Source organism: Paraburkholderia sediminicola, assembly GCF_046026895.1.
In the GTDB taxonomy this organism is placed as follows: domain Bacteria; phylum Pseudomonadota; class Gammaproteobacteria; order Burkholderiales; family Burkholderiaceae; genus Paraburkholderia; species Paraburkholderia sediminicola_C.
This window is the reverse complement of sequence record NZ_JAQQEU010000005.1, coordinates 1-57671: the sequence shown is the minus strand read 5'-3', so window position 1 is coordinate 57671 and position 57671 is coordinate 1. Positions and strand designations below refer to the sequence as shown.

General features: G+C 61.6%; 50 protein-coding genes and 3 pseudogenes (1 of these 53 running past the window's edge). 22 read left to right on the top strand and 31 right to left on the bottom strand.

Features of this window, described 5'->3' with window-relative positions; translation table 11 throughout:
* The 4 genes from PQR02_RS05345 to PQR02_RS05330 all read right to left on the bottom strand — a co-directional run.
* On the bottom strand, nt 1-631 hold the 5' portion of the coding sequence (locus tag PQR02_RS05345; protein ID WP_408226535.1) for an FkbM family methyltransferase. 317 nt of this gene lie to the left of the window's left edge; 631 of the gene's 948 nt are visible here — the first part of the coding sequence; it begins with the start codon at nt 629-631; the stop codon falls past the left edge of the window.
* Nucleotides 632-1110: 479 nt separating this feature from the next.
* A complete protein-coding gene (locus tag PQR02_RS05340) occupies nt 1111-1422 on the bottom strand; it encodes an IS3 family transposase (protein ID WP_408226532.1) in 312 nt (103 codons plus the stop codon).
* Between the two features lie 37 nt (nt 1423-1459).
* Nucleotides 1460-1765, bottom strand: a complete 306-nt coding sequence (locus tag PQR02_RS05335; protein WP_408226529.1) for a transposase — start codon at nt 1763-1765, stop codon at nt 1460-1462.
* 1620 nt (nt 1766-3385) lie between these two features.
* Nucleotides 3386-3604 carry a hypothetical protein gene (locus PQR02_RS05330; RefSeq protein ID WP_408226526.1) on the bottom strand — a complete coding sequence of 73 codons (219 nt, stop codon included), beginning with the start codon at nt 3602-3604 and terminating at the stop codon, nt 3386-3388.
* On the opposite strand from PQR02_RS05330, the gene PQR02_RS05325 reads away from it, so the two are divergent.
* Complete coding sequence (locus tag PQR02_RS05325) at nt 3603-5171, top strand: hypothetical protein (protein ID WP_408226523.1); 1569 nt, start codon at nt 3603-3605, stop codon at nt 5169-5171. The two genes, PQR02_RS05330 and PQR02_RS05325, sit on opposite strands and share 2 nt — an antisense overlap.
* 423 nt (nt 5172-5594) lie before the next feature.
* Here PQR02_RS05325 and PQR02_RS05320 read toward each other — a convergent pair whose 3' ends face one another.
* On the bottom strand, nt 5595-7253 hold the full coding sequence (locus PQR02_RS05320; protein WP_408226520.1) for a hypothetical protein: 1659 nt from the start codon (nt 7251-7253) through the stop codon (nt 5595-5597).
* Between the two features lie 859 nt (nt 7254-8112).
* On the opposite strand from PQR02_RS05320, the gene PQR02_RS05315 reads away from it, so the two are divergent.
* From PQR02_RS05315 to PQR02_RS05290, 6 genes and pseudogenes are all read left to right on the top strand, one after another.
* Nucleotides 8113-9528, top strand: coding sequence for a UbiA family prenyltransferase (locus PQR02_RS05315; RefSeq protein WP_408226517.1), 1416 nt, complete (start codon nt 8113-8115; stop codon nt 9526-9528).
* Nucleotides 9529-9714: 186 nt separating this feature from the next.
* Nucleotides 9715-10086, top strand: coding sequence for an SMR family transporter (locus tag PQR02_RS05310; RefSeq protein WP_408226514.1), 372 nt, complete (start codon nt 9715-9717; stop codon nt 10084-10086).
* A 22-nt stretch (nt 10087-10108) separates the two neighbouring features.
* Nucleotides 10109-11053 (top strand): NAD-dependent epimerase/dehydratase family protein, encoded by a 945-nt coding sequence (locus tag PQR02_RS05305; protein ID WP_408226511.1) that lies wholly within the window; start codon nt 10109-10111, stop codon nt 11051-11053.
* A 207-nt stretch (nt 11054-11260) separates the two neighbouring features.
* A complete protein-coding gene (locus PQR02_RS05300; RefSeq protein ID WP_408226509.1) occupies nt 11261-12694 on the top strand; it encodes a hypothetical protein in 1434 nt (477 codons plus the stop codon).
* Between the two features lie 165 nt (nt 12695-12859).
* A pseudogene (locus PQR02_RS05295) lies at nt 12860-14102 on the top strand (IS3 family transposase).
* A 1476-nt stretch (nt 14103-15578) separates the two neighbouring features.
* A complete protein-coding gene (locus tag PQR02_RS05290) occupies nt 15579-16928 on the top strand; it encodes a hypothetical protein (protein ID WP_408226506.1) in 1350 nt (449 codons plus the stop codon).
* Nucleotides 16929-17598: 670 nt separating this feature from the next.
* Here the strand turns inward: PQR02_RS05290 and PQR02_RS05285 are convergent.
* Both PQR02_RS05285 and PQR02_RS05280 read right to left on the bottom strand, forming a co-directional pair.
* A complete protein-coding gene (locus PQR02_RS05285) occupies nt 17599-18639 on the bottom strand; it encodes a hypothetical protein (protein ID WP_408226503.1) in 1041 nt (346 codons plus the stop codon).
* Nucleotides 18640-18920: 281 nt separating this feature from the next.
* A complete protein-coding gene (locus tag PQR02_RS05280; RefSeq protein WP_408226500.1) occupies nt 18921-19118 on the bottom strand; it encodes a lysozyme inhibitor LprI family protein in 198 nt (65 codons plus the stop codon).
* A 77-nt stretch (nt 19119-19195) separates the two neighbouring features.
* Between PQR02_RS05280 and PQR02_RS05275 the strand changes: the two genes are divergently transcribed.
* Together PQR02_RS05275 and PQR02_RS05270 are read left to right on the top strand one after the other, a co-directional pair.
* Nucleotides 19196-19384, top strand: coding sequence for a hypothetical protein (locus PQR02_RS05275; RefSeq protein WP_408226497.1), 189 nt, complete (start codon nt 19196-19198; stop codon nt 19382-19384).
* Nucleotides 19385-19396: 12 nt separating this feature from the next.
* Nucleotides 19397-19576, top strand: a pseudogene (locus PQR02_RS05270) (DUF2917 domain-containing protein); the annotation flags it as partial.
* A gap of 105 nt (nt 19577-19681) precedes the next feature.
* On the opposite strand, the gene PQR02_RS05265 reads toward PQR02_RS05270, so the two are convergent.
* The 9 genes from PQR02_RS05265 to PQR02_RS05225 all read right to left on the bottom strand — a co-directional run bounded on the left by PQR02_RS05265 (nt 19682) and on the right by PQR02_RS05225 (nt 29113).
* The gene (locus tag PQR02_RS05265) at nt 19682-20260 is read right to left on the bottom strand and encodes a hypothetical protein (RefSeq protein WP_408226494.1); all 579 of its coding nucleotides are present in this window, start codon (nt 20258-20260) and stop codon (nt 19682-19684) included.
* A 240-nt stretch (nt 20261-20500) separates the two neighbouring features.
* Nucleotides 20501-21703 (bottom strand): 3-oxoadipyl-CoA thiolase, encoded by a 1203-nt coding sequence (gene pcaF / locus PQR02_RS05260; protein ID WP_408226491.1) that lies wholly within the window; start codon nt 21701-21703, stop codon nt 20501-20503.
* A 471-nt stretch (nt 21704-22174) separates the two neighbouring features.
* Entirely contained in the window at nt 22175-23155 is a 981-nt protein-coding gene (gene denD, locus PQR02_RS05255; protein ID WP_408226488.1) for a D-erythronate dehydrogenase, read from the bottom strand.
* Between the two features lie 25 nt (nt 23156-23180).
* On the bottom strand, nt 23181-23969 hold the full coding sequence (gene otnI / locus PQR02_RS05250) for a 2-oxo-tetronate isomerase (protein WP_408226485.1): 789 nt from the start codon (nt 23967-23969) through the stop codon (nt 23181-23183).
* Nucleotides 23970-24047: 78 nt separating this feature from the next.
* Nucleotides 24048-25382 (bottom strand): MFS transporter, encoded by a 1335-nt coding sequence (locus PQR02_RS05245; RefSeq protein ID WP_408226482.1) that lies wholly within the window; start codon nt 25380-25382, stop codon nt 24048-24050.
* 67 nt (nt 25383-25449) lie between these two features.
* Nucleotides 25450-26112 carry a 3-oxo-tetronate 4-phosphate decarboxylase gene (gene otnC / locus PQR02_RS05240; protein ID WP_408226479.1) on the bottom strand — a complete coding sequence of 221 codons (663 nt, stop codon included), beginning with the start codon at nt 26110-26112 and terminating at the stop codon, nt 25450-25452.
* Nucleotides 26109-27419: a 3-oxo-tetronate kinase gene (otnK, locus tag PQR02_RS05235; RefSeq protein ID WP_408226476.1), complete on the bottom strand. Its 1311-nt coding sequence runs from the start codon at nt 27417-27419 to the stop codon at nt 26109-26111. The genes otnC and otnK overlap by 4 nt, the downstream gene beginning before the upstream one ends.
* Nucleotides 27420-27433: 14 nt before the next feature.
* Nucleotides 27434-28324 carry an L-threonate dehydrogenase gene (gene ltnD / locus PQR02_RS05230; RefSeq protein ID WP_408226473.1) on the bottom strand — a complete coding sequence of 297 codons (891 nt, stop codon included), beginning with the start codon at nt 28322-28324 and terminating at the stop codon, nt 27434-27436.
* An 84-nt stretch (nt 28325-28408) separates the two neighbouring features.
* Nucleotides 28409-29113, bottom strand: coding sequence for a FadR/GntR family transcriptional regulator (locus tag PQR02_RS05225; RefSeq protein WP_408226470.1), 705 nt, complete (start codon nt 29111-29113; stop codon nt 28409-28411).
* Nucleotides 29114-29319: 206 nt separating this feature from the next.
* Between PQR02_RS05225 and PQR02_RS05220 the strand changes: the two genes are divergently transcribed.
* The gene (locus PQR02_RS05220) at nt 29320-30144 is read left to right on the top strand and encodes an IclR family transcriptional regulator (protein ID WP_408226467.1); all 825 of its coding nucleotides are present in this window, start codon (nt 29320-29322) and stop codon (nt 30142-30144) included.
* 123 nt (nt 30145-30267) lie between these two features.
* Here PQR02_RS05220 and PQR02_RS05215 read toward each other — a convergent pair whose 3' ends face one another.
* Nucleotides 30268-31470 (bottom strand): M20 aminoacylase family protein, encoded by a 1203-nt coding sequence (locus tag PQR02_RS05215; RefSeq protein WP_408226464.1) that lies wholly within the window; start codon nt 31468-31470, stop codon nt 30268-30270.
* A gap of 132 nt (nt 31471-31602) precedes the next feature.
* Between PQR02_RS05215 and PQR02_RS05210 the strand changes: the two genes are divergently transcribed.
* Nucleotides 31603-32511 (top strand): LysR family transcriptional regulator, encoded by a 909-nt coding sequence (locus tag PQR02_RS05210; protein WP_408226461.1) that lies wholly within the window; start codon nt 31603-31605, stop codon nt 32509-32511.
* A 6-nt stretch (nt 32512-32517) separates the two neighbouring features.
* Here the strand turns inward: PQR02_RS05210 and phnN are convergent, their stop codons facing one another.
* From phnN to phnF, 3 genes are read right to left on the bottom strand one after another with little or no spacing between them, the layout of a single operon-like run.
* Nucleotides 32518-33072 carry a phosphonate metabolism protein/1,5-bisphosphokinase (PRPP-forming) PhnN gene (gene phnN / locus PQR02_RS05205; protein WP_408226458.1) on the bottom strand — a complete coding sequence of 185 codons (555 nt, stop codon included), beginning with the start codon at nt 33070-33072 and terminating at the stop codon, nt 32518-32520.
* Between the two features lie 2 nt (nt 33073-33074).
* A complete protein-coding gene (locus PQR02_RS05200) occupies nt 33075-33797 on the bottom strand; it encodes a DUF1045 domain-containing protein (RefSeq protein WP_408226455.1) in 723 nt (240 codons plus the stop codon).
* Nucleotides 33794-34552, bottom strand: a complete 759-nt coding sequence (phnF, locus tag PQR02_RS05195) for a phosphonate metabolism transcriptional regulator PhnF (protein ID WP_408226452.1) — start codon at nt 34550-34552, stop codon at nt 33794-33796. Before phnF ends, PQR02_RS05200 begins: the two co-directional genes overlap by 4 nt.
* Nucleotides 34553-34733: 181 nt before the next feature.
* Between phnF and phnG the strand changes: the two genes are divergently transcribed.
* The 7 genes from phnG (at nt 34734) to PQR02_RS05160 (ending at nt 40756) form a co-directional block, all read left to right on the top strand.
* A complete protein-coding gene (gene phnG / locus PQR02_RS05190; protein WP_408226449.1) occupies nt 34734-35243 on the top strand; it encodes a phosphonate C-P lyase system protein PhnG in 510 nt (169 codons plus the stop codon).
* The gene (phnH, locus tag PQR02_RS05185) at nt 35243-35854 is read left to right on the top strand and encodes a phosphonate C-P lyase system protein PhnH (protein WP_408226937.1); all 612 of its coding nucleotides are present in this window, start codon (nt 35243-35245) and stop codon (nt 35852-35854) included. The genes phnG and phnH overlap by 1 nt, the downstream gene beginning before the upstream one ends.
* Entirely contained in the window at nt 35854-37029 is a 1176-nt protein-coding gene (locus tag PQR02_RS05180; protein WP_408226446.1) for a carbon-phosphorus lyase complex subunit, read from the top strand. The genes phnH and PQR02_RS05180 overlap by 1 nt, the downstream gene beginning before the upstream one ends.
* Nucleotides 37026-37958 (top strand): alpha-D-ribose 1-methylphosphonate 5-phosphate C-P-lyase PhnJ, encoded by a 933-nt coding sequence (locus PQR02_RS05175; protein ID WP_408226443.1) that lies wholly within the window; start codon nt 37026-37028, stop codon nt 37956-37958. The genes PQR02_RS05180 and PQR02_RS05175 overlap by 4 nt, the downstream gene beginning before the upstream one ends.
* Nucleotides 37955-38725 (top strand): phosphonate C-P lyase system protein PhnK, encoded by a 771-nt coding sequence (gene phnK / locus PQR02_RS05170; protein WP_408226440.1) that lies wholly within the window; start codon nt 37955-37957, stop codon nt 38723-38725. The genes PQR02_RS05175 and phnK overlap by 4 nt, the downstream gene beginning before the upstream one ends.
* Before the next feature lie 8 nt (nt 38726-38733).
* The gene (phnL, locus tag PQR02_RS05165) at nt 38734-39498 is read left to right on the top strand and encodes a phosphonate C-P lyase system protein PhnL (RefSeq protein ID WP_408226437.1); all 765 of its coding nucleotides are present in this window, start codon (nt 38734-38736) and stop codon (nt 39496-39498) included.
* Between the two features lie 124 nt (nt 39499-39622).
* A complete protein-coding gene (locus PQR02_RS05160; protein ID WP_408226434.1) occupies nt 39623-40756 on the top strand; it encodes an alpha-D-ribose 1-methylphosphonate 5-triphosphate diphosphatase in 1134 nt (377 codons plus the stop codon).
* Nucleotides 40757-40807: 51 nt separating this feature from the next.
* Here the strand turns inward: PQR02_RS05160 and PQR02_RS05155 are convergent.
* The 3 genes and pseudogenes from PQR02_RS05155 to PQR02_RS05145 all read right to left on the bottom strand — a co-directional run.
* Nucleotides 40808-41083: pseudogene (locus tag PQR02_RS05155) on the bottom strand (FCD domain-containing protein); the annotation flags it as partial.
* 104 nt (nt 41084-41187) lie between these two features.
* Nucleotides 41188-43002 carry a diguanylate cyclase domain-containing protein gene (locus PQR02_RS05150; RefSeq protein WP_408226431.1) on the bottom strand — a complete coding sequence of 605 codons (1815 nt, stop codon included), beginning with the start codon at nt 43000-43002 and terminating at the stop codon, nt 41188-41190.
* Nucleotides 43002-44048, bottom strand: a complete 1047-nt coding sequence (locus tag PQR02_RS05145; RefSeq protein WP_408226428.1) for an extracellular solute-binding protein — start codon at nt 44046-44048, stop codon at nt 43002-43004. The genes PQR02_RS05150 and PQR02_RS05145 overlap by 1 nt, the downstream gene beginning before the upstream one ends.
* 755 nt (nt 44049-44803) lie before the next feature.
* Between PQR02_RS05145 and PQR02_RS05140 the strand changes: the two genes are divergently transcribed.
* Nucleotides 44804-45586: an ABC transporter substrate-binding protein gene (locus PQR02_RS05140; RefSeq protein WP_408226425.1), complete on the top strand. Its 783-nt coding sequence runs from the start codon at nt 44804-44806 to the stop codon at nt 45584-45586.
* Nucleotides 45587-45905: 319 nt separating this feature from the next.
* Nucleotides 45906-47021, top strand: a complete 1116-nt coding sequence (locus PQR02_RS05135; protein WP_408226422.1) for a succinylglutamate desuccinylase/aspartoacylase family protein — start codon at nt 45906-45908, stop codon at nt 47019-47021.
* Nucleotides 47022-47191: 170 nt separating this feature from the next.
* Here PQR02_RS05135 and PQR02_RS05130 read toward each other — a convergent pair whose 3' ends face one another.
* The gene (locus tag PQR02_RS05130) at nt 47192-48001 is read right to left on the bottom strand and encodes a MetQ/NlpA family ABC transporter substrate-binding protein (RefSeq protein ID WP_408226934.1); all 810 of its coding nucleotides are present in this window, start codon (nt 47999-48001) and stop codon (nt 47192-47194) included.
* 298 nt (nt 48002-48299) lie between these two features.
* Between PQR02_RS05130 and PQR02_RS05125 the strand changes: the two genes are divergently transcribed.
* Nucleotides 48300-49478 carry a porin gene (locus PQR02_RS05125; protein WP_408226419.1) on the top strand — a complete coding sequence of 393 codons (1179 nt, stop codon included), beginning with the start codon at nt 48300-48302 and terminating at the stop codon, nt 49476-49478.
* Between the two features lie 120 nt (nt 49479-49598).
* Here the strand turns inward: PQR02_RS05125 and PQR02_RS05120 are convergent, their stop codons facing one another.
* Both PQR02_RS05120 and PQR02_RS05115 read right to left on the bottom strand, forming a co-directional pair.
* Nucleotides 49599-50498, bottom strand: a complete 900-nt coding sequence (locus PQR02_RS05120) for a LysR family transcriptional regulator (protein ID WP_408226416.1) — start codon at nt 50496-50498, stop codon at nt 49599-49601.
* Nucleotides 50499-50632: 134 nt separating this feature from the next.
* Nucleotides 50633-51586 carry a 2-hydroxyacid dehydrogenase gene (locus PQR02_RS05115; RefSeq protein WP_408226413.1) on the bottom strand — a complete coding sequence of 318 codons (954 nt, stop codon included), beginning with the start codon at nt 51584-51586 and terminating at the stop codon, nt 50633-50635.
* Between the two features lie 617 nt (nt 51587-52203).
* Here PQR02_RS05115 and PQR02_RS05110 point away from each other — a divergent pair.
* A complete protein-coding gene (locus PQR02_RS05110) occupies nt 52204-53601 on the top strand; it encodes an MFS transporter (protein ID WP_408226410.1) in 1398 nt (465 codons plus the stop codon).
* Between the two features lie 48 nt (nt 53602-53649).
* Here the strand turns inward: PQR02_RS05110 and PQR02_RS05105 are convergent, their stop codons facing one another.
* From PQR02_RS05105 to PQR02_RS05085, 5 genes are all read right to left on the bottom strand, one after another.
* Nucleotides 53650-54198 carry a glutathione peroxidase gene (locus PQR02_RS05105; RefSeq protein ID WP_408226407.1) on the bottom strand — a complete coding sequence of 183 codons (549 nt, stop codon included), beginning with the start codon at nt 54196-54198 and terminating at the stop codon, nt 53650-53652.
* Between the two features lie 215 nt (nt 54199-54413).
* The gene (locus PQR02_RS05100) at nt 54414-54899 is read right to left on the bottom strand and encodes a hypothetical protein (RefSeq protein WP_408226404.1); all 486 of its coding nucleotides are present in this window, start codon (nt 54897-54899) and stop codon (nt 54414-54416) included.
* Nucleotides 54896-56575, bottom strand: a complete 1680-nt coding sequence (locus PQR02_RS05095) for a LysM peptidoglycan-binding domain-containing protein (protein ID WP_408226401.1) — start codon at nt 56573-56575, stop codon at nt 54896-54898. The genes PQR02_RS05100 and PQR02_RS05095 overlap by 4 nt, the downstream gene beginning before the upstream one ends.
* Nucleotides 56576-56578: 3 nt before the next feature.
* Nucleotides 56579-57133: a hypothetical protein gene (locus PQR02_RS05090; protein WP_408226398.1), complete on the bottom strand. Its 555-nt coding sequence runs from the start codon at nt 57131-57133 to the stop codon at nt 56579-56581.
* Between the two features lie 26 nt (nt 57134-57159).
* The coding region (locus PQR02_RS05085) for a DUF2345 domain-containing protein (RefSeq protein WP_408226395.1) at nt 57160-57671 on the bottom strand (512 nt) is incomplete at its 5' end.

Here is a 57671-nt window from a genome sequence, read left to right as displayed (position 1 = left end):
AACCTTCAACATCCATTTTGATAAAACAAGGGCCTTCGTCGCGATAGTCAAGATCATCAAGCCTTTCAACCTGCACATCGACGCAATCCACACCGGCTTCGGCTCGAACCTGATCCGTGACAATTACTGAGGCCCCCATGTTCTTGAGTGCCTCTGACAGCTTGAATGTTCCTTTACTATCTCCGAGACCAATATTGTATGCTGTAATGTTCTTCCGAAAACTCGAATTGAACTTGAGCAAGTAGAAAGTCGATGGATCTGGTTCAAAGGATTGCACCGCGTTAAATATTTTAGCAAAGTAGAGGCTGTGATTGCCGATATTGGCGCCGATGTCTAAGGCCATGCCTGCACGAAAAACATCGCGCAAGGGTTCGAGAAAATTGAACAGTACGTCAAGCTCCTCTTGTTCAAAAACCCCGAAAACATGGATAAACCCACCGATATGTTCATTTGCGAAGACAGCCATCTTATGGCCTCTTACGCGCAGATGCTTGTCGGCTAGCCTATCAAGCCTGTGAAAGGACAGTCGGTCGACTACGTAGCTAAAGTTCCTGAGGGTAACGCGCTTCGCTAGCAGCTTTTTGTGAAGGCTCGGTTCAGCATTTGGCAAGGCGTGGGAATCGATATCCATTTGCTTCTCCAACTAATTGATGGTCGGGCCTATCTCCCTGCCCTGCTAACTTGCCTATACCTTGTAGAGACGGTTGTAGGACGATTCGGGTAAGTGAGTCCGCTGCAGATGGGGTGCGGAGCGGGCGTATTTAAAGAATCCAATAGATGTCCGTAACCGCACACCGTCTGCGCGCTGTCAAACGCCTCCATCGACATCAAAAACGATGTCTGATCGACAGATTGATGATAGATACCTAAGGATACTCGGAAAACATGCGTTTTCTCATCCGTCGCTGCCATATAGCCGTTAGATGAATGTTATTCGTACGACGTCAGAATAGCTTAGTGTCTACGGGAGCGCCGCGCACTTGCGCGACGCGGCATAAACTTGCGTGATATTGGCCGAAAACGTTGAACGTGGGAGTACTGGTCTGCCGCGTTCAAGCGCTGAGCCGTCAAAATGGACCATAGAGTGAAGGAAATCTGCCTCGATTGAACTCAGGAAGGATGTCGAAGGTTGAGGCAAATTGAAAGCTTGGTGTGTCCAGGCAGGCCGCCTAAACCGCGCGGACCGTGCGTCGGGATGCGCCGTGTGTTGCTGATCCAGCGCCGCCGGCTCACGTCGCATAGGCCCGCCAGGCGCATGAGACGAGCAACCGGTTTGCGCCCGACATGCATGCCTTCTCGCAGAGTTCGATATGGAGCAAGACAGCCCATACGTGCCGCGAAAGCTACGTGAATCGCACGGATGCGCGCGTGCCGCTCAGCCTCATCGCGCACGCCTCGGCGGCCTACGCCGTAGCCATCCATGAGAAGCCGTGGGCGGAGATGCGCGGCAGCCGGGCCCTCAGCGCAAGGGGCCATGAAGCCCATTCGCTCGCGAGAACTCGAAGGCGGTCGGGCACCGTTCCCGACTCCCGATGATGGGCCTGGAGAGGCCTGCATATCTACGCCGGATCGAGGCCGACACGGGCGGAATGTCGATAACTTTAGGCCGCTCCGATGAGCGGCGTTCTCGCCGCCGGTTCCCGTGCCTGGTATTGCTGCCCTGACGGCGCTTATTGCCGGAAGAGTGTTCGGAGAGCATCACGCACAGCCATGCCATGAACTGACGTGGATGCTCGGAACGTGACAGTCCTGGTTCGACGAGCATGTCCACGGCGCCGAGGAACTGCACCCGCGCACAGTCTGCGGACCAGGTACCGGCGGACGAAAGCGCGAAGTGACAATCGGCACGCGCAGCGCGGTCTCCAGGCGGTAGCACTGCGCGAGCAGGTTCTCGATGGTGCGACCGATCTCGTCGAACGCGCCAGATGTTGCGATGGGCTGTCGAACGCACACCTGCTGAGCGAACGGCCGCCTGCTGGCATCCAGTTGGCGCCGCCGGTATCACGCGCCCCGTGCGACAGGAGAAACTGTCTTCGGCCACTGTCGCGCACGCTTCAGATCGTCTTCGGCGCTGCCTCATTCGCGCGACAGATTCCGAAATGCTTCGTCGCCGACGGTCGGGCCGTACATGGCGACGGAGCGACTGCACGACGGCCACGAAGTGCCCGCACCAGCTTGACGGCGTCGCGTAGATCGGTATTGAGCGCGCCAAGGCTAGCGGGAATCGGGAGGGCGGGCATACCGTACGGTTGAACGTTAGTCGTTGATATAGCCCATAGCCACATGGCACGCCTCATAGACACGACGCATATGGCGGCGCGTTGGACTGCGGCGCTTGCACAGGCAATCGATATACGTCTTCGTCGTCCCGGACTTGCCAAGCTATTCGACATCGCCGGCGCCGAGCGCAAAGGCGACCACGACTGAGTGCTTGTACGTCCAGGCCTGCAGGGCGTCATCCATCCCGGCGAGTTCAGGGTCCGCCCACAATAACGGCGAGCACTGAAGCGCTGGCGTCGCGAGAAAAAGCCGCGCTCATGTAATAGGTGTCGGTTGCATGGCAAAGACGTGGATTGCAAAAGATTTACGGTCCCCAGCCTCATTAGTCAATCCGGGATGATAAATGAGGAATAGTAATTCCTAAAACGGTTTCAACAGCCGAACCGACGGGATTCCAGCGTCTAATCGAAACCAATTCTGCACATCCTTCAAGGTTAAACTCGATTGGATTGACTTAGATATAAGGGAGAAAATTCGGATCCCCGCGAAGGCCAGAAGTCCCCGCCCCGCCGGGTTGGTTCAGCCAAATAATCGTCCAAACAGATCCGTCACATTGGCAATGGCAGCGATTTAAGGGCTCGAACCCTTAAATCGCTGCGTAAAAATTGAATAACCGATACGATAGTTTTTGGCACGATAAGGGTCGGAGGGGAAAAAACATGCTCGTATCTTGTGAATTCGTCGGCACTCGCGGCACGCCGGCTGATGCTGCGGATCTCACTGAATTGGTGTCGGACAGATCCTGCCGAGCCCCGGTGTGTCGCCATTTCGGCGGTAGGCGCAGAGCCTGTTCGGGCAGTTAGCAAATAGGGGCCGTCGTTGTGACAAGAGAATTTCGTTCCTCGCCCCCTCGCGAGAAATTTCCTCCAGTCCCGCATCTCGCAGAATGATCGTGCTATTCACCTGTCAGACGAATAGGTGTCTACAAATCTGGAGCGAGAGTGGTACTATTTGCCCCGTCAAAAAACAGCAGGAACAATCTACAGAATGAGTTGCCAAGTGACACCTGGGTGACGTTCCCTCGCTACACAACCAGGCGCGTTTATTCCCGCGATACCAAGCCTTGCGCGTGTCGGTCCGCCGTCCGGTTGTATATCGGAATTGTTCACAAACTCCACGGCTGTTTGAGACGAAAATTACTTAGGCGGAAATCGTAACCTTTTTCGCTTTGAGCGCTAAACACGCTGGCAAAATAGTTAAATAAAATAGGAGTGCGAACTAAACCGGTATTTATCCGGTGCGGCACCTCCTGTTCGAGATTTCCGCCAATCCTTCTATTAGATTTTTTGCGTCGATGTTTTTCGACAGGGGCGATATTTGCCATGCTAAAACGACGTCAATTCCTTGGTGGTATGGCTGCTCTCGGTGGCAGCTACATTTTGAGCGCCTGCGGCGGAGGCTCCGAAGGCACTAGCGGCAGCGCATCAGGTGGCGCCGACGCGCAGGCAACGGCACACGCTGCCAGCGCCTCCGCGAGCGGTACAACGGTGCCTTCCGCTGCTTCGATTACAGACAGCACGGGTGCCGTGTGGACACTGGCGAACGGTTCGGTTTACGTGAACGGAGCAAAGGCAGGCAATACGTATAACGTTACCCTGCTGCTCTACTGCAACGGTGCCATCTATTGCGCCGGTACGGGCGGCCAGTACTACGGATGGAACGGTTCCACCTGGACCATGTGTAACGATCCGCGCATGGGTGGCACCTCCGCAGACGGCACGACGCTTCCCGCGTCGCCGTACATCATAGACAAGGTAGGTGGGGTGTGGACGCTCGTCAATGGCTCCATTCACATGAATGGCGCCCCTGTGGGCAACACCTATGGCGTGTCGCTCGTTCTCTGGTATGGCGGCAAGATCTGGGCTTGTGGCACAGGTGGCCAATTCTACGTCAACGCCGACCCACGAAATTTCGCGGCCCAATGGCTGGCCTGCAGTGATCCACGCATCGCGGTCGCGCCTGCAGCGGGTAACTTCTACGGGATGAACGGGCACTACGACTACACGTACACGCCTGCGCAACTCGTGTCGATCATGAAGGCAATGGGATGCACGACCTATCGCGTAGGTTGTACGAGCGACCCGAGTCAGCTCAATCCCGTGGTCAACATTGCAAAAGCGTTCCAGTCGGCCGGACTGTCACTTCTTGTGCTGATCGAAGGGGGTGTTTACGACTCCAGCGGCCATGTCTTTGCCAATGAGGTGCAGGCTTACCAGACCTGTTATGCGGGTGCCCATACGATCGCGACTGCCTTGGCGCCATATGGCGTAACCATGTATGAGTGCGGCAACGAATTGACGCGGCAAAACGCCACGGTGATGAACTTCTCGTACGCGGGCAGCCTGGCAATGGATTTCAACAATGCCAACTGGCCGGTCATGCGCGGCTCCATGCGTGGCATGATTGATGGCGTGAAATCGGTCCAGCCTTCGGCGAAATGTGGTGTCAATTTTTGCGTTGCGGACATTGGCGCGGCCGACGCGCTCTGGGAAGGTATGCAACCCGACGGCACTGGCGGCCATCAAAAACTGCGCTGGGACATTACGACCTGGCACAATTACGATGCATACGGCGACATTTTCAGCATCGGAACCGACGGTCAAGGTCCTACGTTTGACTTGCCGACGTACTGCAAGGCCCGATACGGTGTGCCTTTTATCATTTCCGAATGGAATACAGGCCCGAGCCAGGCCGAGACCTACCGAGCTAGTTACATTGCCTCGCAATTGGGTCAGTTCTATCAGGCAAGAAAGACGCACAACATTCAGTCGGTGATGTACTACGTACTGGATAGTGGGAACGACACCTACGGCATTATGGTGAACGGTACTCCGATCAGCGCACCTTACAGCGCATTCACGAGCTTCACCTCCAGCCACCCCGACAACTAGGCATGTGAGCGTCCGTACTTCCAGACTGACATGGTCTGCCTCCTCCTCCGCGAGCAGACCAGATCGCCCGGTCAAGAGCAAGAGTCGGAAGTCAGGTTGAACGGACCTGGCTCGGCGAAGCTGTACGCCCTACGGATGACCTCGTCGTGACGACGCGCAGCCGCAATGCATACGGTTAGGCGGGAGAGAGTGCTCGTTTTTGGTCCCCTTTTTCACCGCCTCCTTTCGAAACCCGCGATCTTGCGCTCCATTGGCTGTTTCGCAGCACGATGCCGGTTGGCACGATGCATTGCACTCGGTCTCGGTGGCAGGTACGGGCGAGGTTGCCGCCGAGCTGCCGTAATGTGCGCCCACCGAACTCACATGGGGAGTACATGAGGGTTAATCGTTCGTCGAGCCCCCCAAGGTGAAAGAAAGAAACGCCTACTTCTTCATCACCATCATCTGGTCGAAATTCACTGGGCAATCGGCGTTTGCTGGGCTGCCTTTCATTGCAACGACGAGACGGTCGTCACGCAGGTCAGCTTCCCAATTCATCTCTGAAGGTGATAGCACGATTGGACGTTGCTCGCACATTGTGCGTACCGAAGCCACTGCGTTTTTGTAGTGAATCTGCTTCAGGATGATATACCCGGCAACGCTACCCGCGGCGAAAACCGAGTTCGCGATACCAAAAGCAACAACTATGTGAAATAGTCTCCGATTCGCTGAGAATCCCGCGATAACCAAAAATGGAACTGCATAAAACATTGGGACGTAGCGGGCCCACCACGATTGGGGATGCGTCAAAACAATCACCAGCGTTGCGAGCAGATATATCCTTACAACATCGGCGTCTTTTCTTCTCCAGAAGAATGAAGCTAGGGATGCAATAAGCATAATCCCAAAGAACGGACCGAACCCGGCGAAACGCGTGTCAGCCGTATGCAGTGCCACGAACGCATCGAGTATATGTGCGGGTGACGGCACAAAAGTCGGTTCCGCATTTGTGCATGAGCTGCAATTCATGGGCACCGAAAAATATGACAGGAAAAGCCTGTGCAGCGGGTTCATTGCAAGAAAGTGCGCTGACGCCTTTCCTCCCAATACATCGACCTTATCCTTCCCAAGGACGGGGTAGAAAATGTGCTTGCCGGCCACGACGTTCTCTACGTATGGCGAATAGCCGATGACTGCCACGGCGACGAAAGACCAGATCGCCAATTGTCCAATCAAACCCTTGTATTTCCGAAAGAAGTCTCTTCTTTCTCCACCCAGGAATGCCGCAGTGAAAAATACTAAAACGGAGATGGCTGCGAAAACTGGTCCTGTCAGCTTCGACCCTATCAGAAGCACGAGCGCGATTCCAAGTTGAACTCTGGAGTACGGCCTGCTCTTTAGCGCAAAGAGCAGATTGACAGAAAAGATAGTCCAGCAGTAGTAATGGGCCGCGTCGACATAAAACGTAGTCAACTGCCCGAACGCTACGGGATTGTAAACACAGGTGGCCGACGCAATCAGCGCGGCTCTGGCAGATATCCCCGCTGACTGGAACAATCGCATCAGAGCAAGGGCTGCAGGAACGCTAAGCAACAGCGTAAATGACTTTCCACTGTTGAAGTGCGAAGTCAGAACCTTGGCCGTGTACGCAAAGTACTCGAACGCTTTTGGATAGTGTGCCGCCCAGAACACACCGCCAGGTGCGTGCGAACTGGTAACGCCGTTCAGACTGTTGTCCAGTATGAGGGGTGTCGCGACGTGGTAATTCAAGCCGTCGTAGCTGAATTCCCGCAGATAACCAAAGCCAAACAGTACCACCGTGATAAATAGTATCGTGACGATTGTGGTGCGCCATTGAGCATGGGACACATAGCCATAAATGACTATGCATACAACAATGGCAAATGCGGAGATTCCTGCCAGCACGCCACCACTGATGCCGAAGTTGTATAGGATTGCTGCATATAGTGACGACGCGAACACAAAGACAACGATCTGGTCGCACAATTGAGCCCAGTTCAAACGCTCGAAGGCGCCTTTTATCGCCGTGGACATATGTGTCGAGTTCACACGCTGGATGGTGTCTTTCGTCGTCGTAGACATAGGGGGCCTTCTCCGGTTGATGGAAACCCTCATTGTTCGACGCATGACCCGCTCAGTGCATAGGTAACGAATCAGTGCTGCAACGCATCCTCAACACGCCGCAACGCACGGCCGAGGGTTGAGATGAACATGAAGCGGAAGAGGATCGAAAGCGGTATCGAACAGTGCCGATTATGGGGATTTATGCGGCGCTGCACAAGCTCTCACCTTCCCATTCGGCGCGGCTCTTTTCGCACTGCTTGGGCCGATCGCACAATACAGGAATCGTATGAGGAAAACCTTCAACGCCGATTAGAACTTCAGACATTGCAAGGTGTTCCGCGATATCGGCCAATATCACCCCATTTCAAGCCGCCATTGTACGAGTCCGAGTCTGCAAGGGCTATGCTCGGTTCCACCACCAACAATCCCTGCTGGGCAGTGGATCTGTGGGTGGCGAGCGGTGGTGGCCAGCGATTGGCCCAACGTCGGTGCACACATCTGCCTGTTAATCACGTCGACAGGGCAGTGTGATCGAGCAAAGGTGGAGCGCATGGAGTTCAAGATCTTCATGCGCGGATCACGCGTCCATCCTTCATCGCGGTAAGGCGCGTTTCATGCGGCGTTGCACTTCGCACATGTGAAAATTCATTTGCATCGGTAGATGTTCCTGACTGGCTGAGTTAGCGTGCTGCGCTCGCCAGACTTCTTTACAACGCCATGAAACGTTGAGCATCCACCTAAGGCGACTACGGAGACGCAAGTTGCAGGAAGCGACCCGTTACGCTGGACTGTGTCTGATGCCACGGGTGAATGCAAAAATCTGCATTTGCTCTCGCATTCGGCGGTTGATCGACATTTCATGTCCATGGAGGTCACCATGGCTGCTATTCCTCTTTGTGTTGATCTGGACGGCACACTGACGCACAGCGACCTTCTCATCGAGTCGTTCCTGGCCCTGGTCAAGAGAAATCCGCTTTATTTGCTGTATTGTTTCGCATGGTTGATGCGCGGCAAGGGGTATCTCAAAGCGCAGATAGCTGCACGCGTCGCAATCGACGTATCACTGCTCCCATACAACGCGCGCCTGATCGACTTCCTTAAAAAGGAGCGCTTAAGCGGCCGTGATCTCTATCTCTGCACCGCAGGGGATCAAAGATTTGCCCAACAGATAGCGGCTCATTTCGGCTTCTTCAAAGGCGTGATGGCGAGCAACGAGTCGCGCAATCTCTCTGGCGCAAACAAGGCCATGGCCTTGACGGCGGAGTTTGGCGTACAGGGTTTCGACTATTGCGGCAACGCTCGCGCCGATGTGCCTGTATGGAAGCAGGCGCGCACAGCGATCGTCGTCGGAGGAAAAAGCATTCAGGCGGCGGCGCAGAAGGCGAATCAGACCACGGTCATCTTCGAGAGCAAACGGTCTTTTTTTAGGCTCGCCATCAAAGAGATGCGCGTCTATCAATGGGTGAAAAATCTGTTGATCTTTGTGCCGCTGCTTGCGTCGCATCGCTTCACCAATGTCGACGCACTGATGGCTGGCGGAATTGCATTTTTTTCATTCTGTTTCTGTGCCTCGTCGGTATACCTTTTGAATGACATGCTCGATCTCGATGTGGACAGGCGCCATAGTCGAAAGTGCAAACGTCCGTTTGCCTCCGGAGAGTTGCCGCTTGCTGCCGGCATTGGCATGATGTTCATACTGTTAATGGCATCGGCAAGCCTAGCCATTTTTCTGCCATGGTCCTTTCAGCTCGTGCTAGCGTGTTATGTCGCGATGACACTCGCTTATTCCTTTCGCCTGAAGGGGGTAATGCTGGTGGACGTTTTCATGCTGGCCGCGCTTTATACCACCCGTATTGTGGCTGGCGGGGCGGCCGTCAATGTTGTGCTGTCAGACTGGTTAATCATGTTCTCGGTAATGATCTTTCTCAGTCTGGCCATGGTCAAGCGTTATACGGAACTCGACAAAATGCAGCGGGAGGGTAAGGACTCTGCGGCGGGCCGAGGTTATCTCACGGGGGACATGAGCATCGTGCGCTCGTTCGGAACCGCAGCGGGCTATGTCGCGGTGCTTGTTCTTGCGCTTTACATGAATTCTGCCGCCGTCACGGTGTTGTATCGTCATCCCCACAGGCTTTGGATTCTCTTTTGTCTGCTCCTGTACTGGATCAGCCGCGTCTGGATGGTCGCGTTCCGCGGTCAGATGCATGACGATCCGATCGTCTATGCCATCAAAAACCGTTCGAGCCTAATGATCATCATGCTTTGCGTAGCGACAGTTCTTTTTGCGATTTAGACAAAACGCGAATCCCTGCTCAAGTCGGTTGACGGACTTGCAGCGCAGTTCGCCGTTTTTCGTCAGGGCGATCGCAACGTCTGGCTATTCATGGCAGACTGGTTCCCATCGTTCTTGTCTTTGTGCGGCCCCTCAGCGCTTCCGACAAGCCAACGCTCCCTGTGAGGATATTGACCCGGAGGATAAGTGAGTATTTTGAGTTTTGGTCTGATATTGACTGGCGTCTTGCTGAACGCGATGGCGCAACTGTGGCTGAAGGCCGGAACAAATGCGCTTGGAGCGATCAGCTTCAGTCGCGATGCAGGAATCTCGACCATCTTTAGAGTGGGATTCGAGCCTCACATCATGGGGGGGCTGGGATGCTACGTACTGAGTGTCGCGATCTGGATCGTGGCCTTGTCGAAGGTACCTGTGAGCGTGGCATATCCGATGCTCTCCATCGGATACGTGGTCAACGCATTAGCCGCCTGGTACTTTTTTGGTGAGTTTCTTTCTGCTCAAAAATTAGTGGGCATTGCCGTCATTATCGCCGGCGTATACCTGGTCGCCAAATCGTAGAATACGGCAATGGAGCGATACTATGCGGATACTTATCACTGGCGCGGCAGGCTTTCTCGGGAGTGAGTGCGTCGAGCTGTTCAAAGAGCGTGGTCATGAGGTGACCACTGCTGACAAAACCGGATCGGTCGACTTGCGCGGCGACCTTGCCGATCAGAAGTTTGTGGATTCCCTTCCAGACTGTGATGTTGTGGTCAATTGCGCAGCTGTTCAGTACGTCAGCAAGGGCATTCCGACCATCTTCAGAAAGTCATTTTTCGAACGGAACAACGTACTCGCGGCAAAGAACCTCTGCGGACGCTATCGACAACAGACGACCCATTTCATTCATGTGGGTACGAGCATGATGTACCGGCAAACCGGGCAGGAACGGTACGACATACATAGCAAGATGGCTGGAGAGGGCGTGTACAGCCGCTCGAAGATGGCTGCTCAAGCGTTCGTGGACACCATCCCCGGCGCAGCGACCATTATTCCCTGCATCATCGGCGGCCAAGGCCGAGAGGGGCTGTTCCGAGGCTTTGTCAAGATGATGACGAAACTCGGCATCGTCGCTTTTCCCGGGCACGGGAAACATAAGATCCACATGGTGCATGTGGTCGACGTGGCGAGCCTGATCTACCGTGTTGCCGAAACCCGCGCCAGCGGACTCTTCAATGCCGCAGATCCGGATCCGCTGTCGATCCGGGAATGGATTGATGAAATCGCAGCAGAACTCGGTGTGCGACGTGTGCGAAAGATTTCTATTCCTCTGCTTCCGGTAATGTTCCTTTCGTGGGCCTCAGGGTATCGGGTGCTCGCGCGCGAGCAGTTGCTCATGCTCAAACTCCAGCACGTGCTATCCATCGACGAATCTTTGGCGATCGGCTGGCGGCCCCGGTTTTCCAATGCGCGAATTGCAAGAGACATCGCGGTTCATATCAATCGCGGCGCTGCATTGCAGACCGCAAGAAAGCGCGAAGCATAATCGGGTTTGAATGTTGGGATGAGCGACCACCGCCGCTTTTTGTCGGCGACGATCAATGCCGCATGCGATCATCCGGAACATAACGCCGGGTTGACCGCGGCGCAAGATTTGTCCGCGTTCGCGTCAGGAAACTTCGCGAGCCAGCGCCGATCTCCGGAGAGGGCATTCGGGGCGGATTCGTAATCGGCGGAGAGTTCAAGAGACGCTATGACCAGATATAACAGACGACTTGTACTTCAGATGTTGGCGGCGCTCGGTTGGACAACGCTAAGACCGCTATGGCCGCCGATCGCCGCGGCTTCGACGCAAAACGGTTCCCCGTCGCAGAGCTTAGGACGACGGATTACCGACTTGATCGGGTCCAACGGCTGGCCCGGCTCCGCCCATGATGTCGCAATGTGGAAGGAAATGGGTATTAGCTGGGCACGCGGACCCGTAGGTCCGGGGCAAGCCCATAGTGCTTCGGACCCGATGCGGGTCGACAAGACGGGGAACAATAACGAAAGTGATCTGCCGCCCATCATCATCCAGGACAACCGCAACGGAATCAAAACGTTGTTGATGCTTGCCTACACGCCCCTGTGGAACGCGAGCGTGCCCCGCGATTCAAAATCGGCACCCGTGGATGTGAAGGCGTGGGAGCGCTACGTGGAAGCGGTGGTCCGGAAATATCGCGCCCCGCCTTACAACCTGCGCTTTTTCCAGATATGGAACGAGGCGGCCGGAAAGCTTTCGGGCGGTTCGCCACAGGCATCGTTCTGGCACGGTGCGGCTCGACCTGGCGTCGGGGACGACCTGGATGCGCCATATGAACGGGCGATGCAGGACTACGTGGAGAAGATCCACATTCCGGCCGCGCGGATCATTCGCCGCTATGGCGCATACGTCGTCTACGGCGGATGGCCGGACCAAGGGGGACTCGAAACCCTTAGCCAGTGGCTCGAGTACAGAAGTCCACGGTACAACCAGCGGATGCTCGACTGCGTTGACTATCTGGACACGCATTACCTTCCGGTCAAAGACTTGGATTACCTTTACGCGCGCTATGTAAAGCAAGGTCCCGCTCGTGGATTATGGCAAACAGAGATAGGCGACAGATATATGATGGACGATCACTATCTGCCGCGCTATTTCTTCGATCTCGCCGTGTGGGCGCTCGATCGAAACTGGGACGATGCCAACAAGTACGTATCGATGGTTTACCACTGGGACGGATACGAACCGTTTCGTCTGACGCACCGAGGTCCCCCCGCCAGAACGTACAACGTTTCGGGGCGGAGTCTCATCGTGCTGAACCAGACAGTCGGCGGCGTGCTGTCGCGCCTTCCACAGAAACTGCAGTTCGGTCCTGATGCATCCGGCAGCGCGCTGTACTCGGACAAGCAAATCGTGATGCAGGTGCGTGCACTACCGGGCTGGCGCACGGTCGATGCGACCAAACTGACTCCACCTTCTTCAGGCCGCGCCAAAGTCCAGTTCATCGACGCGCAGTCAGGTTCAGTGTCTTCGGCGACGGACACCGAGTTGAAGTGGAACGATCAGGCTTTGCGGATACGTTTCAATGTACCCGGTCGTGTCAATGGTCATGGCGGAGAAGGACCGGCAGAACATCTCGCGTATATCGTTGTAGATCCAGAGTAAGCCGACGACGGCTGCGAGCCGACAATCATGCAGGGGGCGCTGTTGCCGGAGTGTGGATACCGTGAAATCGGGCGCAATGTAACGGATTCAATCTGTCCGTCTGGGTCGACCCCCGCGAAAACCGGACACGAGGTAACGCTTAAACTATGAGGTAGTCTTACGCCTATGTTTAAGCTTGGTTCTAATGTGGAAGCCATTGAAGTTCTGACCCATCCCGAACAGCGCCGTCGGCGCTCAGCCGAGGAGAAGCTCGCGATAGTGCGCGAGACTTCGACCCCGGAGCCACCGTCTCTGGAGTCGCCCGTCGTCACCAGGCGAACGCGAACTAGATGTTCGCGTCGCGCAAGCTGTATCAGGACGGGAGCCTGTCCGCAGTCAGCGCCGGCGAACAGGTGAGGTGGTACCGGCATCCTGCCTGGCCGAAGCGATGAAGCAGATTCGTGAACTCCAGCGGCTGCCGGGCAAGAAGACAACGGAAGTGGAAATCCTCCGCGAAGCAGTGGAGTACGGTCGGGGCAGAAAATTGATTGCGCACTCACCATTGCTGTCGGGGGACGACCGATGAAGACGGTTTGCGAAGTCCTGGGTGTGTCGCGCTCGAATCTCGCAGTCAAATCGAAACGACAGGCCGGATGGGGGTCGACCGGTGCAAGACGCCCGCCCTGAACGACATGCCGCTCGTTGCGGAACTTCAGGGGCTGGTTACTTGCCTACGTATGGCTACCGGCGTGCATGGGCGCTGCTGCGGCGAAACCGGGACGCGCAGGTTCAACCCCGCGTTAATGCAAAACGGGTTTATCGGGTCATGCGTACCCACGGCCTGCTGCTCGAGCGCCGCCCTCGCCATCCGGAATCCTCGCGCCGGCACGACGGCAAGGTTGCGGTGGAGCAAAGCAACGCCCGCTGGCGCTCGGATGGGTTTGAATTCCGTTGCGACGATGGCGCCCCGCTGCGCGTTAACTTCGCGCTGGACTGCTGCGACCGGGAGGCCATGATCTGGGCTGCCACGACGGGAGGCTACAAAGGCGACATGATGCGCGATGTCATGCTTCAGGCCGTCGAGAGCCGCTTCGGTGGCGCGCTGAAGGCCGACAATGAAATCGAGTGGCTAAGCGACAACGGTTCCTGCTACATTGCCGACGAGACGCTGACGTTCTCGCAGAAAATTGGTTTGAAGCCTGTCACGACACCCGTCCGGAGTCCGCAGAGCAACGGGATGGCCCAGAGCTTTGTGAAAACGATGAAAAGAGACCAGGTTTTTTGGATGCCCAAGCCGGACGTGAGAACGGCGTTGCAGAACCTGGTCATCGCGCTTGACCACTACGACGAATCGCATCCGCACAGCGCCCTGAAATACCGCTCACCACGCGAGTTTCGCCAGCGAGTAAATTCACCAACCCAAGCGTGACCGCGTGTCCGGTTACGCAGGGGCAAGTCCACCGTCCGACCGTCACCGGATATTCAAAATTGTCATGTCAACGTCTGTTCTAGGCTCACTCGTGTTGGTGTCCATTAATAGCGCCAGCGGTGGTCAATAACTTTGAGAGTGGACGAAGAGTGGGCAGTGTACGGTTCAGCGTCGCACGGCTACAGGCGACCTGAAATGCGGAAAACGCTTCAGGAAACAGCGCTCCAAATCTACCGTCACGCAATTCGACGCGAGTCTACAGCGAATAGTACGCACCTTTCATGGACCAACGCATCTGTCGTCACTTCGATAGGCGACGATTGACCAGGTGATTCATTCGACGCCGACGCCGACGCTACGCGGCGTCCCTCCATGCGGGCGCGCAGATAGTCGACAAGATCCCACTGGTTGTTTTCCAGGATGAGTGCAAGCGGATATCAGCGCGATCGGCGGCATTCGGGCAAGTGTGGCAACCGAACGTGAACGATCGCGCAGCTATCTCAAGGGAGGCGTTCAGCGTGCCAGGGAGACCGCGGCTTGGACAGCGCGGCCAATCCATAGCCGAGCAGCAGCAACGCCTTGCGCTTGCCAAGCCAGTCAGACGTCAATTGGTCGCGGAAGACGTCGACTACCAGGAGTCTAGACTATTCAGTGAATCCCAGTAAAAGGCGCAATTCAATTACGACCTGCTTCAAGGGCCAGTTACGTTTTGTATCAATTCGGCGCTCATCTCTTGCGCATTTACTGGAGCATTAATCGAAGGACTTAGCACTGAATGGCAAGCCGATCCGAGAGCCACCGGACGTGTCGCCTCCAAAGTCTCGATGCGTGGATATCGGATCGAGTGCCGTGACAAGGAAAGCAAAAACCCCGGTTGATCGTGCTCACCAGAGGCATCGACCACTTCATCGTCCACCACGGGAAGGCATGCCGCCTAAAATGGGGGTCGAAGAACGCGCCGTCTGGTCCAACATTGCGCATCTTGCCCCGATAAAGTACGATTTGGCGCCATCACCGGAGAGATTGGAAAATTCTTTGCTTTCTGGGCACTATGTACGCGTTAACCCTTTAGGTCATACGCAATCGCGGTTATTATTTACCCGCATCAAGACCGCATAGAGGATTTACCGATGCGGTCCCACGCTGCGGCCCACCGCGTCACTTGATGCGAAAACGCTCCACGGCATGAGGTTTACAGCCAGGTCCTTCTGTCGCCTCAGGCGTCGTCATGACCTGCGCCCTAATGTGCCCGACAAAGTTGGCGCCGCTTGCTCATGAGCCAATAAGGCTCGTCGCACCTGCTTGCCTCCAGTGAAATCGAGCCTTCGAATTTGGTCAAGATTAGTAACTTTCATGTAGTTAGGTAAGCTAATTAAATCAAAGATTTAGTGTTTCTGGATTCGATCATTCACAGATCGAGGATGCAGGCTTTTTATCTTTTTCTCGAGATCTTCTCGACACCGGAATCTATTCGTGATGATGAAACGACGTCAATTCCTTGGATGCCTGACGGCTTTGGGAGGCAGTCATATTTTGAGCGCTTGCGGGGGTAGCTCGCAGGACGGCAACACAAACACAGCAAGCGCGACCGCGGCCAAGGCCACGTCCACGGCGAAAGTCACGGCGCCGGTGCCATCTACTTCGGCCAATGGCACCACGTTACCTGGCGCTGGTTCCATCACGGATAGCACAGGCGCTGTCTGGACGCTGACCAACGGTGTTGTCTACAGGAATGGCTCGACAGTCGGTGACACGTATAACGTTTCTCTCGTGCTTTGGTACGGCGGCAAGATCTGGGTCTCCGGCACGAACGGCCAGTTTTACGTGAACGTAGACGTACGAAACGTCGCGGGTCAATGGCTGCCTTGTACTGATCCGCGTAATGCCGCAGCCGCAACTGCCGGCAACTTCTATGGCGTGAACGGGCATTGGGACTATACGTACACGCCTGCGCAGCTCGTTTCGATTCTGAAGGGAATGGGATGCACCACCTATCGCGTCGGCTGCACGGGCGACGCGAATCAGATCAGCACTGTCGTCAAAATCGCGCAAGCCTTCCAGTCCGCCGGACTGACGCTTTTCGTACTGATCGAACAAGGCGTCTACGATAGCAGCGGCAATGTTTACGGGAACGAAACCGCAGCCTACTCCGCGAGCTTCTCGATTGCTCAGTCGATTGCTAGGGCGTTGTCACCGTATGGCGTCACGATGTACGAGTGCGGTAACGAATTGACCCGCCAGAACGCGACCGTGATGAACTTCTCCTACGCAGGCGCGCTGGCCATGGATTTCAACAACACGAACTGGCCGGTCATGCGCGGTGCGATGCGCGGCATGATGGACGGTGTGAAATCGGTTCAGTCGTCTGCGAAGTGCGCGATCAACTTCTCCGTGGCCGACATTGGCGCGGCTGACGCCTTGTGGGAAGGGATGCAACCGGACGGCACCAGCGGCCATCAACCGCTGCGCTGGGACATCACGACGTGGCACAACTACGACGCCTACGGCGACATCTTCGATATCGGCACCGATGGCAATGGTCCCGGCTTCGACCTGCCGACCTATTGCAAGGCTCGATATGGCGCGCCGTTCATGATCACGGAATGGAACACGGGTCCGGATCAGACCGAGGCCTTCCGCGCCAATTACGTCACCACGCAACTCGGCGAGTTCTATCAGGCCCGCAAGACGCACAACATTCAGTCCGTGATGTACTACGTTCTGGATAGCGGCAACGACACTTACGGCATCATGATCAACGGCTCCCCGATCAATCCGACGTATAGCGCGTTCACGAGCTTCACGTCGAGCAATCCGGATAACTGAACGCCCCAGTAGTCTACCGATCCGGCTCGCCTGCCGCTCGGTGGCAAGGCGGCCGGCGTCGATGCTTTTGACGACGGCGCCACGATGTCAAGCAGCGGACCTGCTTCGGGCGTGATCTCACGAAGGGGGCGCGCGGCTTATTATTCAGTCCGTCGAGGTTGGAGTAATTGAAGCGATCGACAATGTGGCGCCCGCGCTTGTCTATTCCTGGCGAGCGCTTTTCCTGAAGTTGAACGACAAAGCGGCCGTGCACAAGCTCCATTGGAGAGCCTGCACGGACTGCCCTGCATGTCTTCTCTACAAGCGCGTGATGACGCGAGAGTTGGTGCGTCCTCGCGCTTGGTGTCAGCCGCAGTGCGGCAAGTTTCGGCCGTTCGACGTCGATGCGTAGTTCGACGACAATCAAGCGTCCTTAGCCGATCCTGGTGCACGAATAACCCGACGACCGATTGCAGCGGTGGCGAGACATTGGCCAATGCTACCAGGAGCAAGGCGCGCCAATGAAGAATCCGCTCATCGCAGTGGCCCCACTCAATGCAATGATGAGCACCGCCGGCACATCTGCTTTACAAAGAACGCGCAGTGGCGCTACGCGAGCGGCGCGCCGCGTCGCTCGCGTAGCTGCCCTGCGATTCGAACACCGCTCGACGGACTCGCATGGCCGCACCCATCATGCCCAGTGCGCGGGCACCCAGACACGCCCGACCCAGTGGCCGGGCACCCACACGAGCGCGCGCGGCGCCGGCGCCACATATACGACGCGAGGTGCGACGTACACAGCTTGCGGTGCGGGCGGCGGTGCATAGACTACCGGCGGCGTGACCACAACCGGCTTCGGCGGAACATAGGCGACTGGCGGCGCTACCACAACCGGCGGCGGAACATACGCGACCGGCTGCGTCACCACAACTGGCGGCGGTGCAACATAAGCAACCGGCGGCGCCACGACCACCGGCTTCGGCGCCACGACAACCGTCGTATCACCGGTCGCGACGACACCGCTCGTCCCCACCGTCCCGCTCGTCGTCACCGTGTTGCTGTGGGTGCCGGTCACGCTGGTCGAAGTCGTGACGACGCCCGGCGCGACACGCGTAGCCGTGCCGGCGTGATTGACACTCCCGCCATCCGGGCCCGTCACCGTGCCCGAGCGTGCGCAGGTCGAGCCGGCGCAACTGGTCGAAGCGGAATGATCGACCGTGTTGCCGTTCGAGCCCGTGATCGACCCCGACGACGAATACTGGCCCGGCGCGGTCTTCGTCACATCGCCGGAGGTGGTGGCCGTCTTGCCGTCGGGCCCGGTCAGCGTGCCGGTGTGCGAGCAGTTGCCGCCGGCGCAACTGGTGTCGCCCGCGTGCTGCACGGAGTTGCCGTAGCGACCGGTCGCGGTGCCCGAATTCGAGAACTGGCCCGGCGCATTGCGCGTCACCGTGCCGGCGTTGCTCGCAAAGCCGCCATACGGGCCGGCGACGCCGCCCGCATGCGAACAGCTGCTGCCGCCGCACGAGCCGTACCGCGCGCCGTTGTAAGTGCCGTGCGACGTGTACGCCGTGCCATGCTGAGTCCACGCGAACGCCGAGGCGCTGCCGAGCGCGAGCACGGCGACGGTTGCGCTGAGAACGAGCTTGCGCAGCGCGCCGCGCGTCGATGAAAGAGTTGCCGATGACGCAACCCAGGCGGCGCTGGCCGGGGCGATGAACGAACGATGTTTCACGGTATGTCCTTGCTGGGTTCGGGCCACTCGTGTCACTGCTGCGTGGCGACAAACGGACTATAGAAGGACGTACCGGTTAAATCAGCAACGAAGATATGTCACCTTGTTTCGTGCCGGCAGAGGTCCGCCGTACAAGGGTTTGCGGGCGATTTTCGGCGGCCGTGACATATCTCGACATAGATTGTCGAGGGCAGCAACGGTGCCCCGCACCGGACGCCTTACGTGCTCCACGCATGGCCGCATGCGCATGCAAACGGAGACACGAGCGCAAGCGCAGTTGCTCAGAACGGTCCGCGGCTCGCAAGGTGCGCGTATTCGGTCTTGAGCGTGGCGATGCGTCGCCGGTAGGCGGCGAGCAGGCACGACTCGTCGCGGCCGCAGGCTTGCCTCGACTTCAGCCACGCCTGCTGTGCGTCCTGCATGTCGCCACGCGTGCCCGTCGCGATCAGACCCGTTAGCATCTGAAAGCGCACGGCCATCTCGACATCCACGGTAACGGAAGGGGCCTTTTGTTTTGTGGGCGCCTCCGTCCGCCGGCTCGATGACGGAGAGCAAGATGGATCAGGCAAGCCCGCAGTGCATGGATGACGACTCAAGCCAGGCTCGGTATCAGCAGGACGAGCCGCTGCCGAAAGTAGTGCTGCATTTCCCCGTGATGCAAGGCGCGACGCTAACCTGGCGTGTCGAAGCCGACAGTACGCTGGCGGTTCAGGGCGCGCGCGTCTGGCTCACACGCGTCAGTTGACCTTAGGATCACTGGCTCGCGCCCGGCGCAGAGTTCCGGCTGCAACGCGGCGAGCGCGTATGGATCAGCACCGACGGCGAACAGGGCGCGCGCGTGTCGTTGAGCAGCGCACTGCCAGCGCGGCGCGGGATGATCGGACGCTGGCTGGGACCGCTCGCATGGCTGAGCATTGGGGCGCCCATCACGCGTTAGCGCAGCGAGCGATCTAGCGTGTTCGTTGCAGGCATCGGAAACGAGAGCCGGCACCCTGCAATCAGGGGTGCTCCGGATTCGTAATTCGGACTCCGATCGACTCGCTCACTGCCCCGCAGGCGTGATCTGCACCGCCGCTGCCGACACGAACACCGCATGAATCGTATCGCCCACCTTGACGTCCTTCAGATCGACATCAGGACCGGCTTCGAGCGTTTGCGTCTGATAAGCGCCGCGCAACGTGACGAGCCGCTTCTTGTGATCGATCTTCTCCACGGTGGCAAGCACTTCAGTCTGGCGCGTCGACTCGAAGCCGCCTGAGGCGGGCGTATACACCTGCTTGTCGACACGCTTGCGAATCCCATTGTCCGCGCCGCTCACCTTCTCGGCTTTCGTGAGCAGCGCGTTCTTGTAGAGCACGTCAACCCGGTCGCCCACTTTCAGCAGATCGAACCCGTCGACCTGTTGCCCCACCAGCACGACCACCGTGTTGCCGCCCGCTCCCTTCAGCATGAGCGCGCGGGCGCCCGCATCGATTCCGGTGATCTCCGCCTTCATGTGCACCGGCTGCACGGCGCTGAGCATGCCCTGCGCGGTACTCGCCATCTCGTCTTGCGCCCACCCCGGCTGAACTGCGGCCAGCGCCGCGACCATCGCCACGGCATGCATCGTCGGTGCCATCATTTGCGCTCTCCTTGAGAAAGTGTTCGACGCCAGCCATGCTGGCCTCGACAGGACAACCTTCTTCAAACGTATCGCGCGAACGATTCTACGCGCCCGACGGCACGCAGCGACTCCACTCCAGCGACCCCTATGCGGCAACCACGCGGCACCAAACGAAACAGCCCCATCGCACGAGCGCCGGGGCTGTTCAAGAGGCATGGCAAAACGGAAGCGCCGGCGACGGCGCCTCACGCTAAACCATCACACGCGCTCGATGGCGATCGCGATGCCCTGGCCGACGCCGATACACATCGTGCACAACGCAAAACGGCCTTGCGTGCGATGCAGTTGATACATCGCGGTCGTCACCAGACGCGCACCGCTCATACCGAGCGGATGGCCCAGCGCGATCGCGCCGCCGTTCGGATTCACGCGAGCGTCGTCGTCGGCGACGCCGAGCGCGCGCAGCACCGCGATACCTTGCGAAGCGAACGCCTCGTTCAGCTCGATCACGTCGAACTGGTCGATGGTCATGTTCAGGCGCGCCAGCAGCTTTTGCGTGGCGGGCGCCGGGCCGATGCCCATCACGCGCGGCGCGACGCCGGCCGTGGCGATGCCCAGCACGCGCGCGCGCGGCGTGAGGCCGAAGCGCTTCGCGGTGTCTTCATTGGCGAGCAGGAGAGCCGCCGCGCCGTCGTTTACGCCCGACGCGTTGCCCGCCGTCACCGTGCCGTCCGGACGCACCACGCCCTTGAGCTTGGCGAGCGTTTCGAGGCTGGTCTCACGCGGATGCTCGTCTTGCGACACCGTGATCGGATCGCCCTTCTTCTGCGCGATCGTCACGCCGACGATTTCCTGCGCCAGCGTGCCGTCGCGTTGCGCGCGAGCCGCCTTCTGCTGGCTGCGCAGCGCGAACGCGTCCTGGTCGGCGCGGCTGATGTTGTAGTCCGTCGCGACGTTTTCGCCGGTCTCGGGCATCGAGTCGACGCCGTACAGCTTTTTCATCAGCGGGTTGACGAAGCGCCAGCCGATCGTTGTGTCGTAAATGTCGGCCTGGCGCGAAAACGCGCTGGTTGCCTTGCTCATCACGAACGGCGCGCGGCTCATGCTTTCGACGCCGCCCGCCACCATCAGCGCGGCCTCGCCCGACTTGATGGCGCGCGCGGCGATGCCGACCGCGTCCATGCCCGAGCCGCACAGACGGTTCACCGTCGAGCCCGGCACGCCTTGCGGCAGACCCGCGAGCAGCAGCGACATGCGCGCGACATTGCGGTTGTCTTCACCGGCCTGGTTCGCGCAGCCGTAGATCACATCGTCGATCGCGTCCCAGTCGACGCTCTTGTTGCGCTCCATCAGCGCCTTGAGCGGCACCGCGCCCAAATCGTCGGCGCGCACCGACGACAGCGAACCCGCATAGCGGCCAATGGGGGTGCGAATCGCGTCGCACAGGAATGCTTCGGTCATGTGATGTCTCCAGTTGATGTGCTGCGTGCGCTGCGCCGTGGCCGGCTCGCCGCTCTGGCGCCGGCGCGGGACGCGATGCGCAAAAGCATCGGCCCGGCGGGCGAGGGGAAAGCGACGGCACGGCAGCCCTCACGTCAGAGCAGCTTAGCGCAGGATCGGGAACGACGACCTCGAAATCGTCATTTGTTCTATACACGAACATAAGGTCATATATCGAACAACCAGGCTCGATGATAGGCGCGTGCGCGAAACCATGTCAAGCGCGGCCCGGCCTGCACCAGGGAATACGTGCGGGCCGTGGGGGTGGTGCAAACCGTCGGACGAATCGGAAGCCCGCGCTGCGGCGAGCGGGCGGCCCGGGGGCGGCGGACCGTGTGAGTGCCGCCGCGCCGGGGTGCCGACGTGGCGACGTGCCGGGCCGCCGGCAAGCCCTCGTCGGGACACCGGCACCAGCGTTGCCCCGGTAGCGCGTCAGCGAATCTCGATCCCCTCATCCGCGATATACGCGCGAATCACATCCGCGAAACTCCGCTCGCCGCTCAGACCCAGCTTTTCGGCGCGCGACGTGTCCCAGCGCCCCGGCCAGCTGCCGACGATCTTCTCCACGCGCGCATCCGGCTCGCGCACGATCCGCTTCGCGACTTCGTCGCCGGCGACTTCGCGCAGCGCGGCGATCATCTCGTCGACACTCACCGAAATCCCCGGCAGGTTCACCACGCGCTGATTGCCGAGCGCGGCCGCGTCGAGTTCGAGCCCGGCGATCAGGCTCTCGATCGCCTGGCGCGGCGACAGCAGCCACAAGCGCGTCGAACCCGCCACCGGACACACCGCCGTTTCGCCGTTCAGCGGCTCGCGGATGATGCCGCTCGCGAACGACGACGCCGCCGCATTCGGCCGGCCCGGCCGCACGCTGATGGTCGGCAGGCGGACCACGCGGCCGTCGACGAACCCGCGCCGCGCGTAGTCGTTGAGCAGCAACTCCGCGATCGCCTTCTGCGCGCCATACGACGACTGCGGATTCAACGCTGTATCGTTCTGCACGACCTCGGGCAGCTCGCCGCCGTAGACCGCAACCGAACTCGTGAACAGCACGCGCGGCCGATGCCCGCGCTGCCGGCACACTTCCAGCAGGAGGCGCGACGCATCCAGATTGATGCGCATGCCGAGATCGAAATCCGCTTCGGCCTGGCCGCTGACGATCGCCGCCAGATGGAAGATCGCCGCGGTCTGGTCGTCGATCGCGCGCTCCAGCACGCTGCGCTCGGCGATGTCGCCCACCTCCGTGCGCACGCGGCTGTCGCCGAAGTCGCCGGCGCGCACCACGTCGAGCAGCACCAGTTCGGTAATCGCTTGCGGCGCGCCTTGCGGGTCCTTCACGGAGCCGCGCGCGAGCAGCTCACGTGCGAGGCGCTGGCCGAGAAATCCCGCGCCGCCGGTAATCAGTACTTTCATGTTGGGTGTCCGTCGTAGTGAGGTGTTAGCGCTTCGCGTCCAGATACGGCTTGAGCCAGCCGAGGCCAGCCGAAGTGGCCGCGCGCGGCCGGTACTCGCAACCGATATAGCCGTCGTAGCCGAGCGAGTCGATCAGTTCCAGCAGATACGGGTAGTTCAATTCGCCGATGTCGGGCTCGTGCCGCTCCGGCACGCCCGCAATCTGGATGTGGCCGATGCCGGCCATATCGCGTTTCAGTTTCACCGCGAGATCGCCCTCGACGATCTGGCAGTGATAGCAGTCGAACTGCACCTTGAGATTCGGCGCGCCGACTTCCGCGCAGATCGCCTGCGCGTCGTCCTGACGGTTCAGGAAGAAGCCCGGCATGTCGCGCGTGTTGATCGGCTCGATCAGCACCATGATGTTCTCGGCCTGCGCGGCCTGCGCCGCATGCGCGAGATTCTTCAGATACACGTCGCGATGTTTCGGGCGCGGCTGATCCGCGCCGATCAGCCCGGCCATCACGTGCACCTTGCGATTGCCGAGCACGCGCGCGTATTCGAGCGCGATCTCGAAGCCGCGGCGGAACTCGTCCTCGCGGCCCGGCAGCGAAGCGATGCCGCGCTCGCCGCCGGCCCAGTCGCCGGGCGGCGCATTGAAAAGCGCCTGCGTCAGACCGTGCGCGTCGAGCCGCGCCTTCAACTCGCCCGCGCGGAAATCGTACGGAAACAGATATTCGACCGCTTCGAAGCCGTCTTTCGCCGCAGCGGCGAAACGGTCGAGGAAAGCGTGCTCGTTGTACATCATCGTCAGGTTGGCGGCGAAACGCGGCATGGCGGCAACTCCTTGAAAATGGTGTGATCCGGCGCGCGGCGCGAACAATGAATGCGTGCGCCGCGCGTCGATGTCGATTTAGCGATTGACCAGCTTCGCCGGCGTGAGCCATGTGGCGATCGCGCCGATCACCAGCATGCCGGCCAGCACATACATGCCGGTCTGCGTGCTGTGCGTGAGGTCCTTCAGATAGCCGATCATGTACGGGCTCGCGAAGCCCGCGAGGTTGCCGATCGAATTGACGATCGCGATGCCGGCCGCCGCGCTCGCACCCGACATGAACGCGGTGGGCAGCGACCAGAAGAGCGGCGCGCAGGTCAGCACGCCGGCTGCGGCGAGCGACAGAAACGCGATCGACACCACCGTGTTATGCGCGAACGTCGCGGCCACCGTGAAGCCGATTGCGCCGAACAGCGCCGGCACGATCAGATGCCAGCGACGCTCGCGGCGCTTGTCGGCGCTATGCCCCATCACGTTCATCACGACGATCGCGCACAGAAACGGAATCGCGCTGAGCAGACCGATATTGAACGCGCCGCTCACGCCGGTCGATTTGACGAGCGTCGGCATCCAGAACGTCAGCCCGTATTGCCCGGTGACGAACGCGAAATAGATCAGCGACATCCACCACGTGCGCGGATCGCGGAACACCGCGCCGAGCGAATGCTTGTGGGTTTTTTCCTGCGGCTGCGCGGCGGCGATTTCATCGGCGAGCAGCTGCTTCTCGCGTTCGCTCAGCCATTTCGCACTGGCGATGCCGTTGTCGAGATACAGGATCGTCGCGATACCGATCGCGATCGCGGGAATCGCTTCGATCATGAACATCCATTGCCAGCCCGCGAAACCCGAGCTCTCATGGAACGCCTGCATGATCCAGCCGGACAGCGGGTTGCCGAAAATCCCCGACACCGGAATCGCCGACATGAACACCGCGATGATCTTCGCGCGCCGATGCGACGGAAACCAGTAGGTCAGGTACAGGATCACGCCCGGATAGAAACCGGCTTCGGCGAGACCCAGCAGGAAGCGCAGCAGATAGAACTGCATCGGCGTCTTCACGAACACGAACAGCGCCGACATCACTCCCCACGTGATCATGATCCGCGCGATCCAGATACGCGCGCCGAGCTTGTGCATCAGGATGTTGCTCGGCAACTCGAACAGGAAGTAGCCGATGAAGAACACACCGGCGCCCAGCCCGAACACCGTTTCGCTGAACGCGAGATCCTGCGACATCTGCAGCTTCGCGAAACCGACGTTCACGCGGTCCAGATACGCGACCACATAGCACAGCATCAGAAACGGCACGATGCGCCAGAACACCTTTTTGTAGGTGCGCTCAACTTCGGCAGCGCCGGGCTGTGCCGCGTGAGCGGCGACGGGACGGGTGGCTGCGGTCTGATACGAACTCATGCATTGTCTCCTTCCATGAATAGCCGGATGTGCGCCGGGGGGCGGCATGGCTTCGTTGTGTCGGGTTCTACCAGCGCGCGCCGAACACTGCGCGCAGTTCTTCGATGGCGGTTGCGTCGAGCGGCGCGGGTCGCGGATTCGTCATCAGCCACAAGCGCGCGGTCTCTTCGAGTTCTTCGAGCGCGTAAGAGGCCTGTGCGACGGAACGCTCCCACACCACCGGGCCTAGACGCTCCAGCAGCACCGCGCGCACGCGGTCGGCGAGCGCGGCGATCTGCGCGGCCACTTGCGGATCGCCGGGACGGCTGTAGCGAATCAGCGGCACGTGGCCCACTTTCATCACGTAGTACGGCGTGAGCGGCGGCAGCACGTCCGTCTCGCTCCACACACCGGCGAGCGTCAGCGCGACCAGATGCGTCGAATGCGTATGCACGATGCCGCGCGCTTCGCGGTTGCGCGCATAGATGCCGCGATGCAGCGCCAGCGTTTTCGACGGCTTGCCGCCCGACACCGCGTTGCCGTCGAAATCGACCTTGGCGATATCGGCCGGATCGAGGCGGCCGAGACAGGCGTCGGTGGGCGTGATCAGCCAACCGTCGTCCAGACGCGCACTGATGTTGCCGGCAGTGCCCACCGTATAGCCGCGCTGATGCAGACTCGCGCCATTCACGCAGATTTCCTCGCGCACGCGGGCCTCGTTGGTCGTGTGGAGTGCGGGCGTGGCGCTCATCGCGCGTCTCCCTCGAGATGACGCAAGGCCTTGTCGAAGAAATCGGTCGTGCCGAAGTTGCCCGACTTCAGCGCGAGCGCGAGCGGCTCGGCGCCGGTCGTCGCCGTGGCCGGCACGCCCGGATCGATCTGCGCGCCGATGCGCAGCGTGCGCACGTCGAGTGCCTGCACGACCGCGCCCGAGGTCTCGCCGCCCGCCACCACGAACTTGCGCACGCCGCGTTCGCGCAAGCCGCGCGCGATCGACGCCAGCGTGGTTTCGACCAGATGCCCCGCTTCGTTGACGCCGAGTTCGCGCTGCACCGCCTTGACCTCGTCGGGCGTGGCGGTCGCGTAGATCAGCACGGGCTCGGCGCGTTCGAGATGCGTCTGCGCGAAGGCCAGCGCCTCCTCGACGACGGCTTCGCCACGCGCGGCCGCAAGCGGATCGATGCGAAACGCCGGCCGGTTCGCGCGCCATGCCGCCACCTGCGCGTTGGTCGCTTTCGACGCGCTGCCGGCCAGCACCGCCGACAAGCCTTCGACGCGCGGCAACTGTGCGGCGTCGGCCTGTTCCGCGAGCAGACCCGCGCGCCGGAAGTTGGCCGGCAAGCCCAGCGCGACGCCGGAGCCGCCCGTGATCAGCGTGAGATCCGCGCAGGCTTCGCCGAGCACGTGGAGATCGGCGTCGGACACCGCGTCGGCGATCGCCATGCGCACGCCGCCGCCGCGCAACGCGTCGAACGACGCGCGCACGCTCGACACACCCTTGGCCACCGCGTCGTACCGAACGAGGCCGACTTTCGACCGCGTCTGACGTTGCAGCACGCGCACGAGGTTCGCATCACGCATCGGCGTGAGCGGATGGTTCTCCATCCCCGACTCGTTGAGCAGCACGTCGCCGACGAACAGATGGCCGCGAAAGATCGTGCGGCCGTTCTCCGGAAATGCCGGACAGGCGATCGTAAAAACACTGGCGTGGCGCTCGGCGGCCAGCGCGTCGAGCAATGCATCGGTCACCTGGCCGATGTTGCCCGCATCGGTCGAATCGAAAGTCGAGCAGTACTTGAAGAAGAATTGCCGGCAGCCTTGCGCGCGCAGCCAGTCGAGCGCGGCAAGCGATTGCGCGATGGCGTCGGCGGCGGGGATCGTGCGCGACTTCAGCGCGACCACCAGCGCGTCGGCCTCGAGCGTTTCGTTCGACTCCGGCACGCCGATGGTCTGCACCGTGCGCATGCCGCCGCGCACCAGCATGTTGGCGAGATCGGTCGCGCCGGTGAAGTCGTCGGCGATGCAGCCGAGCAGCGCGCGTTGCGTGTTAGCCGTCATGGCGTGCTCCTCGCTCACTTCGCCGCCGGCACATCGATGCCGGGGAAAATCTTGATCACCGCCGAATCGTCCTCGCCGCCGTGACCGGCCGTGGACGCCATCATGAACATCTGATGCGCGGCCGCCGACAACGGCAGCGGGAATTTCGAGCGGCGCGCGGTATCGAGCACGAGCCCGAGGTCCTTGACGAAAATATCGACCGCCGACAACGGCGTGTAGTCGCCGGCGAGAATATGGGGCACGCGGTTCTCGAACATCCACGAATTGCCGGCGCTGTGCGTGATCACGTCGTATAGCGCGTCGGGATCGACACCTTCGCGCAGACCGAGCGCCATCGCCTCGGCGGCCACCGCGATATGCACGCCGGCCAGCAACTGGTTGATGATCTTCACCTTCGAGCCCGCGCCATGCGCCAAGCCGAGGCGATACACCTTGCCGGCCATCGCGGCCAGCACGTCCTCGCAGGCGGCATAGGCCGCCGCCGGTCCGGACGTCATCATCGTCATCTCGCCGGAGGCCGCGCGCGCCGCGCCGCCCGAGACCGGCGCGTCGAGCATCTGCAAACCGGCCGCCTCGACCCGTTTGCCGAGCTGGATCGCGAAGTCCGGCGCGACCGTCGCGCTCGCGATCACCACGCCGCCCTGCTTCATCGCGGCGAGCGCGCCCTGCTCGCCGCACAGCACGGCTTCGGTTTGCGCGGCGTTCACGACCAGCGTGACGACCACGTCGCATTGCGCGCCGAGTTCCGCGGGCGTCGCGCATCCTATGCCGCCTTCGGCGACGAACGCCTGCAGCACCTCGCTGCGCAGATCGCACGCATGGACCCGAAAGCCCGCGCGCAACAACGAGCGCGCGACACCCAGGCCCATCGCGCCCAGACCGATGACACCGACATTTCTCGACATGCGTGACCTCTCAAGATTCGTTAAGCGTTATCGCGCCGGTTCACATCATCCGTTCACCGGACGCCACTCGCGCACCCGCCCGGCTCAGCAAATGCCCGCTTCCGCGAGCCGCCGCGCGGCGTTGTACATATGGGTTTGCGCCGCATTGCGCGCGGCCATCGGGTCGCCCGCGCGAATCGCGGCGGCGATGGCCGCGTGCTCTTCGCGCACCTGGCGCGAGAAGTCCTCTCGCAATGCTTCGTTGCGGCGCGTGACGACCGTGCCCGCTTCCAGGTACTGGTTCAGGAACGTGAGCGTTTTGAGGAAATACGGATTGCCGGTGGCCGCCGCGATCGCGCGATGGAACGCGACGTCTTCGGCGACGCCGTCCTCGCCTTCGGCCACCGCCTGTTCGATGCGCGCGAGCGCCACGTCGATCGACGCCATGTCGGCGTCGCTGCGGCGCATCGCGGCTTCCGACGCCACCTCGGCTTCGATCGCGCGGCGCAGCGCGAGAATCTGCACCACCGAGCCGGGCTCGACCGCCTCGGCGTAGTCGATGCGCAACGGCCGGATCGCGCCGTGCGCCGCGATGAACACGCCGCTGCCCTGGCGCGGCTCGACCACACCCTCGTTCTTCAGCCGCGAGATCGCCTCGCGGATCACCGTGCGGCTCACGCCGAACTGCTGCGCGAGCGCGGCTTCGGTCGGCAGCTTGCCGCCGCGCTCGAAGGTGCCTTTGTCGATCTGCTTGAGCAGCTGCTGCGCGACGGTGTCGCTCAACGCCCGCGCAGGAATCTTCTCGAACATCGATGCCTCGATTGACCATGTTGTCGGGTCATCATACAAATTTTGGATGCGTTCGGCATCCGCGCAAACCCTGGGAGCCGGGAACAATTTTGCGTGAAGTTGGCGAAACAGAAGGCTTAAGCTATCGTCACGCCTTTGCGCAGTAGCGCGTCGCGAGGAGCGGCGCGGCCGCCGGCGCACTTTCCCGAATGCATCTTTCAAGGCCCATGAGCAAAGCCCTGCCGCCGTCTTCCGCCGTTCCCGTCAGCGCCGAACCGGCCCCGGACAAGCCGGGCGACTCGTATGTGCAGTCCTTCGCACGGGGACTCGCGGTGATCCGCGCGTTCGACGCGACCCGCCCCGAACAGACGCTCACCGATGTCGCCGCGGCGACCGGTCTCACGCGCGCCGGCGCGCGCCGCATTCTGCTGACACTGCAAACGCTCGGCTACGTGGAAGCCGAGGGGCGGCTGTTCCGCCTCACGCCGAAGATTCTCGACCTGGGCTTCGCGTATCTGACCTCGATGCCGTTCTGGAATCTCGCCGAGCCGGTGATGGAGCAACTGTCGGCGCAGGTGCACGAGAGCTGCTCGGCGGCCGTGCTCGACCGCACCGAGATCGTCTATGTGCTGCGCGTGCCGACCCACAAGATCATGACCATCAACCTGTCGATCGGCAGCCGGCTGCCCGCGTATTGCACGTCGATGGGCCGCGTGCTGCTGGCCGCGCTCGACGACGAGACGCTCGACGCGACCCTCGGTTCGACGCCGCTCTACGCGCACACGCCGCGCACCGTCACCGACAAGGAAGAGCTGAAGAAGCTGATCGCGCAGGTGCGCCGCCAGGGTTGGGCAATCGTCGATCAGGAACTGGAAGGCGGGCTGATTTCGCTGTCCGCGCCGATCCGCAATCGCCAGGGGCGCGTGATCGCCGCGATGAACATCAGCGGCAACGCGCAGCGCAATTCGGCCAGGCAGATGGTGAAGGCGTTTCTGGAGCCGTTGCAGCAGGCGGCGCAGACGGTGTCGGAGATGGTGGCGCGGCGCGGGTGATCAAAGCGCGAGCGGGCGTCGCGGCCCGATCATGAAGCTTCGGCTGCGCGCCTTTTTTTCGTCGTCGTGTCGGCCAGCTGCGGCGCGCGGCTGGCGCTGCTCACTACCTGTTCATGTGCCTCGTCACTGCCCCAGATACCGCTCCACCAGCCGCGCCCAGAACGCCGCCCCGACCGGCAGGTTGCGATCGTTGAAATCGTAGTGCGGGTTGTGCACCATGCAGGCGTCCTCGCCCGCGCCGTTGCCGATCCGCAGGAACGTGCCCGGCCGCTTGTGCAGCATGAAGGCGAAATCTTCGCTGCCCATCAGGATGTCGGTCTGCGCGACCACCTTGTCGTCGCCGACCAGTTCGCGCGCCACCTGCACCGCGAAATCCGTTTCGGCCTCCGAATTGATGACCACCGGATAGCCTTCGATGTATTCGACCACCGCCTTGCCGCCATAGCTCGCGGCCTGGGTTTCCGCCAGCTCGGTAATGCGCTTCTTCAGCAGCGCGCGTACTGCGGGGCTGAATGACCGCACGCTCAGTTCGAGTTTCGCGCTGCTCGAAATCACATTGTTCGCGGTGCCCGCGTGCATCGAGCCGACCGTCACCACCGCCGGCTGCGACGGATCGACGTTGCGCGCGACGATCGTCTGCAAAGCCATCACGATGCTCGCCGCGACCACCACCGGATCGACTGTCAGATGCGGACGCGCCGCATGGCCGCCGACGCCCTCGATCGTGATGATCGCCTTGTCGCCCGCCGACATGAACGGCCCCTTGCGGAACAGCAGCACGCCGGGCTCCGCGCCGGGATGGTTGTGCACGCCGAACACGGCGTCGCACGGAAAGCGTTCGAACAGGCCGTCGTTGATCATTTTCAGCGCGCCGCTGTCAACGCCGCTTTCCTCGGCCGGCTGAAAGTACAGATGCACGGTGCCCGAGAAGTTGCGGGTGGCGGCCAGATGCTGCGCGGCGCCCAGCAACATCGTCGTGTGGCCGTCGTGGCCGCAGGCGTGCATCTTGCCGTGGCTGCCGCTCGCATACGGCAGACCCGTTTGCTCGACGATCGGCAGCGCGTCCATGTCCGCGCGAATGCCGATGCTGCGCGCACCGTCGCCAACCTTCAGCGTGCCCACCACACCCGTCTGGCCGACCCCGCGCGTGACCTGCCAGCCCCACTGTTCGAGCTTCTGCGCGACCAGCGCGCCGGTTTGCAGCTCCTCGTAGGCCAGTTCCGGATGGTGGTGAATGTGCTGGCGAATCTCGCGCAGCCCCGGCGCGGCGGGCTCCAGGTCGGACACTTCGGTAAAACGCGCAGTAAAACGGTCGGCTTCGCTCATCTCGGTTGCTCCGGGGATTCAGGCCGCGCGGCACGCGGCGAACAGCCCCGCACTATAGCCGCCCCATTTTGTTCGAATAAGATGCTATTTTTTTTACCCCGATCAACATCCTTTATATAGAGGATTACCCTCATGAAGCTGCAGCAGTTGCAGGCCTTCGTCGCAGCCGCGCATCACCGCAGCTTGCGGGCTGCCGCGCGCGAACTCGGCGTGACGCAGCCCGCCGTCACGCACACGATTCGCGAGCTGGAGAGCGCGCTGAACGCGGAGCTGATGGTGCGCAGCGTGCGCGGGATCGAATTGACGGCATGCGGACTCGCGCTGCTGCCGCGCGCCGAGCGGTTGCTGGGCGACATGCGGCGCACGGTCGAAGCCGTCGAGCAGGTGAAGGGGGAACTGGCCGGCAAGGTGAGCGTGGGCACGATGCCGTCGATCGCGCTCACCGCGCTGCCGCACGCGGTGTCGAACTTTCGCCGGAAAATGCCGCTGGTGAATCTGCACCTGGAAGAAGTGACGATTCCCGACGCGCTCGCGCGTTTGCGCAACGGCGCCCTCGACATCGCGGCGCTTCATCACGTGCAGGCGCTCGACAGCGATCTGGTGCAAGTGCCGCTCTACTCCACACAGTTCGTCGTCGCGATGCGCGCCGGGCATCCGCTCGCGAACGTCACGCGGCTGCACGAGCTGCTCGACGCGGAGTGGATCGCGACCGTCGGCGCCGATCACTTTCCGCACAGCGTGATGATGGCGATGTTCAACGCGCACGGCCTGCCGGTGCCGAAGCGCCTGGTGCGCGCGCCGTCGTCGTTCGCGGTGACGTTGGGGCTGGTCTCGCAGACCGACGTGATCGGCTGCTTTACGAGGCCGCTCGCGCAGATGGTCGCGCCGCTCGGCATCCGTGTCGCGCAGATCGAAGACGCGCTGCCGAATTACGATCTCAGCATTATCTCGCGGCGTGACCTGCTGCCGACTCCAGCCGTGCGGCAGTTCGTGTCGTGTTTGCAGCAGGCGACGCGCGAGCGGATGGCCTCGGCCGAATAGTTCGGCTTACTTAACGACGGCGCGTTCCAGCAGAAACGCGACCAGTGCCTGTCCGGCGTCTTCGAGGCGGCCGGAATTGTCGATGGTCGTGCAACGAACACTATCGGGCAAGGAAAACGGCGCACGCCGCGCGAGCCGCGCCGCGACCTGCTCCGCCGATTCACGCGCCCGCATGCCAAGACGCGCTGCGAGAATATGCGGCGCGGCGTCCACGTGCACGACTTCGGTCTGCGGATAACGCGCCAGTGTATGCCGCACATACTGCCGCGAACCGTTGACGACCACCGTGCAGCCGCTCGCCAGCCACGTGTCGAGTTCGATGCCGATGCCATAGCGCAGCGAATGGCTCGACCACTCCAGCGCGAACAACCCCAGCACCGAGCGGACCGCGAACTCCTCGACGCTCAATGCGACATGCGCTTCGCCGTGGCCGCTCGGCCGCGTGATGTAGCGATGCGCGAACAGAATCGGCTCGCCCATCAGACGCTTGCGCGCGAATTCCAGCAGCGAGTCCTTGCCCGCGCCGGACGGCCCCATCACATAGATCAAACGGCCTGCCATCGTTATTTCACCTCGTGGGTCTGAAACGGCACACGCTGCCACAACACGAACGGCTCACCGGGCGACGGCTCGACGAAGAGCGCGGCGTGATCGATCGCGAGCGGGCCGAGCGTGGGCGTTTGCTGCCGCCACCACGCAACCAGCGCCGCGCGCTCGCCGGCGTCGGTGAGCGAACTGGACAGCGTCATGTGAAAACGGAATTCGTCGAACACATACGGATAGCCCCATTCGACCAGCAACGCACGCTGCGGTTCGCTCAGCGGCGCGGCGAGCCGGCGCGCGAGATCGGCCGCCGACGGCCGCGCGCGCAAGGCATCGAGCGTTTGCAGCGCGCTCGCCGCGAGCGCGCGCATGCTTGCTTCGCCTTGCTGATCCGCGGGGCGCAGCGCGACGAAATCGCCGAGCGTTGCGGCTTGCACCGGCAAGCTGAACGTCGGTTGCGTGAGCGCCCATGCGCGCGTCGCGGCCAGCAGATCGTCTTGCGTCATCCCGTCGGCGAGACGGAACGGCGCGACCAGCGTGCCATGCCAGCCATAGCGGCGCGGTGCTTCGGTCAATTCCATCAGAGGACGCGACAAGCCTGGCGGTTGCGGCGGCACGCATGCCTCGCCGCTTTGCGCATCGCGGCCGAGCCATGCCGAGCCGGCGCGCCACCATGCGGACTCACGCGAGGGCGCGTAATACACGGCGAAACGCGCAGCGTCGCTCCACGCGGCGCCGCTCACAGGTCGTGCTCCACCAGCAATTGCACGCGATCCGCCGCGAAATGCGTGAAGCCGTATTTGATCGGCGTGCCTTGCAGATCGACGTCGACGTTCTCGACCCACAGCACCGGTTGCTGACGGTTGATGTTCAAGCGCCGCGCCACTTCCGGGTCGGGCAGCACGCTGCCGATACGGCTCCACTTGCGCAGATAGTCGGTCACGCCGAACTCGGCCATCGACTTCGTGATGCTGCCGGTGCGCTCCAGCACGTCGGGCAGATTCGCGAAACGCGTGGCGGGATACCAGTTGCGCGCGAAAGTGAGCGGCACGCCGTCGGACTCGTGCAGCGATTCGATCCGGTAGACCGCCGCGCCGGCCCGCAGAGCGAGCGCCTTCGCGACGCTCGGCTCGGCCTTCACGCGCGTGGCCGACAGCATCGTGCCCGCCGCCGCGTGACGCTGCTGACGCAGGTTCTCTGTGAAGCGCGTACGGCGGCCGATCGTATAGTCGATCGCGCCGGGTTGCACGAAGGTGCCGCGCCCCTGTTCCACGCTGACGAGGCCCAGTGCGGCCAGCCCCAGCATGGCGCGGCGCACGGTGTGCCGGTTCACGTCGAAGCGTTTGGCGAGTTCGGCCTCGCTGGGCAAGCGGCCTTCTTCGCCGAAGCCGCTGGCTGCGATCTCGGCCGCGAGAATCTGCTCGATCTGCCGCCAGACGGCAACGCCCGCGCCGCGTTCGAGCGTCGTGCCCGGCGTCGCGCTGTCGTTCGATGTCATGGTGCTGTCATTCCTATGGGTTCAAATCATCGCTGTGACGAGCATTGTAGTGCGCAAGCCGTGATGGAAATGTGAAACGGGTCTATCGCGCAACACCGCTCGGCAAGCATACCTTTAAACGTCTAGACGTTTAGATGAATAGATGGTCAAATGTCCATTCGCTGGATCAACAGGAACTCCGATGAGCGCTACTCCCGCCTCGCCTACCGCCGCTTCCGCCGTGCCGCCCTCGTCGGCCCGGCGCGCGTGGATGGCCGTGCTGGCGCGCACGCCGCGCGCCGATCTCGAAGCCGCGCTGGAGCGCGCGCTGCACGCCATTCCCACTCCCGCTTACGACTGGCTGCGGCCGCCCGAAATCGGCCTTGCGATGGTGCGCGGGCGCATCGGCGGCAGCGGCGACCCGTTCAATCTCGGCGAGGCCACGGTCACGCGAGCGACCTTGCGTCTGCGTGTACCGGATGATGCGGACACCGCCGCCGTCGGTGTCGCGTGCCATCTGGGCCGCGACCGCCGCCGCGCCGAACTCGCCGCGCTGGCGGACGCGCTGCTGCAACTGCCCGAACATCACGCGGCGTTGCATCGCCAGCTGATCGAGCCGCTCGCCGCGCAGCAGGCTGCGCGCCGCGCCGAGCGGCAACAGGACGCCGCGGCCACGCGCGTCGAATTCTTCACGATGGTGCGGGGCGCATGATGGAAAACTCGCAGATTGCTTTGTCCACGTTGACGCCGGGTTTCACGGACCCGGTCCACGACACCCAAGCGGTGTTCCGCACGCTGCTCGATGCCCTGTCGCGGCCGGGCCCGATCGGCGTGATTGAAAGCGTGTTGCCCGACATGCGGACGAGCCGCGCCGAGCCCGCCGCGTTTGCCGCGCTGCTGGCGCTGTGCGATTACGCGACGCCCGTGTGGCTCGCGCAACCCGATACCGCGCTCGGCTCGGCGTTGCGCTTTCATACCGGCGCGCCGCTCGTCGACGAACCCGGCGCGGCCGCGTTTGCGTATATCCATGATGCGAGCGCATTGCCCTCGTTGGAGAGCTTCGCGCTCGGCGAGGCGGAATCGCCCGAGCAATCCGTCACGCTGCTGATTCGCGTCGAAGCGCTGACGGGCGGAACGCCGGTCGTACTCAACGGCCCCGGCATTCTGGAGACCGAAACGATTTCACCGGTCGGTCTGCCCGAGCATTTCTGGCGCGAACGCGCCGCGCTCGCCCCGCTGTTTCCATGCGGGATCGATTGTTACCTCGTCTGCGGCGCGCGCCTGATCGGCCTGCCGCGCACAACTCAAGCAAAGGTGAACTGATGTACGTTGCCGTCAAGGGTGGAGAGCGCGCGATCGAAGCGTCATGGCGCCTGCTCGACAAGGAACGCCGTGGCGATCCGCGGCTTGCCGAACTCAGCGTCGCGCAGATTCGCGAGCAGTTGCGCCTCGCGGTCGCGCGCGTGATGACCGAAGGCTCGGTATTCGACGAGGAACTCGCCGCGCTCGCCATCAAGCAGGCCGCCGGCGATCTGGTCGAAGCGATCTTCCTGCTGCGCGCGTATCGCACCACATTGCCGCGTTTCGGCTACACGCAACCGATCGACACCGAGACGATGCAGGTCGAGCGGCGCATTTCGGCGACGTTCAAGGACATTCCGGGCGGCCAGATGCTCGGCGCCACTTACGATTACACGCAACGTCTGCTGGATTTTGCGTTGCTCGCCGAAGGCGACGGTGCGGGTGAACGCACGGATGCAAGCGGCGCGCCGGCAAGTCCGGCATCGCGTGAAAGCACGGCGGCGTCAACGCAAGCCATGCCGCGCGTCGTCACCCTGCTCGACAAGGAAGGGCTGATCGAACAGGAGCGCCCCACTGCGGACGCACGGGAGCCCGGCGATCTTTCACGTGAACCGCTCGCCTTTCCGGCGAGCCGCGCGACGCGCCTGCAGAACCTCGCGCGCGGCGACGAAGGCTTCCTGCTCGCCATGGGTTACGCAACGCAGCGCGGCTATGCGCATTCGCATCCGTTCGCGGGCGAGATCCGCTTCGGCACGATTGCCGTCGAAATGGAACTCGACGAACTGGGCGAAGCGGTCGACATCGGCGAGATCGACATCACCGAATGCCAGATGATCAACCAGTTCGCCGGCAGCGGCGCGGTGCCGCCGGCGTTCACGCAAGGCTACGGCCTCGCGTTCGGCCACTCGGAACGCAAGGCGATGGCGATGGCGCTGGTGGATCGCGCGTTGCGCGCCGAGGAACTCGGCGAAACGATCGCGTCGTCCACGCAGGACATCGAATTCATGCTTTCGCATAGCGATAACGTCGAGGCCTCGGGCTTCGTTCAGCATCTGAAGCTGCCCCACTACGTCGACTTCCAGTCGGAACTGGAACTCGTGCGGCGCCTGCGCGCGCAGCATGGCACGCAAGAGCGCGATCACAACGAACATCAGCGCGACGACAAACGCAGCGATCACGAGGAGCAGGCCGCATGAACGCGCCCGGGACATTTCAAGCCACCACTGCTGGTAGCGCGCCCGACAGCGCCGCGCACGGCTACAACTTCGCGTACCTCGACGAGCAGACCAAGCGCATGCTGCGGCGCGCGTTGCTCAAGGCTGTGGCCGTGCCGGGCTATCAGGTGCCGTTCGCGTCGCGTGAAATGCCGTTGCCGTTCGGCTGGGGCACAGGCGGCATTCAGGTCACCGCGGCGATCATCGGCAGGAACGACACGCTGAAGGTGATCGACCAGGGCTCCGACGAAACCACCAACGCGGTCAACATCCGCCGCTTCTTCGCGCGCACGACCGGCGTGGCGACCACGCGCCGCACGGCCGAAGCGACGATCATCCAGACGCGTCACCGGATTCCCGAAACGCCGCTCACGGACAAACAGATTCTGGTCTATCAGGTGCCGATGCCCGAACCGCTCTACCGGCTCGAACCTCGCGTCGCCGAATGCAAAAAGTTGCATGCGCTCGCCGACTATGGCCTGATCAGCGTGAAGCTCTACGAGGACATCGTGCATCACGGCAGTATCGCGACCACTTACGACTATCCGGTGATCGTCAACGGCCGCTATCTGAGTTCGCCGTCACCGATCCCGAAGTTCGACAACCCGAAAATGCATATGAACCCCGCGCTGCAATTGTTCGGCGCCGGCCGCGAGCGGCGCATTCACGCGATCCCGCCGTACACGCCGGTCCGCAGTCTCGACTTCGACGACCATCCGTTCGAAGTGCAGAAGTGGCAGCACGCGTGCGCGCTGTGCGGATCGACGGAAAGCTTCCTCGACGAAATGATCGTCGACGACGCGGGCAAGCGCATGTTCGTCTGCTCGGATAGCGACTACTGCCACGAGCGGCGCGGCGACGCGGACCTCGATCCGGCAGCGCCCACCGCACGCCACGGAGAATCCGCATGACGCCGCTATTGAGCGCCCGCGCGCTGACCAAACAATTCGGCGGCCGCAACGGTTGCCGCAACGTCAGCTTCGACCTGTATCCGGGCGAAGTGCTGTGCATCGTCGGCGAATCCGGCTCGGGCAAGACCACGCTGTTGAATACGCTCGCGTTGAAAAGCGCGGCCGACAGCGGCTCGCTCCACTACGCCGCCACGCATGGCGAGCGGCTCGATCTGCTCGCGCTGTCGGAACCGCGCCGGCGTTTGCTGATGCGCACCGAGTGGGGCTTCGTGCAGCAGAATCCGCGTGACGGCCTGCGCAGTGGCGTATCTGCCGGCGCGAATATCGGCGAGCCGCTCATGGCCGTCGGCGCGCGCCACTATGGAGAGATCCGCCACGCGGCCACGCAATGGATGGAGCGTGTCGAACTCGACGCTTCGCGCATCGACGAATTTCCCAGCGCGTTTTCGGGCGGCATGCAGCAGCGCTTGCAGATCGCGCGCAATCTCGTGACCGGTCCACGGCTCGTTTTCATGGACGAACCCACCGCTGGCCTAGACGTGTCCGTGCAGGCGCGTCTGCTCGATCTGTTGCGCACGCTGACGTCCACGCTGCATCTGTCGGTGCTGATCGTCACGCACGATATCGGCGTGGCGCGGCTGCTCGCGCATCGGCTGATGGTCATGCAGGCCGGTGAAGTCGTCGAAGCGGGTCTGACGGATCAGGTGCTCGACGATCCGCAGCACCCTTATACGCAAACGCTGGTTTCCTCGGTTCTGCCGGTTTGAGGCTCACGATGCGATCCATTGATACAGGCTTTGAAGCGCGTGCGAGTGAGCACGCGTTCTCCACCAACGCCGCGCTGATGCTGCGCGCGGCTGGAATCGGCAAGACCTTTACGCTGCATGGCCAGGGCGGCGTGCAAATCGAAGCGCTTGCGGGCGTGTCGCTCGACGTCGAGCGCGGCGAGTGCGTCGTGCTGGTCGGCCCATCGGGCGCGGGTAAGAGCACGCTGCTGCGTTGTCTGTACGGCAACTATCTCGCGAGCACCGGTTCGATCGAGATTCGCGATTCAGCGGATCACGGTCAGCCGGTATCGATCACCGGCGCGCAACCGCATGATGTATTGCGTCTGCGCCGCAACGTGGTCGGCTACGTGAGCCAGTTTCTGCACGTGATTCCACGTGTGCCGACACTCACGCTCGTCGCCGAGCCGCTGCTGTCGCGCGGCGTCGCCGAACCCGAGGCCCGCACGCGCGCCGCCGCGCTGCTTGCCCGGCTGAACGTGCCGGAGCGGCTGTGGACGCTGGCGCCCGCCACCTTCTCGGGAGGCGAGCAGCAGCGCGTGAATATCGCGCGCGGCTTGATCGCCGGGCATCCGTTGTTGCTGCTCGACGAACCGACGGCTTCGCTCGACGCGGAGAACCGCGACGTGGTCGCCGATCTGATCGTCGAAGCGCGCGAACGCGGTGCGGCGATCGTCGGTATCTTTCACGACGAAGAGACGCGCAACAAGGTTGCGACACGCCGTCTGGAACTGCGGCCGCCACGCCGGCACTGACTATTTGTTCGACCTCAAACGGCACTAGAATGAACCAGCGGCGCGCGGTGCCGGACTAACGCAGAGACATGCAAACACAGCGGCAGCAGGAACACCCAAGGCCCGACTTAAACGGAGCAAGTCGATGTTGATCAGGAACGCTCGCATCGTGACGCGAGAAGACGTATTTACCGGCGTGCTACGCGTCGAAGACGGTGTGATTCGCGACATCGAGCGCGGCACGACCGCCGCGCTCGAAGCGGAAGATTGGGACGGCGACTATCTGCTGCCCGGTCTGATCGAACTGCACACGGACAACCTGGAGAAGCATCTCGCACCGCGTCCGGGCGTGCAATGGAATACGGATGCCGCATTCGTGATCCACGACGCCCAGGTGGCGGCCGCGGGCATCACCACGGTGTTCGATGCGCTCGCGATCGGCTCCCGATCGAGCGTCGGACTGCGCGGCCGCGATCTGCAAACACAGTGCGCCGAATCCCTGCTGCGTTTTTCCACGCGCAAACTGTTGCGCGCCGAACACTTCCTGCATTTGCGGTGCGAGATCGCCACCGCTGACGTGGTAGAAGTATTCGACTCGCTGTGCACGCATCCGCTGTTGCGGCTCGCATCGGTGATGGATCACACGCCCGGTCAGCGGCAATGGCATGACCGCGAGCAATGGCGCCGCTTCCAGGAACGCAACGGCAAGCTGAGCGATGAACACGTCGCGACCGCGCTGACCGAACTGTCGGTCGAACAGGAACGTTACGCCGATGCGCACCGCCGCGAGATCGTCACGCGCTGCAAGCAACTCGGCATTCCAGTGGCGAGCCACGACGACACGCTGATCGAGCACGTCGAACAGGCAAAGGCCGAAGGCATCGTGCTCGCCGAATTCCCGACCACCCGCATCGCCGCCGAAGCCGCGCGCGAGCATGGCATCTCGACGATCATGGGCGCGCCGAATATCGTGCGCGGCGGCTCGCACTCGGGCAACGTGTCGGCGCTCGAACTGGCGCGAGCGGACCTGCTCGATATCCTGTCGTCGGATTACGTGCCGTCGAGCCTGATGACCGCCGTGTTCGAACTGGTCGATAAAGCCGGCTGGACGCTGCCGCGCGCGATGGCGACGGTCTCCGCCGAACCGGCGCGCACGGCCGGCCTGCACGACCGGGGCGCAATCGAAACGGGGCTGCGCGCGGACTTCGTGCGCGTGACGATGCTCGACGCGCTGCCGGTGCCGCGCGCGACGTATCGCAACGGCGTACGGATCGTTTGATGGGATGGGTGGAAAACCAGCCGCGCAGTCGCGCCGCGTCGTGCCTCAGTCTCACGTCGACAACGGCACGCGCTCCGGCTTGTCCGCGTCGAACCACGCGGGGTTGCGCGCGGCGATCGGGCCGAGCGACATCAGAATCTCGCGCAGATGGCTGCGCATCGCGTCTTCGGCGGCGCTCGGGTCGTGTGCGCGCAAGCCGGCCAGAATCTTCGCGTGCTGCTTGATCAGCAGATCGAGCGGCGACACATCCGGCAGGCTCAGATAGCGCACCCGATCCATCTGCGCCTTGATGTCCTGAATCGTTTCCCAAGCGGCCGTGCAGTCTATGCCCTAGGCAATCGCGTCGTTGTGTGGTGGAAACGGGCGCGGTGTGGAGCGGCAGGCACCGCGGCGCGTCGAGCGCACCGCACGCATGACGCGCCTCAGGCAGATCAAGCGGTCGGCTCGGCTTCACGCCCTTCGGCCGCGCCTTCGCCCGCTCGCGCGCGCGCCAACCCGGCCTGTTCGCGCCGGCGCGCCTCGAGCACTTCCTGATAGCGCAAATACGCGCAACCTCCGCCGGATTTCGCCGCATACATCGCCGCGTCCGCGTTGAGCAGCAACTCCTCGGCCGTGCCACTATCGTCAGGGAACTGGCTGATGCCGATGCTCGCACCCACCATCATGCTATGCCCATCCATCAGCAGCGTTTCGTTCAACGCGTCCATGATGCGTGACGCGATGCCGGGCGCCGCCTCTGCGACGCGCGGCCCCTCGATCAGCACGATGAACTCGTCGCCGCCCAGCCGCGCGATCACATCCCCGGCGCACAGCACCTGCTCGAGACGCAGCGCCACCGCGGCGAGCACCTTGTCGCCGACCGAGTGGCCGAACTGGTCGTTGATCTGCTTGAAGCGGTCCAGGTCGACGAACAGCACCGCGAGCCCTTCGTCACGCCGCGCCGCCTCCTCGATCGCGCTTTCGAGCTTCTGCATGAACAGCATGCGGTTCGGCAATCCGGTCAGCGTGTCATGCGTGGCGAGGTGCACGAGTTCGCGCTGCTTCGCATGCAGCGCATCCATTTGCGCCTTGATTTCACGGCGCAGACGATCGAAGCAGCGCGCCAGCACACCGATCTCGTCGGTGCGTTTGAGCGGCAGCGTGTGCATCGCGTGCTCGGCGAACAGATGTGTCGCCGCATACGCGAGCAGATGCAGCGGCTTGGTCAACGCGCGCGCGAACAGAATCGCCAGCAGCACCGAGAGGCCGCTGAAGATCAGCACCATGCGGATGATCCGGTTGCCCAGCAGATGCGCGCCCGACAGCACATCGTCGAGCGGCTTGGCGAGACCCAGCACGATGAAGCGGTTGCCCTCGGAGCCGCCGAGCGGCCTGCGTACGAATGCGAGCACCTGGCCGGCTGCCTGCCGGGGGTGCGCCAAACCGTTGGCCAGCACTTCGCTTTGGGTCTGCTCGAACAACGGCTTCGTCATGGAGAAGCTGTCCTGCATCAGCACGCGCCGGCCCCGGTCGAAGCCGAAGGTCTTCGACGCGTCCGGATGAACCAGGAAGTCGCCCCATTCGTTGGCGAGATAGATCTGGTAGTCGCTTGGCAGATCGCTCTGCAAGCGCTTGAGCATGCCGGCCAGATCGATGTCGATCACCACCACGCCCACCACGCTCCCGTTGAAGTCCGCCACCGGCGTGCCGATGCGCAGCGTCGGCTTGCCTTCGGCGGCATGGGTGCCGTACTCGTGATTGACTGAAATCGGCGACGTGTAGATGCGCCCGGGCGTGAACGCGAGCGTATCGAACACATACGCGAACTGGCCTTTTTCCTGCAGCTTGCGCCCGTCGACGCGCACGAGCCCATCGCCGTCGCGATCGAAGCGGATCAGTTCGAGCCCATAGTGTTGACGCGTGATCAGGCGGATTTGCAGGTACTCCGGGTGATGCACCATGAAGCTCGAATACACCTGGGCCAGCCGCTCGCGCGGCGGACTCGCGCCGACGCCGTCGTCGGTTTGCGCGACGCTTGCCGACGACGGCATGGTCGCGAGCACCAGCGCGTCGGCGGCCACGTCGTCGATCGACGCGGCAAAGCGCTGTCCCAGCAATTCCGTCGAGGTCAGCAGGCTGTGTTCGGCTTCGTTGACCAGCATCGTGCGATTCGCGTGGTACGCGTAATAACCGGTCGCGCCCGACGCGAGCACGCCAATGCAGGCGAACAGCACCGATAGCTTGAAGGTCAACGCGGGCCGTAGCATCAGAACTCCTCCGACCGGTCGCCGGACACGATGCGAGCCCACAGCTCCTCGCGGCGTTGAATATCTTCCACCGGACCGATCCACACGATGCGCGCGCTGTCGCTCTTGTCCACGCCCGCGCTCAGCGTGTTGGCGAGTCCCTGGCGCTGCGTGAGCATCGCGCTCACGCCCGGTTCGAGCATGTAGTTGATCCACGCGAGCGCGAGCGTCCGGTCGCTCGCCGAACGCGTGATCGACCAGCAGTCGAGCCACGCGAGCGCGCCTTCGTCGGGAATCACGTAGCCCACATCCGCGCCCGCGCGGCGTAGCAGTTCGACCTGCTGGGTGCCGTAGTTGCCGAACATCAACGCGACCTTGTGCTGGATGAAGAACGCGGTTGCCTCTTCCGGCAACGTGTAATAGGTCAGCAGGTTGCGGCGCAGATCGACGAGCTTGTGGGCGATCGTGCGCATTTGCGCGGCGTCGAGTTGAAACGGATGCGGATAGCCGAGCGCCAGCGCCGTGAACGAGAAGTTGTGTTGCGCGCTGTTGAAGTCGAGCACCTTGCCGCGGTACTGCGGGTTCCACAACTCGCGCATCGAGCGCGGCGCGACCGGAATCTGCTTGCGATCGTAGATGAGCCCCATCGACGAATACGTGAACGGGATCGCGTACACCTTGCCCGCCGAGGTCAGCCCTTCGATGGAGTCGAGCGCCTGAAAACGCGGCAACTGCTTTTTCGTGTTCGGCAGGCGGGACAGATCGAGCGGCGCCAGCAGATTCGCCTGCGTATAGCGGCGGATTTCGGCGGTGTTGGCGGCGAGCACGTCGAACGACGGAGCGTCCTTGCCATGCATGAGGGCCCACAACGCCTCGTCGGAATCGACCAGCGTGACTTCGACCTTCACCTGATAGCGCTGCTCGAATGTCTTCACCACGTCGGCATCCGCGTAACCGGGCCACGCGAGAACGCGCAGGACTTTCTCGCCGGCCTCGGCCTGCGCCGGCGACCCGAAGCCCAAACCGAAAACGGCGCCGAACAGCAGTGTCGATACAGCGCGAAGCATCGCGCCGCGCGGCAGGCGCGCGAGTGCCGAAGCAGACGCGCGCGCCAGTCGCCGCTGAAAGGACTGTCTGAAACAGCGCATTTCATCCGCCGACAACATCATGTGCATATACAACACCGTTTAGCAGAAGGCCGTTGGACGAGCGCAAACACGCGGTGTGGCAGCGGCGAAGGTGGACTCGGTGACTTTCCGGACTGATCCGCCCGTTCGCTGCAAGCATGGCGAAGGCGAAGAGCACAGATGATAGCGCTAAAGCCGGACTTTTTTATCTCCGAACCCTCGCTATAAAAAGCAGCCCATCACCGCGAATTCGGCAAATCCGCTCATCTGTATTTAACGGCATTTCATGCGCAACCTTTAAACGCGCGCGGGCCGATTCAAAGCAGAGGTGTCGTCATATCCCGCGCGAATTGCGCAAACCGGCCCTCGTCGTTCTGGCCGTCGCCATTCGCGCCCGCGACACACTTAGCCAACTTTATTACTACGTCATTACACAGTGCGGGCGGTTCACCGCGCGGCGCTCCACGCACGGTCCGCGCCGAAATCCGCCGCGCGTTCCCGGTTTAGAAGCCATCCTCGCCCGCCATCCGGTGTTTCACTAGCTTCCCAACTTTTTTGAACTGATAAGCTTGGCCCGCGCTGCTGGCTGCCCCGGCCGGCGGCTTCAACCCAAACCCGGTCGTGAGTCGCGCCGGGCGTCCCGCAGCGGCACAACCGCACGTGGGCGTATTTGAACTACACCGAGGAGTTAAACAGTGAAAAAACTGCTAGCGGCTTTGACGGTTGCTCTGCTTGCCACCGTCTCGATTGGCGCACACGCTAAAGACTGGTCCACGATCCGTTTTGGCGTCGATGCCAGCTACCCCCCCTTTGAGTCCAAGGGCTCGGACGGCAAGCTCGTTGGCTTCGACATCGACCTCGGCAATGAAATCTGCAAGCGCCTGAATGCCAAGTGCGTGTGGGTCGAAAACGACTTCGACGGCATGATTCCGGCGCTGAAGGCGAAGAAGTTCGACGGCGTGCTCTCGTCGATGTCGATGACGCCGCAACGCGCCGAACAGGTCGCGTTCTCGTCGAAGCTGTTCAACACGCCGACGCGCCTCGTCGCGAAGAAGGGTTCGGGCATCCTGCCGACGGCCGACTCGCTCAAGGGCAAGACAATCGGCGTTGAACAGGGCACGATCCAGGAAACCTACGCAAAGACGTACTGGGAACCGAAGGGCGCGAAGGTCGTGCCGTATCAGAACCAGGACCAGGTCTATGCCGACTTGCTGTCGGGCCGTCTGGACGCCGCGCTGCAGGACGCGGTGCAGGCTGAAATCGGCTTCCTGAAGACGCCGCGCGGCGCGGGCTTCGAGTTCGTCGGCAAGGACCTCGTGGATCCGAAGATCCTCGGCAACGGCGCGGGCATCGGCATGCGCAAGGAAGACACGGATCTGAAGGCGAAGGTCGACAAGGCGATCGCCGACATCATCAAGGACGGTACGTACAAGAAGCTGGAGAAGAAGTACTTCGACTTCGACGTGTACGGCGGCTAAGCCCGCCTCGCGCGCGTCATGCGCGCTTGACGGCTTGCCAGACGGGCTCCGCACTGCGGAGCCCGTTTCGTTTGGGGGGTCCGCAGAGCCTTGCGGAGCCCCGTCGAGGCGCAGCGAGCCACATCGCGCGCCATTTCGGCTAAGATCGTGCGATCGCGATGCCGCCTAGCGGCTCGCCAGCGAGATGCCCCGCCCAGCCGCGCGGCACTCGATGCAGCACTTCAAGCAGCACCTGACGCAGCCCCCGGAACAGCACGCTTTCCCACTGTAATCAACGACATAACGCGGCATGCCAGATTGAGCCGCGGCTCTGAAAACCATGCAAACCCAAACCCATCCGCTGATTGCCCCGACGCTCGGCACCGCCCGCAACCTGACGAGTTTTCACTACGGTCCCGGCGGCGGGCAAAAGATCTACATCCAGTCGTCGCTGCATGCCGACGAGTTGCCGGGCATGCTGGTGTCGTGGGCGCTGCGCCGCAAGCTGGCCGCGCTCGAAGCCGCAGGCAAGCTGCGCGGCGAAGTCGTGATCGTGCCGGTGGCCAATCCGATTGGCCTGAACCAGCACTTTCTCGGCCATCTGACGGGACGTTTCGAAGCCAACACCGCGCAGAATTTCAACCGCAACTTCCATGATCTGTCGGCGCTGGTGCAGCCGGTCATCGAGGCTCGCCTGACCGACGACATCGACGCGAACCGCGCCGCGATCCGCGCGGCGATGCGTGAGGCGCTCGACGCGCAACAGCCCGCGACCGAACTCGAATCGCAACGTCTGGCGCTGCAAAAGCTCTCGTACGACGCCGACATCGTGCTCGACCTGCATTGCGACTGGGAAGCCGCGATGCACCTGTACACGAACCCGGACCTGTGGCCGGAAGTCGAGCCGCTCGCCTGCTATCTCGACGCCAAGGCCTCGCTGCTGGCGCTCAATTCAGTGGGCAACCCGTTCGACGAAATCCACAGCTTCTGCTGGTCGGATCTGCGCGGCCGATACGGCGACCGCTTCCCGATTCCGAACGGCTCGATCTCCGTGACGGTCGAACTGCGCGGCCAGCGCGAAGTGTCATATGAGTACGCCGAGCATGACGCCCAGGCGATCATCGAATATCTGACCTCGCGGGGCGTGATCGAAGGCACGGCCGCGCCGCTGCCGCCGCTCGAATTCGCCGCCACGCCGCTCGCCGGCGCCGAGCCGCTGGCCGCGCCGATCAGCGGCGTGCTGGTGTACCGCTGCGAGGTCGGCACGTGGGTGGATGCCGGCCATCCGATCGCCGATATCGTCGACCCGTTGACGGATCGCGTCGTCACGGTGAAGAACAGCGTGGCCGGCGTGTTGTACGCGCGGCATCTGACGCGCTTCGCGACGGCCGGCGTCGAGTTCGCGCGGATTGCGGGCGCCAAGGCGTTCCGAAGCGGCTCGCTGCTGAGCAATTGATGAATTGACGTGCGGCATGAATCGCGAGCGGATTTGCCGCGCCTATCCGCGTCCGTCTCTGAAGACTTGAGCGACAAAACAGATCGCCCGCTGGTTCAGCGGGCGATCTGCGTTTACGCGCGAACGTTTATCAAATACGGGCGGTTGCGGCGAAACCCGCTGAACACCGCTCAAAACGCCGGAATGATCGCGCCTTTGAACTGCGTGTCGATGTACTTGCGCACCTCGTCGGACTCATACGCGGCGACCAGCTTCTTCACCCACGGCTGATTGCGATCCTGCACACGCACCGCGATCAGGTTCGCGTACGGCCCCTTGATGTCTTCGATCGCGATCGCGTCTTTGGTCGGCTGCAAACCGGCCTTGACCGCGTAGTCGGTATTGATCGACGCCGCGTCGAGGTCGTCGAGCGCGCGCGGCAATTGCGCGGCGTCGAGTTCGGCCAGCTTGATCTTCTTCGGATTCTCGACGACATCCAGCGGCGTCGCGTTGACCCCGTTCGTGCCGACGCCCGGCTTCAGTTTGATCGCGCCGAACTTCTGCAACAGCAGGAGCGCGCGATTGCCATTGGACGGATCGTTCTGGATGCCCACCTTCGCGCCGTCCGGCAAATCCTCCTTGAGCGACTTGTATTTCTTCGAGTAGAAGCCCATCGGCGACACGTAGGTCAGGCCGACATTGACGATCTTGTAGCCCCGTTGCCTGATCTGGCTGTCGAGAAACGGCTGATGCTGAAAGCCGTTTGCGTCGAGATCGCCCGCATCCAGCGCCGCGTTCGGCTGCACGTAGTCGTTGAACTCGATCACCTTGACGGCGAGCCCCTCGCGCGCCGCCGCCTTCGTGACGACCGACCAGATCTGCGCATCCGGGCCGCTCATCGTGCCGACGGTGATGCGTTTCTCGTCCGCGTGAGCAAGGCTTGCGCCCAGCGAAACGGCGACGATGGCGAGGAGATTCTGAATAAGCGTGCGGCGGTGCATGCGATACCCCGTGAGCGATTGCATTGAATCGAGGAACGCATCGTCGCACGCGCGGCGGGCCCGCCAGAACCAATTGCTTCTCATACGCTTATATCCGCGATTCGGAAAAAGCTTATGCACCGGGTGCCTTGCGCAACCCGACTTCTAAAACCACCCGAGTGTCGCGCTTACACGACACATTCAAAAATTACCCAAGCTGTCACATACCGTACTCAGCGTTCCCTTAAATTTCGGGCCATCGCACGACCGACCAAAGAGCTCGGCGCCGCGATCGCTTAATTTTTAATCGGAGAATGTTTTGAACAAGAAAGTATTGACCGCCGCTACTCTCGCCGTCTTCGCCACCGCCGCCCACGCGCAAAGCAGCGTCACGCTGTACGGCCTGATCGATGCCGGTATCAGCTACGTGAACAACTCGAAGTCGGCGACCGGCCACGACAACCTCTTCAAGTACGACGACGGCGTGGCGCAAGGCAGCCGTTGGGGCCTGCGCGGCACGGAAGATCTGGGCAACGGCCTGAAAGCGCTGTTCGTCCTGGAAAACGGCTTCAACAGCGGAAACGGCACGTTGGGCCAGGGCGGCGCGATGTTCGGCCGTCAAGCGTATGTGGGTCTGTCGCAGAACAACGTCGGCTCGCTGACGTTCGGCCGCCAGTACTCGTTTTCGACGGACTACCTGGGCGGCAACTACTCGACCGGCGGCCTGACCGTCGCGGGTAACTACGCTTACCATATCAACGACGTCGACCAGCTGACGTCGAGCCGTATCAACAACTCGGTCAAGTTCAGCAGCGCGAATTTCGCAGGCCTGACCTTCGGCGCGATGTACGGCTTCTCGAACCAGGCAGGCGGCTTTGCCGGCACGCCGGCTACGGGCACGACCGCTGCACCGGTTGCGGGTTCGTCGCGCGCTTACAGCTTCGGCGCGAACTACGCAAACGGCCCGTTCGGTCTCGGCGTAGCGTACACGGACATCCGCTATCCGGGTCAGGCATCCCCGGCCTTCTCGACTTCGCTGGCCAACGTGACGTTCCCGACGCTCGGCAGCGGCCAGATCCAGGACCTGCGCACCGTCGGCGTTGGCGGCCGTTACGCAATCGGCGCGGCGACGCTGTGGGCCCTGTACACGAACACGCGCCTCGCACCGATCTCTGGCGAGTCGACGACGTTCGCCGCATACGAAGCCGGCGCGAAGTACGCGTTCACGCCGGCTGTGACGGCAGGCGCAGGCTACACATACATGCATCTGAGCGGAGCGAACACGGGTCACTGGAACCAGGTGGACCTGAGCGCCGACTACGCGCTGAGCAAGCGTACGGACGTGTATGTACTGGGTATCTATCAGATCGCGTCGGGCCACAACGGCACGCAGGATCTGCAAGCGCAGATCGGTTCGAGCACGAGCTTCTTCAGCACGTCGGGCACGGGAGCGGACAACCAGCTGGCATTCCGCGTCGGCATCCGTCACAAGTTCTAAGTGTGTCCTGGACGGCAGGGAGCGCGCGCGTTCCTTGCCGTGTCGAAGTTCTGAAAAACGCCCTGCGGGGCGTTTTTCTCTTCTTCTGGAGCTTGCGCTTCGTCGTCGGCACTCGCGTGTTCAGTCCTGCGCCTTCTTCGCAAAGTACTCCGCTGCCATCAGCCGGAACGCGGTAACCGCCGGGTTGTCCTGATCGGCGCGCCAGACCATGCACATCTCCGCCTGAATCGCGTTGTTGGCGATGAACCGGAACTCGACATTGTCGTAACGGAATCGTTGCGCCGACGCCGGCAGAATGCCGAGGCCGAGTCCAGCGCGCACGAGAGAGAGGATCGTCGGTGTTTGATCGATGTATTGCGCGACGTTCAGATTCACACCCTCAGCGGTGGTCATGCTCGTAATGCGGTCGTAGAAGTACTTGCCGTGCGTAGGCGAGTGCATGATGAACGGTTGATTGTTCAACTGCTTGAGTTCGATCTGTTCGTAACGGCACAGCGCGTGGCCCTTCGGCAACGCGACGATCAACGGCTCTTCATTGACGAGTAGAGACTCCAGCTTCTGCCGCGAAGGCAATGGCCGCTGAAAGCCCAGGTCGATGGCGTTCGCGGCGAAGGCCTCGATCTGCGCGAACGAGATCAGTTCGAGCAGCACCACGTCGATATCCGGCAGCACGCGCGAAGCCTCGACCAGCAGCTGAGGAATCAGCTCATAGCCGGCCGCGCCGGTGAAGCCGATCCGCACGCGTCCCGTTTTGCCCTTGCTGGCACGCCGCACGGTGCTTTCGGCCTGCTCGGCCAGACTCAGCAGACGCGTCGCGTCCGCGAGAAACACGCGCCCTTCCGTCGTCAGCTTGACCGTGCGCCCGACGCGTTCGAACAACATCACGCCGAGGCTGTCTTCTAGCAAATGAATCTGCCTGCTCAACGGCGGCTGGGTCATGTTCAGCAGCGCCGCGGCACGTCTGAAATTCAGTTCTGTCGCGGCGGCGACGAAGCAACGCACTTGTCCGAGATCAAGCATTGTTGGTCGACAGTGAGGGGATAGCGGCCAGCCATTATAGAGGCAGCGGGTTGGCGCGTTTTTCCCGCTGCGTGGCGGGCCGGACAAGCTGGCTTCTTCGAACATGAGAAAAAGGGGAACCTGGCGTGGCCGGGCTACGTCGTCAAGCTGCCTTCGGGCCGCTGTCCAGCCAACGCCTGTGCGAGACTCGCCATCACCATTTCGCCCATCGCCGTGCGCGACTCGATCGTCGCGCTCGCACGATGCGCCTGCAATACCACGCGATCCATGTCGAGCAGCGCGGCCGGCACGTTCGGCTCGTCGACGAACACGTCGAGGCCCGCGCCCGCGATCACGCCATGAGACAACGCTTCCACCAGATCGCTTTCCACCACCAACTTGCCGCGCGCGATATTCACCAGATAGCCGTCCTTGCCCAGCGCGTCGAGCACGGCGGCGTTGACGATGCCTTGCGCCTTATCGGCGGCGGCGGCCAGCACCAGGATGTCGCAACCGCGCGCGAGCGACAGCAGATCGCCGACGAACCGATGCGGCACGTCGTGCATCGCGCGCAAATCCGTGTACGTGATCGGGCATCCGAACGCGAATGCGCGCTGCGCAATCGCGCGGCCAACCTTGCCCATGCCGACGATGCCGACACGTTTGCCGTTGAAGCGATGCGACAGCGGCAACGCGCCCGGATGCGGATTTTTCTGCCAGCTTCCTGTTTTCACGAATGTGTTGCCCGGGCAGATTTCGCGGCAGACCGCGAGCATCAAGCCGAGTGCGAGGTCCGCGACGTCCTCGGTCAACGCACCGAAAGTCGCCGTCACCGGAATGCCGCGCGCCCGGGCGAATTCGAGGTCGACCGCATCCGTGCCCACGCCGTTGACGGCGATCACTTCCAGAGCCGGCAGGCGTTCGACCAGATCGTTCGAGATGCCGGTATGTCCGCCTGTGATCACCCCTCGGATCGACGCGCCATGTTCGCGAATATAGGCATCCTTATCATCCTGTTCGAACAGGCGATGCATCGTGTACAGCTCGCCCAGTTTGGCGTTTATGGCCGGGACGAGGATCGGGTTCAGTTGCAAAATGCTCGGCTTCAATTCACGCGCTCCTTGTTGATCGTTGACTGCGCGGACCGGTTGCGCGCCCTCTTCGACGCACGCCTGCCATCGCGACATCGGCGGATCATCATCTTTTTCAAGGGTCACGTCCAATCCCAAAACGCTATCAGTTGATCCACGAATCGGCACTCGATGCTTGCCTGCTTCGACCGATTCAATCCGGGCATCAAGTAATAGCAATATAAGATTGGACGGCCTATTTCCGCGTCGCCACAATTCATACCGTCGGAAGAGGATTTCCGCGGTCGACGCAAACAACAAAAACAGCACGCCTGCCGATTGCTGAAGTGCTCATCGCGGCTAGAAGAACATAAAAGAGCCTTTCACTTCAGACGGAGACAACAGCGTGAAACAGCGTCACGATCCTGCTTCATCCCCCTCCCATCCGGCGTGCCGTCACGCGGACCAGCGCCGTCTCAGGCGCCGCTTCCAGCGCGGCGCCGAACGCGCCGTCGCGCGCTGAAGCGGCGCCGCGCGATTCACCCAGACCGGGCCGCCAGCATCAGGCGAGCCCTCGCAGGCAAGCTCGAACATCGGAGACGGCATCCGTCATCAGGCGATCCAGCGCCGATGCCGGTGCGTTGGGAGGAATTCAAATGAACAATGCTGAAGGGGTGGTGAGATCCGCCAAGGCGGGCTTGCTCACCGACAAACGCACGAACCATCGCTGGGTCGTGATGGGGCTCATATTCTGCATCTGGGCGATCGCGTGCGCCGATCGCGCGAACTTCGGCATCGCGCTGCCGTTCCTGAAGAAGGAATATGGCATCAGCAACACGCAGGCCGGCGTCATCGTCAGTCTGTTCTCGTTCGCCTACGGCTTCGTGCAGATTCCGGTCGGACTCGTCTACAAGCGACTCAGCGAAAAGACCACCGGCTTCCTGTTCGCGGTCTTCGTGATCCTCACGTCGGTGTTTACCGGCCTCATGGGCACCACCTCGTCGGTCTTTCTGCTGCAGGCCTACCGCGTCGGGCTGGGGTTGTCGGAAGGCCCGCTCGGGATCGGTTGCACGAACGTGATCAACCGCTGGTTTCCCGCGCGGGAAAAAGGCACGGCCACGGGGTTATGGATCGCCGCATCCAAGCTCGGACCGTTGATCGTGCCTTCCGTGTGCATCCTCGTGATCCAGTTGTGGGGATGGCGGGAGATCTTCTTCGTGTTCGCGGTTCCGGGCATCCTGTTCGCGATCGCGTGGATGGTGCTGGTGACGAACTCGCCCAGTGAGAACCGCTTCTGTTCACCCGCCGAGCAGCGCTACATTCTCGACGGCATGCCCGCCAACCGCAGCGACACAGCCGCGCCGCGCGCCGCGCAGACAGCGCGCATCCCGTATCTCGACGCGATCAATCGCACGAAGCGCGTGCCGCAACTCGAAACCTTGCGCCAGGTTTTCCGCTCGTGGAATATTCTCGGCGTGGCGCTCGGCTATGGCTGCATGATCGGCATCAGCAACATCTTCATGTCGTGGATTCCTACCTATCTGGTCACGGTCAAAGGCTTTGCGTCCGTGAAAATGGGCTTTCTCGCGTCCGCGCCGTTTCTCGGCGCGGTGGCCGGCAACATGCTCGGCGGCGTGATCTCGGATAGGCTGCTCGGCGGCCGGCGCAAACCGATGATGATGCTCGGCGCGCTCGGCACCGTGCTCATGATGGCGATGCTGATCGACGCGCCGGATAGCGCCGCCTATCTGGGCATCACGCTGCTGATTTCGGGGCTCATGCTCGGTATCGGTTTCGCCGGCTACTCCGCGTATCCGATGGGGCTCGCGACCAAATCCACCTATCCGACCGCATTCGGCATCGTGAATTGCCTGGGTCAGATCGGCGGCGCATGCGCACCGTTGGCGGTCGGCATTCTGCTGGATCGCTATAGCTGGACCAGCGTGTTCCTGTATATGGTCGGAACGTCACTGCTGTGCCTGTTGCTGCTGGTCAGCGTGGTCGAACCGATCGACGTTCAGGACGAGCGCAACAGGCTACAGCAACGCAGCTAAACCGGCATGGCCGCTGGCTCGGCGTGGCTCTCGTGGCCACGCCGTTCGTTACGCCTTCGCCAGTTCGGCGTCGATCGCGGCGACGAGGCGCGGATCGTCCGCCGTCACATCGGGCGCAAACCGGCCGACCACCTCGCCGTCGCGGCCGATCAGAAATTTTTCGAAATTCCACAACACGTCCGCGCGATTCGCCGGATCGACGCCGTAACCCTTCAGTCTTTCGCGGAACGGTCCTTCACCTGTCGCGGCGGGTTGCGCTTGAACGAGCCGCGCGTACAGCGGATGCTGGTCGTCGCCGAGCACGGAGATTTTCGAAAAGAGCGGGAAATGCACGTCATAACTCGTGCTGCAAAACGCGGCGATCTCGCTGTCGCTGCCCGGCTCCTGGCCCTTGAAATTGTTGGCGGGAAATCCGAGCACTTCCAGACCCGACGCGCGTTTGTCCTGATACAGCGCTTCGAGACCGCTGTATTGCGGCGTGAGTCCGCATTTCGACGCAACGTTGACGACCAGCAGCACCTTCCCACGATAATCGGCAAGACTGGTTGCGTTGCCGTCGATTGCCTTCAGCGGAATATCAAATAGCGCTTCTGCCATGGAGCCTCCTCGTTGAAGATGGTCCGCCCGCGAGACGGACGGCGCAGCTGCCAAGCTTAACCGATCCGCTGCGCTTCGGCAGACGGGCTGCCGGTCAATCGGCATGGTTCGGCGTGATCGTGTACAGCCAAAGAATTCTCGGGCGTGGCAGCGGTTAAGGCCGCAATTTTGCGAATCCATACCGCTATCCACACGCATCGCCTTCCATTCGAGCGTCAAGGCAAGTTAAGAACTTGACTGCAATGCATCTTTTCCCCGCCGTCGATCGTCAGCTCGAAGTACGGTTTATGGTCGAAATGCCTTTCATCTGCATCGGGATCAGGGAGATCTCGAAATCTCTCGAAAACGAGCGTTTGGCCGCCCTGCAATCGGATCGACATGAACTTCATCGACTGATCGAATTTCGGCGCCCCCCATGACGAATCCATAGACTGGCCTTCTCCTCTGGACAGATATATCGACAGTACTTCGCCCCATTCCGAGCGGGAAATGATCTTCATCTGATCGGAATCCGCTTGAGGCACGCTGACGTTAACGAAAAGTCTCTTCCCACTTTTTTCCATGCAAACGAATTCCTGATTACCTCCGAACCGGCTCTGAAACTCGACGAACGGGTCGTCGCTGCCTTGCTCGGCCAAGGCAAGCTTTCCGAAGCAGAAGAGCGCCGCGCCACAGATAAAAAATAAATTCTTCGACTTCATTTGACCCAGACTCCTATGACCTTTCTTCCTTTCCCTATCAACGTGGGCGTCTCGTTCTTTCGCATCACTCTACTATTTGGACTGATGTAATCGCTCGCAAACAAATGTCCGGGCAGTACCACTTCGGCATGTCCGTGCGTCGAGCCATCGGTTGTGCCGTAGACGATCACGGCACCTTCAGGCGCGTCGTAGGGGCTGGCGATCTGATAGGAGGGATCGGAAAGAATATTTTGAAATCCCGCCTTTTCAAGATCGTTTCCAGCGTCTTTCGCTTCGACGTGAGATGGATATGAATCGACCATGCTTGATGCCAAGAGGGCGATCTTCACATACTTCCAGCATTCCCCTGTCGACACGTTGGGCGCTTTTTGTACGCTATAGATCGGTTGCCCTAATCTTGCCTTTTGCGCCGCCACGGGCCCACTAAAATTAGCGGATTTCTTTCCGTACTTTGCGCCACTACGCAGAACCTTAAACATCTTCTGCTTGGGATCGCCTTCGGGAGAAGAATCGTCAGACGCCTCGGCCACTGCAACAGGATGGCCATTGTCGTTGCGGGTCACTTTCGCTTGCTGCGGCGCTTGAGATGCCTGCTGGGAATCCAATTGATCTCCGGAGGATGCAACTGTCGGAGACGAAGACCCGCCCGATGCTGCCCCACCCGCCGTTAGTTTAATTTTCTGTTCTGGCGTAATTAAATTGCCGTCTAGCCCAGGATTGACGCGCCGGATCTCGGCAACGCATGTCCCGTGCTGACGGGCGATTTTCCACAGCGAGTCGCCATGCTCGACTGTATACCCCGCTAGTTGGCTATCCCGGCGATGATCCCCCGGAGGTCCGGAATGCGCATTTGTGTTGGCTTCGACTTTGCTGTGCGGGCTGGTCAGCGTCAAAGTGGAAATTGAGCTGGAAATATTTCCCTTCCAAGCCATCTCGAGATCCGCTTCCGTCTCCTTCACCCAAACCTCCAACGTCTGAGTGAACGAAATGTTCTTAACGGACTGACTGATTTTCCCGGACGATTCGCTATGGCCTTCCTGCACAACCTTCCCACCAGACTTTACCTGATAGTGCACACCGGAAACCGGCTGCTTTTTCTTGTTGACAAACTGAATGCCCAACGCACCCGAGCAGCAGCCGAGATCGTAATCGCCGAACTTGTCGATATAGTCTGAAACCGACGTGCCATTCGCGTCCTCCGGATCCTGGGTCCCGCCCGATTTCAGAAATTGCATCACACCGGCATGCTCGCTCGTTCCGAATCCCTTGAGGTGAACTGCGCCGACAATGCCGGAATGCGTAATTGTTATTCCGGAAATTATCTTGCCTTCATATTGGTCCGCGCCATATTGATGCGCGCGCGAACACAGCAGCCTGACCCAAATGATGGCGGCAACGTCCTGCTCGTCCGGCGAATTTCTGAAATCCTCCAAGCTGGTGATTCCATCCTTTCCAGTCCATGTTCCTTTCCACTGATACTGGAAAACCGTGTGATCGTTCGGCTTCTTGATCCAAGGCGATGATCCGTCCGGGACGTAATAGCCAAGATCGCTTAATGCGGACTCACCGAACTGATACTTGCCGATGTACCCGCACTTATTAATGACTTGATAGTTGCCCCCGCCCTCACTCTGAAAAAGCGCGCCCAAGAATTCTTTAATTGCGCCTTTGCTCATCGCTCATTGCCCCTTGCAAAAAATTCTGGCGTCGTCCGCATCGAACTTGATCGGATATTCTTTCTCGATTAGCGCCTTTTCCGCGTTACTTGGGTTCCCAAGCCATTGCGGCGTGCAGCGATACAGCAGTCGCCCAGCCGTGCGATGAGACTGTTCGTCGTAAAGCAGAGCAACGTTCGTGACGTTGCACTGCTTTGCCTGGCAAATGTGATAGAGCCATTCACGAGACTCATCTACTTTCCAAAGCGATCCTGCTGTTGCAGGGCCGCTCAGCAAGCGTCTTCGAAGTATTTGCACATCCAGGCCGGACAGATTCACAAAACTATCGAACGCGGCTGACACCGCCCGACCACTTGCTGTCCCATATCGCTCCCCATCTGGATCTACGAGATTAAAGATCTCTGTTTTATATTCGGAGCTTGTTGGAGTGACGTTTTCCGGAACGGGCACCTCGCTCTGGGCCTTACAGCCGAAAGCCATGGAGCAAAACAAAACCGCCCACAAAAATTTTGCCCGATCCCAAAACGAACGAATTTCAGCAAAGCCATTGAAACTCATTTTTTTATTGTGATTTCACATTATTCCTATACCTCATCTCCACCCGCGAACAGATCATCGTTGACCGTGTCCATATGGTGAATCCAATCGCCATTTCTCACCCTGATCTGGACGGTTTCTTCCTTCTCCGTGAAAACTCTTCCGGTCATGCCGTCCTCGTTGAGTGTTCCGTAATATTGAGTATCCTCTCCGACCTTGACGAGATACGACGCGTTTCCAGGTATTTCTCCATCTGCGAGCGCTCCTGATAAATCGAACCGCAAGCTATATGGCCCGGAATTCTGCGGTACCGGCATCGGCGGCAACGGCACACGCATCGAATCCGCCCCAGGCACATCCCATGACGCGCATTTTTCGAGAATCGGTCCCGGCGAGCCATTGATGATCCCGCTGCCGTTGATCTGGATGTACGACCCGCCCGCGCTGATCCACACTTCCTTCGAAGCCGCGATCACGATCTTCCCGTCCGTGCTGGTGATGGTGACGTCTTTCAAAGCGGCCAGCGCCATTTCGTCGCTCTGCGCCTGGATTTCGATCT

Bases quoted from the DNA above. Each gene is read 5' to 3' on its own strand.
- PQR02_RS05340 (WP_408226532.1), bottom strand. From the start codon at position 1,422: ATGGATGGCTACGGCGTAGGCCGCCGAGGCGTGCGCGATGAGGCTGAG.
- PQR02_RS05335 (WP_408226529.1), bottom strand. From the start codon at position 1,765: ATGCTCGTCGAACCAGGACTGTCACGTTCCGAGCATCCACGTCAGTTC.
- PQR02_RS05325 (WP_408226523.1), top strand. From the start codon at position 3,603: ATGCTAAAACGACGTCAATTCCTTGGTGGTATGGCTGCTCTCGGTGGC.
- PQR02_RS05330 (WP_408226526.1), bottom strand. From the start codon at position 3,604: ATGGCAAATATCGCCCCTGTCGAAAAACATCGACGCAAAAAATCTAAT.
- PQR02_RS05320 (WP_408226520.1), bottom strand. From the start codon at position 7,253: ATGTCTACGACGACGAAAGACACCATCCAGCGTGTGAACTCGACACAT.
- PQR02_RS05315 (WP_408226517.1), top strand. From the start codon at position 8,113: ATGGCTGCTATTCCTCTTTGTGTTGATCTGGACGGCACACTGACGCAC.
- PQR02_RS05305 (WP_408226511.1), top strand. From the start codon at position 10,109: ATGCGGATACTTATCACTGGCGCGGCAGGCTTTCTCGGGAGTGAGTGC.
- PQR02_RS05300 (WP_408226509.1), top strand. From the start codon at position 11,261: ATGACCAGATATAACAGACGACTTGTACTTCAGATGTTGGCGGCGCTC.
- PQR02_RS05290 (WP_408226506.1), top strand. From the start codon at position 15,579: ATGATGAAACGACGTCAATTCCTTGGATGCCTGACGGCTTTGGGAGGC.
- PQR02_RS05280 (WP_408226500.1), bottom strand. From the start codon at position 19,118: ATGGCCGTGCGCTTTCAGATGCTAACGGGTCTGATCGCGACGGGCACG.
- PQR02_RS05275 (WP_408226497.1), top strand. From the start codon at position 19,196: ATGGATCAGGCAAGCCCGCAGTGCATGGATGACGACTCAAGCCAGGCT.
- PQR02_RS05265 (WP_408226494.1), bottom strand. From the start codon at position 20,260: ATGATGGCACCGACGATGCATGCCGTGGCGATGGTCGCGGCGCTGGCC.
- pcaF (WP_408226491.1), bottom strand. From the start codon at position 21,703: ATGACCGAAGCATTCCTGTGCGACGCGATTCGCACCCCCATTGGCCGC.
- denD (WP_408226488.1), bottom strand. From the start codon at position 23,155: ATGAAAGTACTGATTACCGGCGGCGCGGGATTTCTCGGCCAGCGCCTC.
- otnI (WP_408226485.1), bottom strand. From the start codon at position 23,969: ATGCCGCGTTTCGCCGCCAACCTGACGATGATGTACAACGAGCACGCT.
- PQR02_RS05245 (WP_408226482.1), bottom strand. From the start codon at position 25,382: ATGAGTTCGTATCAGACCGCAGCCACCCGTCCCGTCGCCGCTCACGCG.
- otnC (WP_408226479.1), bottom strand. From the start codon at position 26,112: ATGAGCGCCACGCCCGCACTCCACACGACCAACGAGGCCCGCGTGCGC.
- otnK (WP_408226476.1), bottom strand. From the start codon at position 27,419: ATGACGGCTAACACGCAACGCGCGCTGCTCGGCTGCATCGCCGACGAC.
- ltnD (WP_408226473.1), bottom strand. From the start codon at position 28,324: ATGTCGAGAAATGTCGGTGTCATCGGTCTGGGCGCGATGGGCCTGGGT.
- PQR02_RS05225 (WP_408226470.1), bottom strand. From the start codon at position 29,113: ATGTTCGAGAAGATTCCTGCGCGGGCGTTGAGCGACACCGTCGCGCAG.
- PQR02_RS05220 (WP_408226467.1), top strand. From the start codon at position 29,320: ATGAGCAAAGCCCTGCCGCCGTCTTCCGCCGTTCCCGTCAGCGCCGAA.
- PQR02_RS05215 (WP_408226464.1), bottom strand. From the start codon at position 31,470: ATGAGCGAAGCCGACCGTTTTACTGCGCGTTTTACCGAAGTGTCCGAC.
- PQR02_RS05210 (WP_408226461.1), top strand. From the start codon at position 31,603: ATGAAGCTGCAGCAGTTGCAGGCCTTCGTCGCAGCCGCGCATCACCGC.
- phnN (WP_408226458.1), bottom strand. From the start codon at position 33,072: ATGGCAGGCCGTTTGATCTATGTGATGGGGCCGTCCGGCGCGGGCAAG.
- phnF (WP_408226452.1), bottom strand. From the start codon at position 34,552: ATGACATCGAACGACAGCGCGACGCCGGGCACGACGCTCGAACGCGGC.
- phnG (WP_408226449.1), top strand. From the start codon at position 34,734: ATGAGCGCTACTCCCGCCTCGCCTACCGCCGCTTCCGCCGTGCCGCCC.
- phnH (WP_408226937.1), top strand. From the start codon at position 35,243: ATGGAAAACTCGCAGATTGCTTTGTCCACGTTGACGCCGGGTTTCACG.
- PQR02_RS05180 (WP_408226446.1), top strand. From the start codon at position 35,854: ATGTACGTTGCCGTCAAGGGTGGAGAGCGCGCGATCGAAGCGTCATGG.
- PQR02_RS05175 (WP_408226443.1), top strand. From the start codon at position 37,026: ATGAACGCGCCCGGGACATTTCAAGCCACCACTGCTGGTAGCGCGCCC.
- phnK (WP_408226440.1), top strand. From the start codon at position 37,955: ATGACGCCGCTATTGAGCGCCCGCGCGCTGACCAAACAATTCGGCGGC.
- phnL (WP_408226437.1), top strand. From the start codon at position 38,734: ATGCGATCCATTGATACAGGCTTTGAAGCGCGTGCGAGTGAGCACGCG.
- PQR02_RS05160 (WP_408226434.1), top strand. From the start codon at position 39,623: ATGTTGATCAGGAACGCTCGCATCGTGACGCGAGAAGACGTATTTACC.
- PQR02_RS05150 (WP_408226431.1), bottom strand. From the start codon at position 43,002: ATGCTACGGCCCGCGTTGACCTTCAAGCTATCGGTGCTGTTCGCCTGC.
- PQR02_RS05145 (WP_408226428.1), bottom strand. From the start codon at position 44,048: ATGCTTCGCGCTGTATCGACACTGCTGTTCGGCGCCGTTTTCGGTTTG.
- PQR02_RS05135 (WP_408226422.1), top strand. From the start codon at position 45,906: ATGCAAACCCAAACCCATCCGCTGATTGCCCCGACGCTCGGCACCGCC.
- PQR02_RS05130 (WP_408226934.1), bottom strand. From the start codon at position 48,001: ATGCACCGCCGCACGCTTATTCAGAATCTCCTCGCCATCGTCGCCGTT.
- PQR02_RS05120 (WP_408226416.1), bottom strand. From the start codon at position 50,498: ATGCTTGATCTCGGACAAGTGCGTTGCTTCGTCGCCGCCGCGACAGAA.
- PQR02_RS05110 (WP_408226410.1), top strand. From the start codon at position 52,204: ATGAACAATGCTGAAGGGGTGGTGAGATCCGCCAAGGCGGGCTTGCTC.
- PQR02_RS05105 (WP_408226407.1), bottom strand. From the start codon at position 54,198: ATGGCAGAAGCGCTATTTGATATTCCGCTGAAGGCAATCGACGGCAAC.
- PQR02_RS05100 (WP_408226404.1), bottom strand. From the start codon at position 54,899: ATGAAGTCGAAGAATTTATTTTTTATCTGTGGCGCGGCGCTCTTCTGC.
- PQR02_RS05095 (WP_408226401.1), bottom strand. From the start codon at position 56,575: ATGAGCAAAGGCGCAATTAAAGAATTCTTGGGCGCGCTTTTTCAGAGT.
- PQR02_RS05090 (WP_408226398.1), bottom strand. From the start codon at position 57,133: ATGAGTTTCAATGGCTTTGCTGAAATTCGTTCGTTTTGGGATCGGGCA.